This window comes from Paraglaciecola marina, from assembly GCF_004360155.1.
Taxonomy (GTDB): domain Bacteria; phylum Pseudomonadota; class Gammaproteobacteria; order Enterobacterales; family Alteromonadaceae; genus Paraglaciecola; species Paraglaciecola marina.
In genome coordinates this window covers 57,672-115,342 of record NZ_SAIS01000011.1, presented here as the reverse complement: position 1 = coordinate 115,342, position 57,671 = coordinate 57,672, and the positions used below count along the sequence as shown (strand labels likewise).

Sequence of the window (57,671 nt, the reverse complement as noted above, 5' to 3'; positions counted from 1 at the left end):
TGGTTCATTTTTGATTGATGAAGCAGGGCTTGTTCGTCATCAAGTTGTAAACGATCTTCCTTTAGGTCGTAACATTGATGAGATGTTACGCATGGTTGATGCCTTGAACTTCCACGAAGAGCACGGTGAAGTTTGTCCAGCTGGTTGGCAAGAAGGTTCAAAAGGTATGGTTGACAGCCCTGAAGGTGTTGCAAGCTACTTAGCTGAGAACGCAGATAGCTTATAATTAAGTCTTTATTTAAGAAAAAACCGCTTTAATTGTGAAGCGGTTTTTTAATTTCATTTAGTTGAACCATACATAACCTGTAGCCGCAACATTAGCTGTGAGTTACTAATCCACCTAAGCTTTGCCAACGATTTACTATATAGCAAAATAACTCCGCAGTTTTTTCAGTGTCATATAAAGCTGAATGTGCTTCATTTTGATCAAAGCTTATCCCCGCAGCCATACATGCTTTTACTAAGACTGTTTGCCCTAGAGCGAGCCCTGCTAAAGTTGTGGTATCAAAAGAAACAAAAGGATGGAAAGGGCTACGTTTTATGTTGCTCCTTGCAATTGCAGCATTAACAAAGCTTAAATCAAATGCTGCGTTGTGTGCCACCATGACAGAGCGTTGACAGTCTGAATCCTTTTGTTCTTTGCGAATTTTTTTGCATAAATCTTTAAAAGCTTCACTCTCTATTACTGCCCCTCTTAACGCACAATAAGGGTCGATACCGTTAAAATCTAACGCTGCTTTTTCTAGGTTAGCACCTTCAAAGGGCTCAATGTGATAGTGAAATGTTTTGTCAGGGTAAAAAAATCCATTTTCATCCATCCTAGTTGTCACGGCTGCAATTTCTAATAATGCGTCGGTTTGCGGATTAAAGCCCGCGGTTTCAACATCTACAACAACAGGAAAGTACCCTCTAAAACGATTCTTTAATTCAAAAATTTGTGACATGGAGACTCAGTGACGATTTATATATTGTAATTATGGCAAGGTTCTTTTTCAGTAGCTAGCCTAAATGATTGCTTAAGGGTAAGCTAATGCTAAATATATTGTGATAATTGTCGATACAACTAAACAGAAGCGAGGGTATCTTTTCATGGCTAATCAAATATTACGATCTGTTTTTTGTGTATCACTTATCTCACTATCATTGAATGGGCATAGTGCGTTGCGCCAATATGTTGCAAAAGTTGAAGATTCACAATGGCAACTTAAAGATAAAAGTCGCTTACAATGTACCTTGAGTCATAATATTCCGGGCTATGGCGAAGCAATGTTTAATAGTACCGCTTCTAAGCAGTTAAATATGGAATTTGAGCTTGATATGTTAAGGCTTCCCAAGTCTTATGGGGTGGCTGCTGTTTACTCCGTTCCACCTAAATGGATGCCTGGTCAAATTCAACGGGCAATCGCTGATATGACTATAAGAAAGCAGTACAATGGTGACTTACCAGAGCAAGCTGCATGGACCATGTTATCTGAATTAGAGAAAGGATTTTGGCCAACCATATACTATCAAGATTGGTATAATCAATACGATCGAGTAGCTGTTGGACTAAATGCAAGTAATTTTATCGGGCCCTATGAAAAATTTGCTGAGTGCGTTTCTAATTTACTCCCTTATAGTTTTCAGGATATTGCTTATACAGTCCTCACATATCAGTTTAATAATACTGAATTAACCAAGTACTCCCAAAAGCGCCTCGCTATGATAGGTGACTACTTGAAGGTAGACACAGACTTAGAGTTGGTTTTATTAGATGGTTATACCGATAGTTTTGGTGGAAGGGCTATTAATAAGAAACTATCAATTCAAAGAGCTGTTGAAATAAAAGAGTTTTTTAGCTCAATGGGAGTATCACCAGATAGAATAGATGTTACCGGCCATGGAGAGAGGCGCCATGTTTCCACAAATATTAATGAGACGAGTAGGGCTAAAAACCGCCGTGTCGTTATTAGAATGTCAAAACCTTAGGTTACTACTATAAGTAAAGACTAATATTTTGTAGTAAATATTACTTTTATGATCTTATAACTCTGCTGTTTGTTGTCAGTTAATTAATTTTGACTTTTTATTCTTTAAGTTTATTAATGAAATAAATTATTGGATGGGCTAATCAATAGGTGTGATGTATCTATTGCGCTTTGTATCTTGTTTACTTGTTACTTCAGTTAGTATCATAGCAATGGGGTGTAAGGCTTAAATGGATATTTAAGTCTTACACCCTTAACTATCAGTATTAAACTACAAATACATTTAGGTTAGTATGCAGTTCTGTAACATGTTTGGCGATAGTGGTGTTTGCATCTGAAGCAGATTGTGCACCTCTAGCTGTTACATCCGCAAGGTCGCTAATCTTAACAATATTCTTATTTACTTCTTCTGCAACGGCTGATTGTTCTTCAGCTGCTGCCGCTATTTGTAAATTTAAGTCAGATATTTGAGTAACTGAATCAGAGGCTTCTTCGAATGTTTGGCTGGTTTTTGTACTTTTCTCCAAACAAATTGCTGCGCTATCTGTTCCTTTGCTCATGCTTGTTACTGCATTATTAGCCTCAGTTTTAAGACGTAATAATAGGTCTTGGATATCCACTGTAGAGGTTTGAGTGCGTTGTGCTAACGTTCTAACTTCATCAGCAACTACCGCAAAGCCTCTGCCTGTCTCACCAGCTCTAGCGGCCTCAATCGCAGCATTTAGGGCTAATAAATTAGTTTGTGCAGCTATACCTTGAATTGATTCGAGTACATTGCCAATATTATTAGTTTCTTCAACTAGGCTTTCGATTACGCTTGATGCTTCACTTACTTCTTCTGAAAGTTGGGTGATAATATTTTGTGTTTCGATAGCGTCTTGCTTACCTTCAATAACTTTATTTTTTACAGTTTGGGTTACCTCTGCAGCATGAGTTGCACTACGAGACACTTCTTGTGATGAGCTGCTCATTTCATTAATTGCTGTTGCAACCATTGCCGTTTCGGCATGTTGTTTTTCAATACTGGCTGCTGTTTCTTCCATTACATTCAGAGCTACATTTGACGCCGTCTCTAATTCATTAGCTTGGGCATTGGTGTTTGAAATAAGCTTATTTATGACGTCAATAAAAGTATTAAACGCTCGAGCAACTTCTCCTGTTTCATCCTTAGCTTTATCATTAAGCTTTACTGTTAAGTCACCATCACCATTCGCTATTTCTTTCAATCTATCAATTAACTCATTTATTGGGTTAACGATTGAGCGACTAATAAGGACGGGGAGTATTAAACAAATTATTACAGCAATAACGAAAGTGGCGATTATCCATTTTATCCCAGCCTTTTCATCTTGTTCTGCTTTTAATGAGGCTGCCAAAGTAAATTTCTGGATGTCATCTAATAGAAGCACTAAATCATCTTTTAATATATCTTCTAAGTTTTCAAGTTGATGGGCTTTCTTGGATAAATTGACTGGTGATAAAGTGGTTGCCGTTTCCAGAATAGCTGCAACACTATCAGAAAAATCTTTATATTTAAGTTCTATATCCTTTAGTACCGTAAGTACACTGGTAAACTTCTGTCTACCTAGTTCCGAATGTACATCACCTATAGCATGTTCTGAAAAGGATTCAGCTTCTTTTATTTTACTGATTATACTGGGAGTCAGTTCAAGAAGTTCAGTTTTAACATGATTAAAGTCGCTTTCAGCATCAGGTACATCAAGTGAGGTCAATGAGGCATAAAATAGTGCGCGCTCGAACAGAATACTTTGCTCAAGTTGAAGCTCCGTTATTGTTGTCACTTTACTTGCAAGAGGAATATCTTCTTCTGCAATGTCCATCAGTTCATAACCAATTTTCGCCATTTGTATAATGGCCACACTTCCCATAATTAGCATTAAGGTTATTTGTATTACGCCTAATACGTAAATTTTTTGTTTAATATTAATGCGGGTTAACATTTCGTATTCCTCGTTAAAAGTTATCTGCCGCTACATTTAGACGCTATCTTTGAGTAGAGGTATAACTAATATCTATTTTATAAATTCAGTAAAGTTTATATTCGGCTATATTCTTTGAAACTTAACCTAATATATGTTCAATCAGTCACATGTATATTTTGCTTAAGTCATAGTAGAATCAAACTAAGGGCCTCAAATCATTTTTTATAAGTTAGTGAAACGGAATGCAACTTCAGAATTTAAATACGTATTGAAAATTGCACACCTAGTCTCAAAAAATGCGTAACAAATTAACCCTGATTCTTAAAATGGTTTTATTAATGCGACGCCAAATACATAAGCTTCTTCTCCATCAACGAAATCAACCGCAAATGTTGGGGCTACACCAAAGTCTCCCACGTGAAAGTCGTAACTTACTGATGCTCTGACGACATTTTCTTTGTGACTAGCATGATAGTGATAATGGCCATGGCCGTCATCTTCTTCAAAACTACCAACCGTTTCTTTACCAAACCCTAACCCTAATCTTAAGTCTTTCCATGGATGTAAATAAGCAGCTGCAAGCATAATATCAATACCAGCGCCATGGTGTGCGTCGTCGGTTTTTTCGTAAACTAAGCCTGCTCCCCATAGTTTTGAAAACTTATATTCATATTCAATACCATAAGAAAAGTCTGTTTCTCCATCAACATGTGTCGCTCCGATGAATACTCCTGGGAAGTGTTTTGCATCTCCTGCAGCTGAAGCATTGTTTGAAAATGTTGCAACAGATGTAGCTAATAATATAAGAGGTATAAATTTCATACGATTTCCTGTATTGGTTAATTTGTTAAGTTTGCGAACAAAAGACGTTAGACTTTGGTGTTCATGGGAAAGACAATACAATATTTTTGTTAAGAAAGTTACATAGACTAAAGTTGTAGGGTATTTTAAAGGATACGTCAATGTACTAGGATTTGTTTTTCTGTTATCGTAGTGAAAAATTTATTTTCGCTGCTCTTTGATGCAGATAGTGTTGTTTTCGAAGATTTTAATGTGGTTTTTGATGCTTAATAGTTTTTTGTTAATACGTATTTACAGAAATTAAAAAGCGTATTTGTAATTTCATAAAAGTATGTAAGACGATACCAAACTATAAGTTGGTATACCCAAATCATGAATTTATCATCAATTCTTTTGTGTCATAGACTATATATTGCTTTAGTGTGTATTTGATCTACCATCAGATTCAAAATACCGCTTGGTATTTTGAATCTATTTTTATGTAAAGTTATATAGGGTTAGGCCAAAAATTGACTTAGTCATTTATTGAGAAAGATAATCAATAGTAATATCAGTAAAGTCTGTAAATAACCCATCTATTTTGGCTTCGTTGAACAGTAAGTCCAAAGCTTCATGTGTTGACATATTAGCGGGTAACGCGTCTTTTCTGAAGGTATAGGGGTGCACAGCTAAGCCTAAACCATGAGCCATTGTGACTAGATTTGTTGGAGCTTTTTTCTCTAGATCAAGAATTTGAGGGATCCAAGGACCAATTCCTTGTGCCACCCCGGAAATATCTTTTAACCCTTCTGGTGTTTTCAAATAATCGTAGTCAGTAGTAGACTCTTGCCAGTCATTCTCAGCAATAAGTTGAATTAATTTTACCTTAGCTCCTAACTTATTCCTTAATCGTTTAGTTTCAGCAAAATCGAAGCATTGTACATAAACGGCTTTATTTGAGTCGTCTAGTTGATACTTTCTTAATAGGGATATAGTTAACTGACTAATATCAACACCTTGCTCTCGATGCCATGCAGGAGATTTAATTTCAATATAGAACCCCGTGTCTTTTCCAAATTGGCGGTTAAGTTGTTGCACTAGTTCAATGTGTTCTTCAAATGTAGCAATCTGAAAGTTAGCTTCTCCTTGATAACGGTCTTTAAAAACCTGATTACCTTTTTCATCTCGCCTTTCATGAACTAGTAGTGATTTTAATTCTGTTAGAGTGAAATCTAACGCATAAAAACGCCCGTCTTGGCGCTTACGAGTAGGAAATTTTTGTTGTACATCAGTTACGGTTTCTAAATGAATGTCATGTAGAACTATTAGTTTAGCGTCTTTGGTTACCACAAGATCTTGTTCAATATAATCGGCTCCTTGCGCATAGGCTAACGTGGCTGACTCTAATGTATGCTCTGGGAGATAACCTGATGCACCTCTATGTGCAATAACAATTGGGGAAGCTTGTAAGGCATTAATTGATACAACACTCATAATTATTCCTAGTATTACTAATTTTATAACATTCATTTATATGCTCTGAAAAGTTTAGTTGATGTCCTAAAAAATAAGGGGAGTTCACAAATGCTTAATTTAAACTAAACATAAGCGGCATATAGTTATCTTAGAGTAGATTTAGGTAGGAAATATGACAGATACTAGCTTGAATGTTAATTAATTTGATTTGGGCCTTTAATACTCATTAAAAGCCGATACTAAATCACTTATTCTTATCAACAAGATAGGTCTGTGCCAATGGAGTCTTCATTAATACCATTCCCATCGCTGTCTTTTCCCATTTTAATTCTACCTTGAAGGTTTATGGTAAGTCCGTGGGCATATACAGCATCGCCATCTTTATGGCAGATTTTGTATTCTACTATATTCGACGCTGAGCCATTTTCAGTAAATTTAATAATTTCTTTTGTTGCAGTAGCGATATTTGTTTCTGAACTTGCTTCCATACTCACTAATAAAACCTCATCGTTACCCCTAGCACTATTTCCATCTTCATCAATAAATACTATTTTCGGGTCATTCCAATCGTCACCACAGGTGGAATAGTCGTCTGAGGGACAAACCACTGTCAATGCTTGCTCATTGATTGCGGTGTGCCTAGCGTATTGAATAAGTGCGCTGGCGTCATTTATTTCAGATACAATTCTATTTTTAATAATGATACTTTGCATGCTTGGCGCCACAAACAATAAAACAATGGCGATAATAGATATCACAATCATCATTTCAATTAGCGTTACACCTTTTTGATGTTTCACGAAAGCCACTCCTATTTATGTTCATTGAACAATAAAGTAATTTTTTATTTTGTTGGGTATAAAATATTGTCTTAGGGTTAGGATTCATATACACAACTTGGTAATATGATTTATATAACTGCTGTGGTCTTGATAAAAACAAAACTAACAAGGCTTTCAGAAACACTGTTTACACTCAGCTAGCTAACGGCAATTATTGATTAATAATGAGAGGAAAAATGCAAAGTAACACTGTGATTGAAGAGATGCGGGTTCTGCCAGAAATAGACGTTGAGTTTGAAGTTAATAGGCGTGTTGAATTTATTAAATCTCAACTTCTTGCTAGCTCAATGAAAACCTTAGTTTTGGGGATCAGTGGCGGAATAGATTCATGTACTCTAGGGCGTTTAGCTCAATTAGCGGTGGATAGCTTGAACGAAACTCAACAAGCAGCCTACCAATTTATAGCAGTGCGGTTACCCTATAATGTGCAAGCTGATGAAGAAGACGCACAAGCCTCTATTGACTTTATTAAGCCAAGTCAAGCTGTGGCTGTGAATGTTCAACCAGGCGTTGATGCGATTGATACGCAAACTACTCTAGCAGTTGAAGCGGCTGGCCTATTACCTCAAAGTGAAACTAAGAAAGACTTCGTAAAAGGGAATGTTAAAGCCCGAACCCGTATGGTGATTCAATATCAGATTGCTGGCTTACTGGATGGCTTAGTTTTAGGGACGGATCACTCTGCAGAGAATATTACAGGTTTCTATACAAAATACGGCGATGGAGCATGTGATTTGGCTCCACTGTTTGGTTTGAATAAAAGACAAGTTAGACAAGTCGCTGAATATCTAGGGGCTCCTCAAAGTATAATTGGTAAAGCTCCAACCGCGGACCTAGAAACCTTGAGCCCTCAAAAAGCCGATGAACAAGCACTTGGCTTAAGTTATGAGCAGATTGATGATTTTTTAGAAGGCAAAACTGTAGATGAGTCAGTGTCTAATAAATTAGTAGATATTTTTGTAAAAACTCAACACAAACGAGTGCCAATTCCGACTATTTATGATTGAACCAAGATACACGTTTAACAGGATACAAAAATGAAAAAAATAGAAGCAATTATCAAACCTTTTAAAATGGATGATGTTCGTGAGGCTCTATCTGAAGTGGGTGTAACTGGTATGACAGTTACTGAAGTAAAAGGATTTGGACGCCAAAAAGGCCACACAGAATTATATCGTGGTGCGGAATATAACGTTGATTTTCTACCAAAAATGAAAATTGAATTAGTGGTTGCCGATGAACAGGTTGATCGTTGTATTGAAGTTATTATTGGAACCGCACAGTCAGGCAAAATCGGTGATGGCAAAGTATTTGTTTATGACGTTACAAGAGTTATACGTATTCGTACTGGAGAAGAAAACGAAGACGCTGTTTAACTATTTATGCAATGGTCTATAAGACCTAGCCCAACAGGCGATTGAAAAGTAGTCAAGTGCCAATGAACAGTGTTTTAGGACTATCAATTTATTGTCACTTGGATTAACATCAGCGCCTTTGTTTAGTTGTTTTACTTAGGCTTGTAGCCTCGAACTATGGAGTATTAAAATGCAAGAAGAGCAAAGTTCGTATGACCCATTTAATTGGGGATACTTATTCGCAGCTATCGGAATGTTAGTGGCGTTACCTTTAATGCACGCCGTGCTTGGATGGTTCGTTTTTTACCTCTAGTCAAATGACATTTCTTTTACTATTCATTTAAATTACGGGAAAATTCGTGCCCTTCGAATACATAAAATCGGTTATTAAAACCGTTCCTAATTACCCTAAACCTGGAGTCATGTTTCGAGACGTGACGTCTATTTTAGAAGACCATAAAGCTTATTCACAGTCTATTGAGTTGTTAGTCAACCATTACGCCCCTATGGGGTTTGATAAAGTTGCAGGAACAGAAGCCCGTGGCTTTTTGTTTGGTGCTCCGCTAGCGATTGAATTAGGTATAGGTTTTATTCCTGTACGTAAACCTAAAAAGCTACCAAGAGAAGTGATTAGTGAAAGCTATGAACTTGAATATGGTAGCGATAATTTAGAAATTCATAAAGACGCAGTGAAACCTGGAGAAAAGGTACTAATGCTTGACGATTTGCTCGCGACTGGCGGTACTATGATTGCAACAGCTAACCTTATTCGTCGTTTAGGCGGTGTGGTTGAGCATGCTGGTTTCGTGATTTCTTTACCCGAGTTAGGCGGAGAGCAAAAGTTGTTAGATATTGGTGTCAAAAGCTTTTCTATCTGTGAATTCGAAGGTGAGTAAACCAAGTCTATGAGTTATCAAGTTCTAGCGAGAAAATGGCGACCTAACCGTTTTGGTGAACTGGTTGGGCAAGAACATGTTGTTACTGCCATTTCTAACGCCCTTGATAATGATAGATTACACCATGCGTATTTGTTCACGGGCACCCGTGGTGTGGGTAAAACCACAATAGCTAGAATTTTTTCAAAAAGTCTTAACTGTGAGCAAGGATTAGGCTCTACACCTTGTGGGTTATGTAGTACCTGTAAAGAAATAGAGCAGGGGCATTTTATTGATTTATTAGAAATTGATGCTGCATCTCGCACTAAGGTAGAAGACACTAGAGAGTTACTAGACAACGTTCAATATAAGCCCAGTCGAGGGCGATATAAAGTCTATCTAATAGATGAAGTTCATATGTTGTCTAAACATAGTTTTAATGCTTTGTTGAAGACGCTGGAAGAGCCACCTCCACATGTAAAGTTTTTATTAGCGACAACTGATCCTCAAAAATTACCCGTCACTATTTTATCTCGATGTTTGCAATTTAATTTAAAAGCCTTATCACGAGCACAAATAAGCCAACAATTAGACTTTGTCTTGGGACAAGAACAGATTCCCTTTGAGAAAGAAGCACTAGCGCAGTTAGCAAGGGCTGCCCAAGGTAGTATGCGAGATGCGTTAAGCCTAACTGACCAAGCTATTGCCCAAGGCAATGGTCAGGTTAGTTTGCAAATAGTGACTGACATGCTTGGGTTAATGGATAAAAACCAAGTTATAAAAGTGGTTAATGCTATTGTACAAAAAGATAGTGCCTCGGTGATGCAACAAGTAGAGTTGATGGCGCAACAAGCCCCAGACTTTAGTGCGGTTTTAGCTGAAGTTATGAGTCTATTACATCAAATTGCATTGACTCAGTTTGTTCCAGAGGCCTGTAAGCTTGAAACCATTGCGGCAAGGGCTATTTATCAACTGGCTAAGTCAGCACCTGCAGAACAAATTCAGTTACTCTATCAAATAGCCTTAACGGGCAGAAAAGACTTACCTTACGCAGCAGATCCCAGAACGGGTTTTGAGATGACCTTGTTGCGAATGTTAGCTTTTTGTCCAGCTGGCATAAAACTTAATGCAGAAGATATAGCTGAACAAACTGCAGAGCAAGCTCCTGTTGATATTCCAAATGCAATTGAGTCAACCCGATCTGCAGCTATAGAGCGAGAGCTTGTTACAGCTACATCACCTCAAGAAGAGCATATTCAGCCAGCGGAAGAAGCACAGGTAGAGCTTAAAGCTGAAGCAGCTCCAATAGTTGAAGAGCCAGAGGCAATAGATTCATCTGTCTCTGTTGATATTCAAGAAGCTTCTGATAATGAAGTCGCACTCAATACACAACAGCAAGAAATTCTAAATCAAGCACAAGACTATGGTTATGAGCCCATAGATTATGACCAAATGACGCCTGTTGGCTCAGAGGAGAAAGTTGCGACTCATACCTCAGACGATGATTTTGTGCCAAGCAACGAACAAGCAAGCGTGCCTTCTCCTGCTAAAAGCACGGCTGAGCTTATTGCTCTTAGAAACCGGTTTAAAGAAAACCAAAGTCAAGGGGAGGGAAGTGCACCGCAGGTAAAAAAGTCTGATCCCGAGGATAGTCCTTTACAAAATGGATCTAACTTAGATTCTCCCGTTTCAGAACCTCTAGCTTCAAAAAAAATTACTAACCAGAGTACTGAGTTAGAAAGCACTGCTGGCCCAGAAGTTAAACCTAATCCATTTAGTGTTCGCAAAGCTCAACTACCCTCTCAACCTGCTTCTGTTGAGCCAGTTTTAGCGCCGCAATTAGATAAAACAGCCGATAATCCAGTTCAGCAAAATGAAATGCCGCCATGGCCTGTGGATGATTCTTTTCAAAGTGAAAATATTGAGAAAAGTGGTAGTGAAAGGTTTTCTGAAGAAGTTGTGCTTGAAGTTGAGTCTACTCAAGTCTTTGATCCAAATGCCCATTTAGATATTGAAAATGTAGGAGAAGTAACTGTCACTATCCCTGCGTTTTTAGAAGATAATCAAAAAGTTATTCATTCTCAGCAAGTGGACGATTGGAGTAAGTTAATTTATGAGATGCAAGTTACGGCCTTAACCAAGCAATTAGCATTACATTCGGCATTTGAACAAGAGGGCAATGTAATAAAATTAACTCTGTTGGACAGTAAAGCTCATCTAGACTCACCAAGCGCTAGACAACAACTTAGCGATGCTATTTGCGGTGCATTAAATACCTCTGTTGAACTTGAAATTCAGCTAGGTAAACCCATTAATACTCCCTATGCGTTGCAAATGGAAATCAATAAAGTAAGAAAAACTTACGCTAAAGAAGTTATTCACAACGATAACGGTATAAAGTTATTGCAAGAATTATTCAACGCAAAAGTAGACGAACAAAGTATCCTTGCTAGATAGCAGGGTGATTAAAAATTTTATCTAATTTAAAGAGAGAAAGTTATGTTTAAAGGTGGAATGGGCAACATGATGAAGCAGGCTCAGCAAATGCAAGAGCGTATGCAAAAGAGTCAAGAAGAGCTTGCCAACATAGAGATTACCGGTGAATCAGGTGCTGGGCTAGTCAAAATTACCATGACCTGTAACCATGCGGTTCGCCGAGTAGAAATCGATCCTAGTCTAATGGAAGACGATAAAGAGATGATTGAAGATCTTGTTGCTGCCGCCATTAACGATAGTAACCGTAGGATCCAAGAAACTACCAAGGAAAAAATGGCGAGTGTTACCGGTGGAATGCAAATGCCTCCTGGCATGAAGATGCCTTTCTAGCGCAAGTCTAATGCAATTTAGTCCATTAATTAAAGAGCTGATTGACGCTTTTAAGGTGTTACCTGGAGTAGGCCCTAAAAGTGCTCAGCGTATGGCTTTTCACCTTTTAGAGAGAAATCGCCAAGGTGCAATGACACTCAGTAATGTGTTGCATAATGCTATGGAACACGTCAAACATTGTGAGCAATGTCGGACATTTTGTGAAAACGCCTTGTGTGAAATCTGTGCTAATCCAAAGCGTCAAGAAAGCTTGCAGATATGTGTAGTTGAATCCCCTCAAGATGTGCTTGCAATTGAGCAGACCTTAGAGTTTAAAGGGCGTTATTTTGTACTTATGGGACGGCTCTCTCCAATAGATGGGATTGGTCCGGTGGATATCGGTTTAGAAGATTTGGCTAATATCCTCGAAAAAGAGGGAATTGAAGAAGTTATTCTGGCTACCAACCCAACAGTAGAAGGGGAGGCTACCGCACATTATATCGCTCAGATGTGCAAAACCCATGATATTAAAGCGAGTAGAATAGCTCATGGTGTCCCTGTAGGTGGTGAGTTAGAGTTTATTGACGGCAACACACTCACCCATGCTTTTAATGGTCGACGTAGTCTGCTGTAAACGAGATAAACCATCAAATATCTGCCAGCTTGTATTCACAAGCTGTTTAAAGTTTTAAATTTTTGAAAAATTAAGTCTATTTCTCCTTGAAAACAAACTAAGCGGCCTCATCTAATAACTCGTCATTTTAGCAACCACAAATTAGGAGATACTTGGTTATGGCTGAAGCAGCCCAGCAAGAAACTCATGGATTTCAAACCGAAGTAAAACAATTACTTCAATTGATGATCCATTCACTTTATTCAAATAAAGAAATATTCCTTCGTGAACTTGTATCAAATGCTGCTGATGCAGCTGATAAGTTACGCTTTAAAGCTCTATCAAATGATAGTCTATACGAAGGCGACGGTGATTTACACGTTAAGCTAAGCATTGATAAAGATGCAGGTACAATAACGATTGCCGACAATGGCATAGGTATGAATAAAGCCGATGTTATTGAACATTTAGGTACTATTGCTAAGTCAGGTACTAAAGAATTTTTTGGTAAGTTATCTGGTGATGAAGCTAAAGATTCTCAGTTAATTGGTCAATTTGGGGTAGGTTTTTATTCTGCTTTTATCGTAGCTGATAACGTAACGGTACGTACTCGTGCAGCCGGTGATGACGCCAGCAATGGTGTACAGTGGGAATCTGCAGGTGAAGGTGAATTTACTATTTCTGATATTGAAAAAGCAGATCGTGGTACAGAAATCACTTTACACCTAAAAGAAGACGAAAAAGAATTCTTAGACGATTGGAAATTACGTTCAATTGTTAGTAAATATTCTGACCACATCAGTATTCCGGTCAAAATGTTTAAAGAAGCTATCCCAGAAAGCGAAGGTCCAAAAGGTCCTGATGGCGAAGAGGGTGAAAAAATTCCAGCGGTTCCTGCATGTTGGGAAGCTGTAAATAAAGCGACCGCTTTATGGACACGTGATAAGTCAGACGTAAGTGATGAAGAGTATAAAGAATTCTACAAACATATCTCTCATGATTTTAGTGATCCATTAACTTGGTCTCATAATAAGGTTGAAGGTAAAACTGAATACACTAGTTTATTGTATATTCCATCAAAAGCGCCATTTGATATGTGGAACCGCGACCAAAAGCATGGTCTGAAGTTATATGTGCAACGTGTATTTATCATGGATGAAGCCGAGCAAATGCTACCCACTTACCTGCGCTTTGTTAAGGGCTTGCTAGATTCTAACGACTTACCATTAAACGTATCTCGAGAAATCTTACAAGACAACAAAGTAACTCAAGCAATGCGTCAAGGTTGTACTAAGCGCGTATTACAAATGCTTGAGAAAATAGCTAAGAAAGATCCAGAAAAATATCAAGAGTTTTGGGCTGAGTTTGGTAATGCTTTGAAAGAAGGGCCGGCTGAAGATCACGCAAACAAAGAAAAAATTGCTGGTTTAATGCGTTTTGCTTCAACCCACACAGACTCTGAAGCACAAACGGTTTCTCTTGCTGACTACATTAGTCGTATGCAAGAAAAACAAGAGAAAATTTACTACATCACAGCGGACAACTACCAAGCAGCTAAGTCTAGCCCACACTTAGAAATCTTCCGTAAGAAAGGCATCGAAGTGTTACTTATGGCAGATCGCGTTGATGAATGGTTAATGTCTCATTTAACTGAGTTTGATGAGAAATCATTCCAGTCTATTACTCATGGAGCATTAGACTTAGGTGACTTAGAAGATGAAGAAAGTAAAAAAGCGTTAGAAGAGGCCGAAAAAGAAGTTGAAGGGCTAGTCGATCGTGTTAAAGCGGTGTTAGGTGATAAAGTAAAAGAGGTTAAGTTTACACATCGTTTAACTAACTCCCCAGCATGTATTGTTGCTGATGAGCAAGGCATGACGACACAGATGATTAAACTGATGCAAGCTGCAGGTCAGCCTGTACCTGAAGCTCAGTATCATTTTGAGATGAACCCAGAGCATCAATTAGTTAAATTACTAGCAGACGTGCAAGATGAAGAACAGTTTTCACAATGGACAGGTGTACTTTTCGACCAAGCTGCTTTGTCTGAACAGGGGAGTTTAAAAGACCCGGCTAGCTTTGTGCAAAACTTGAACAAGCTACTAGCAAGCTTAGCTAAATAAGCCTGAAAAAGGCTAATTTAACATTGTAAAAACGAGCCTAAGGGCTCGTTTTTGTTTTAAGGGCTTAAAAGTAGAACTAATACGACCTTTGTCTTATATATAAGGTGTATTATTGTTGTAACATTAAAGTTGTATGTGTAAAGTTCCTGCTTTACTTTTTTTAAACACAAATATTATTCAGAGGACACAGCATGCGCATTATTCTTCTTGGTGCTCCTGGTGCAGGTAAGGGTACTCAAGCCCAATTTTTGATGGGCAAATTTGGCATTCCACAAATCTCCACTGGAGACATGTTAAGGGCTGCGATTAAAGCAGGTACAGAGCTTGGCTTGGCTGCAAAGAAAGTTATGGATGAAGGTAAGCTTGTTTCTGACGAACTTATTATAGGCTTGGTAAAAGAGCGTATTGCTCAAGTTGACTGTGAAAATGGATTTTTGTTAGATGGTTTTCCTCGTACTATTCCCCAAGCTGATGCCATGAAAGAAGCGGGTATCAAAGTCGATCATGTTATTGAGTTTGATGTGGATGATGAAGTTATTGTAGAGCGCATGAGTGGTCGTAGAGTTCATCCTGGTTCTGGTCGTGTATATCACCTTGTTTACAACCCTCCTAAGGTTGAAGGTAAAGATGATGAAACGGGTGAAGATTTAGCTATTCGACCAGATGATCAAGAAGAAACAGTACGTAAGCGTCTTGGTATTTATCACGAACAAACTAAGCCTCTTGTTGATTATTATACAGCTGAGGCAAGCTCAGGTAACTGTAAATACCATAAACTAGATGGTACAGCACCAGTTGAAAACGTTAGTAGTGAGCTAGCAACTTTACTAGGCTAAGCTGAAACTTCAGAATTATTATGTAATGGCCCACTGAATGTGGGCTTTTTTATTTTAGGAATTAATATGCATACACCTATTACTGCTTTTTATGCTGGCTTATTAGGCATATATCTACTCTATCTATCTGTGCTTGTAGTGAGAGGTCGTTTTAAAAAAGAAATCCCATTAGGAGATGGTGGCGACTTTCACTTTCAGCAAGTTATTCGCGCCCATGGTAACTTCACTGAATATACGCCAATAGTACTTATTTTACTTTTTGTAGCAGAAGTGAATGGAAGTAATAGCATTTTGCTACATTGCGCTGGTAGCGCACTTTTATTTGGCCGTGTCATTCACTCTTTTGGACTAAGACGCCATTCAGGACCAAGCTGGCAAAGAATAGCTGGAATGCTGATGACCTTTTTATCGTTAGTAATGTTATCTATTTTAAACATACTTATTTTATATAAGTAGGTTATTGAGTATTTCAAATTATGACATTTGAATTTGATATAGGCTTACAAGCAATAAAAAACGGCGCTCACTAGGCGCCGTTATTGTCTACACACAAAATTGGGAAGGGAGAAGCTTATTCGTTGTTTTCTATAAGTTTACTGCCAATTTCAATTTTTCGTGGCTTTTTCGCTTCTGGTACTAGTCGTTCTAAATCAACATGCAGTAAACCATGCTCTAAGTCAGCAGCAAGTACTTTAACGTGATCCCCTAGTTGGAATTTACGCTCAAAGCTTCGCTCTGATATGCCTTTGTGTAAGAACTTCCGCTCTTCTGGTTTAGTATTTTCTGAGCCTTCCTGAGGCTTTTTAGTACCAATCACTTGTAAGGTGTTTTCGAGTACTTCAATACTGACCTCATCTTTAGCAAAGCCAGCAATTGCCATAGTAATGCGATATTTATCCTCAGCTAACAGTTCAATGTTGTAGGGAGGGTAAGATGATTGTTTTTCGTTTCGTGACGCCGTGTCAATCATGGAAGCTAAATGGTCGAAACCAATGAATGAACGGTAAAGTGGAGATAGATCGATGTTACGCATAAGTATATCCTCATAAATTAAGCAATATAAAAAGTTAAGTTGCCCCGATAAATCGGCGGCGTACTGGTATAGCTTTCCTTGTCACCCTCCCACTATGGGAAGCACCTACTTAATGTTAAGTCTGGTACTCAAAAACACCTCTTGTGTTTTTGTGTCAACCCTTGCGGCGTCGACATAATAGATATGTAGATAAGCTAATTTTTTTCAATATAGAAAAAGCAAAAAAATTAAAATTATTTTTTAAGTTGTTGATAAATATAGAATAATTTTTATTAATTATTTTAAAGATTGTTTCACTGCCGCCAATGCATGAATGCTTGTAGTGTCGTAAAGTGGGGTGTTGGTATGCTGATTTTCAATGAGTAATCCAATTTCAGTACATCCTAATATCACTCCTTCGGCACCCCTTTCAACTAAGTTTTCAATGACTTTAAGGTAACGCTCGCGCGATGAACTAGACACCTTTCCTAAGCATAACTCCTGGTAGATCACTGAGTGAATTAGACTTTGTTCTTCATCAGATGGCACGATTACATCTATACCATAATTGTCGATAATACGTTGCTTGTAGAAGTCTTGCTCCATAGTGAACTTTGTCCCTAACAAACCGACAGTGGTTATTTTGTCTATTGTTAGTTTTTGAGCTGTGGCATCGGCAATATGTAGCAAGGGGATATTAACTGAGTTAGTTATATAGTCGGCAACCTTGTGCATTGTATTGGTACAAATAAGAAAAAAGTCAGCGCCTGCTGCCTCTAGTGATTGAGCTGCCCCGGCGAGTATTTCTGCCGTTTTTTGCCAATCACCACTATGTTGTAGCGCTTCAATCTCAGCAAAGTCTACACTTACCATAACTATTTTAGCCGAATGTAACCCTCCTAATTGCTGTTTTATCCCTTGATTCAGTTGTTGATAATAACTCGCTGTCGACTCCCAGCTCATACCACCAATTAATCCTATAGTTTTCAATGTGTTTCCTATGGTTTGAAGGTTTTATAAATTACGATAGCGTGATTTAAACCTAAAAAGAACTAGTAAATAACTATCTCTAACTTAAAGCAAATCGGTAAAAGGTTTATTTTGTTGTAAAATAGCCAGCCCAAAGTGTCTATGAAAACCATCTTGTTGGGTTATTTAAAAGAGGGCGTTGTACTTACCCATAAAAAAGGGCACCTAAGTGCCCGAAATACTCCCCTTAAATTTTAATATGTCTTAACTAGGAAATTCATACCCTTCTAAAGTCTTACGTAAGGATAGCTTGTTAAGTTTACCGGTTGCTGTATGGGGGAGTTCATCCATAAATACCACGTCATCGGGCATCGACCATTTATGTAACTTGTCTTTTAAAAAGTCTAGCACCTCATCTGTGGTGACTTGTTCGCCTTCTTTTTTAACCGCAATGAGTAAAGGACGCTCAGTCCATTTCGGGTGATAGCGGCCAATCGCAGCGGCTTCTGCGATGGCAGGGTGGCTGACGGCTGCGTTCTCTATTTCAATTGAGCTGACCCATTCTCCCCCTGATTTAATAACATCTTTGGTACGATCAGTGATTTGCATATAACCCTGTGGGTTAATAGTGGCAACATCCCCAGTATCAAACCAACCTTTCTCATCTACAGGACAACCTTGGCTTCCTGGTTCTTGAGACATGCCATAGTAGCCACTAGATACCCAAGGTCCTCTTACTTTAAGTGCACCAAAGGCCACACCATCCCAAGGCAGTTCGTTGTTGTTTTCGTCTACTATACGCATCTCAAGTCCAAACACGCCTCTGCCCTGCATACACTGAATGTCGATAATCTCTTCTTCTGAAAGGTTTTCCATTCCAGATTTACGACAAAATATTGAGCCAAGCGGGCTGGTTTCTGTCATTCCCCAGCCTTGAATGACTTCAACGTCGTGGGCATGTTTGAAACGCTCAATAACGGTACGAGGACAGGCTGCTCCGCCTACGCTAACACGCTTTAATGAGGGAATGCTTTTTTCTGTTTTTTGAAGATAATCAAGTAATCCTAACCAAATTGTAGGAACGCCAGAGCTAAAGGTGACCTGTTCTGATTCAATTAAATGCTGGAGTACTTCGCCATCGGCCATCTTGGGGCCAGGCATCACCATTTTTGAACCAGCCATCAGAGATGCGTAAGGTGCCCCCCAAGCATTAACATGAAACATAGGAACAATAGGAAGTGTGGTTTCTTTATAAGATGCTGCGACTACATCGGGCATGCTGCCACCCCAAGCGTGCAGCAAGGTTGAGCGGTGACTATAAACCACACCTTTGGGGTTACCTGTGGTACCTGAGGTGTAACACATGGCACTGGCTGTATTTTCATCGAACTCAGGCCATTCAAATTCAGAAGACTCTTCACTTAATAATGTTTCGTAACACATAACATTCTTCAAGGACGTATCTGGCATATGAGCTTCATCGGTTAAAATTACATATCCCTCAACCTTAGGTAAGTGAGCCTGCAATGCTTCAAGTAAAGGTACAACTAATAAATCAACAAATATGAAGCGGTCCTCAGCGTGATTGATAATATAATTAACTTGCTCAGGAAATAGCTTAGGGTTGATGGTATGGCATACCATGCCACTACCAGAGACTGCATAGTATAGCTCTAAATGACGGTAATCGTTCCATGCTAGAGTACCAATACGGTCCCCAAACTTTGCACCTAATTTGATTAATGCATTGGCCAGTTGGCGGCTACGGTTCGCAAAGTCTTTATAGGTATGTCTGTGCCTAGGGTTATCTGCGGTGACTGATACTATTTCTGTATCAGGAAAGTTTCTGTCTGCATGTCTGAGGATAGAAGAGATCATCAGCTGAGAGTTCATCATTAAGGCTTGCATAAGGGCTCCTTGTAAATAATTCGAATTTTTTGTTCTTTATATTTTGTTTAGTTTGCGTGTCTACCAAGCAGACACACCACCATCAATCGCTATGGTTTGTCCTGTCATGTAAGAGTTGCCTGGAGATAATATAAGCAACATGGCATTCACAATTTCTTGAGGGTCGGCAAGGCGCTTAATTGGTGTTCCCCGGGCGAGTTGTGCTTGGCCTTCAGCTGATGCAAACTCGCCTAGGATTGCGGTTGGACTGTAAAAAGGGCATATAGCATTACACCTAATTCCTTTTCTGGCGTACTCAACTGCTGCAGTGCGGGTCAGTCCAGCAACCGCATGTTTGGCTGCGGCGTAGGCTCCACCTTTAGGCGCTCCGCCTATTCCAGCCATCGAGCTTAAGTTTAAAATGTGGCCTTCACCTTGGGGGAGCATGGCAGCAATTTGGTATTTCATGCCGTAAAGAACGCCTTTCACATTGACGTTAAATTGGCTATCCATAGTATCTTCTGACAACAAATGTAAAGGTGTCATTGCGTGTGCAATACCGGCGTTATTCACACCAATGTCCAGTCGACCAAATTTGTCAATTGCAGTATCGGCCATAGCTTTACATTCTTGTTCTTTAGCGACATCGCAAAGCATGGTGACTACATTGTCTTTGTTCTCTACCAAAGCGAGTGTTTCATTTAGCCTTTGTTGGTTAATATCGCTTACTACCAACTTACAACCTCTACTTGCTAAGCCTTGTGTTAACAAGCGCCCAAAGCCACTTCCGGCTCCGGTAATTGTGGCTACTTTACCGCTGAAATCTAATAATGCATCCATTTTTATGGTCCTATTATTTCTGAGTTATTGGGTTAGAAGACATGAATTCTAAAAGTACTTTTGCGAGTGTTTCTCCTTGGTCTTCTTGTAAAAAATGACCACCGTTTTTAATAGTGGTGTGGTTTTGTCCGGCACAACCTGGAATGAGTTTCTGAATGATTTTGTCTCCACCTGCCGTGACTGGATCAGTGTCGCTAAAGGCGGTTAAAAAAGGGTTGTTGAATGCTTGTAAACTTTGCCATGCTAAGCGGTTATTGGCACTTTCAGGATCATTGGGACTCATCGGTACTAATAATGGAAACTGTCTAACGCCTGCTTTATATGATTCGTCAGGAAAAGGAGCGTCATATGCTGCTAGCACATCTTTGCTTAACTCACTGACTGTGGCCCCTTTAATGATCCCCGATACTGGAAACATATCTACTTCTTGTGAAAATTTTTGCCAGCTTAAAAACGCTTCACTGGGCGGGTGGTCGCCTGTTGGTAGCATCGTATTTGCAGCTAAGACTCTAGCGAATAATTTGGGGTGTTCAGCCACTAAACGTAAACCCAATAATCCTCCCCAATCTTGGCAGACTAAGGTGATGTTATTAAGTTCTAGCTGCACCAATACTTGACGAGTCCAGTCAAGGTGACGTTGATAGGTGTAGTCTTTTCTTTGAGTGGGTTTATCTGATTTTCCGAATCCAATCAAATCTGGCGCAATCACTCTGTAACCTTTAGAAACTAGAGGTCCTATCATTTTTCGATATAAATAACCCCAGCTAGGCTCCCCATGTAACATTAAGACTAGCTCACCATTTTTTGGGCCTTCGTCAACATAGTGAAGGTTTAAGAAACCGCTCTCAGTATCCTCGACACTCAAATAGTTAGCTTGATATTGATAATCACTTATGTTCTTAAAACTTTTTTCTGGCGTGGTTTTAAATTGCACGTTCAATCTCGCAATGTGAATTAGTTGTAAAAATATTGTTGCGATAGAAAATCAAATGCAAGCTTTAAAGTCAACTAGTGCAAAGTGATGAAATGCTATTGATTCAGTGAATGTATGGCGTTTTCGAGAAGATAATTGTAAATATAGTGTAATAACTTCAGGTTATTCTATTGTATAAAATCAATAAATTAGAATGATTGATTTAGGTGGCCTAGTATTCTGCCATCACTCTATATCGGTAAAGAACTTTTATGAATCAAAATGACTTACAAGCTGTAGCCTATGAAGTAATTGATACACCTGCTTCAAAAAAAGTGGCCACTTTATGGATGCAAAATCCTCCTGTTAATGCTTTATCAAAATCTGTCAGAGTAGGTTTACTTGAAAACCTAAATAAGGCGATGGCAGATGAATCGGTTGATATTATTGTTATTTCATCAAAGCAGAATTTGTTTTCTGGAGGGGCAGATATTAGTGAATTTTCTGGTGGTGATTTAGAACCTAATTTACCAGTTGTATTAGATGCTATCGAACACTCGTCTAAACCTGTGGTAGCTGTTTTAAATGGCCCCGCTTTTGGTGGTGGACTTGAAGTTGCACTGGCGTGCCATTATCGAGTTACTTTCGCGAGTAACAAAGTCGGGTTGCCTGAGGTCAACTTAGGTATTTTACCTGGCGCAGGGGGTACACAACGTCTTCCTAGGTTAGCGGGTGTTCAGCAAGCACTAGATATGATTGTTTCGGGTCGCCCTGTGGCGGCTAAAAAGTTAACTGGTGTATTTGATCTTGTGGTTGATGCTCCAGAAACTTTATTAACTCGCGCTATAGGTTTTTGTGAAGAGGTTGTCGCTAAAGGCAGTCAAGTTCGCAAAACCTGTGATGTGCAAGTTGACGCAAGCTCCGCCCCGAAAGAGCTTTTTGAGCAATACCGTAAAGGTTTAGCCGTTAAAGCCCGCGGTTTCTTTGCTCCAGAGCGTTGTATTCAAGCCGTTGAGGCGTCAGTAGCTTTACCGTTTGATGAGGGCTTAAAACGCGAAGGCGAGTTATTTATGGAGTGTATGGGCTCTAAAGAAGCTAGAGCTCAGCAACATTTCTTTTTTGCAGAGCGCTCTGCGTCCCATGTAAAGGACTTTGATAAAAGCACCCCTGTCAGAGATATTCATAAAGTCGGCATTATTGGTGCGGGTACCATGGGTGGCGGCATAGCGATGAATTTTGCTAATGCTGGCATTCCGGTCATTATGCTTGAACTTCAGCAAGAGGCTTTAAATAAAGGCCTGGCGCTTATCCGTAAAAATTACGAGAGCTCAGCTAAAAAAGGCAAGTTAACCCAAGAGCAAGTAGAGCAAAGAATGGCTTTATTGAGTGGGTCGACGACTTATGCTGATTTGGGAGACGTTGATTTAGTCATAGAAGCTGTGTTTGAAAAAATGTCTGTGAAACAAGAAGTGTTTAAATCTTTAGATGCAGTATGCAAGCCTGGGGCAATTTTAGCCTCTAATACTTCTACTTTAGATATTGATGAAATAGCAAAGGCAACTAAACGCCCAGAAGATGTAATTGGTTTACATTTCTTCAGCCCAGCCAATGTAATGAAACTTTTAGAAGTGGTTAAAACCAGCAAAACTTCACCAGAAGTGATTAAAACTTCAATGAAAATGGCCAAGAAAATTAACAAGGTTGCTGTGTTAGTAGGCGTTTGTTTCGGATTTGTGGGTAACAGAATGATTGAAACCTACGGTCGTGAAGCTAATCGTATGATGCTAGAAGGAGCCACTCCAGAAAACGTCGATAAAGTTATCTACGACTTTGGTTTACCTATGGGACCTTTCACCATGGGAGATATGGCAGGACAAGATATCGGTGCTTTTGTGCGTGAGTCTCGTCGTGAGTTTATCAAGCACGATCCAACCTATTGTATTTTAGCTGACAAGTTAGTTGAGCAAGGTAGAGTCGGTTTAAAAGCAGGAAAAGGGGTGTATTTATACGAAGCAGGCAATCGCAAACCTATTCCTGATCCCAGTGTAATGGACTTAGCTAAGCAAACTGCTGCTGATTTAGGCGTTGTGCAACGTGATATCTCTGACCAAGAGATTATCGAACGCATTATTTTCCCAATGATCAACGAAGGAGCCTTGATTTTAGAAGAGGGCATTGCCGCTAAGTCAAGTGATATCGATGTGATTTATGTATATGGCTATGGCTTCCCAGTATATCGAGGTGGCCCCATGCAGTATGCCGATGAAATTGGTTTGAAAACCGTCTACAGCGCTATGTGTAAATATCGAGATGAACTAGGTGAGCATGGAAAAAATTGGTTTGAGCCAGCACCATTACTGAAAAAATTAGCTGAACAGGGTAAGCGATTTTCTGACCTATAACGGCTCAGTTTCACTATCAATTGAACGAATTATGTTACTTATTTAAGAGAAGATTATGAAAGAAGCAGTCATTGTATCAACAGCAAGAACCCCTATTGGCCGTGCCTATAAGGGGGCATTTAATAACTTAGAAGCACCAAGTTTAGGTGGTCATGCAATTCGAGAAGCCGTTAAAAAGTCGGGAATTGATCCAGCAAGTGTTGACGACGTCATCATGGGGAGTGCGCTCACCCAAGGTAGTGGTGGCATGAACATAGGCCGTTTGGCTGGCTTAGCTGGTGGCTTACCTACATCGGTTTCCGGTATGACGCTAGACCGTCAATGTAGCTCAGGAATGTACGCTATAGCGACTGCTGCTAAACATGTAATAACTGACAATGTACCCGTAATGGTAGCTGGTGGGCTTGATTCAATCAGCTTAGTACAAAACAAATCAATGAACACCCATCGTATGGTTGATCCAGCTCTAGCTAAAATGCATAAAAATATTTATATGCCTATGCTACAAACCGCTGAAGTTGTGGCTGCCCGTTACGGTATTAATCGTGATGTGCAAGACGAATATGCTTATCGGAGCCAAATGCGTACCGCTGCTGCACAGGCTGCAGGCAAGTTTGATGATGAAATCGTGCCAGTTACGGCAACTAAAGTGCTTGTTGATCGTGAAACCAAAGAAGAGAGCTTTAAAGAAGTCACCCTAACCAAAGATGAAGGGAACCGCGCGGAAACAACCTTAGAAGGCTTACAAAATTTAAAACCAGTTATTGAAGGAGGGGTTATTACCGCTGGTAATGCCAGTCAGTTATCTGATGGTGCATCAGCCAGTGTCATCATGAGCAGCAAATTAGCAGAGCAACAAAACCTTAATCCTCTTGGTGCTTATCGCGGTATTGCAGTCGCGGGTTGCGAACCAGACGAAATGGGTATTGGCCCTGTCTTCGCTATTCCAAAATTACTTAAGCAACACGGCCTTACCATGAACGATATAGGTTTATGGGAATTAAACGAAGCCTTTGCTGTGCAGGTACTTTATTGCCGCGACAAGCTAGGTATTAATGACGATATTTTAAATGTTAATGGCGGCGCAATTTCTGTTGGTCACCCTTATGGTATGAGTGGCGCCCGCATGGTAGGTCACGCCTTAATCGAAGGTAAACGCCGAGGAGCAAAATATGTTGTTTGCACTATGTGTATTGGTGGCGGTATGGGTGCTGCTGGTTTATTTGAAGTTTATTAAATCTAGTTGAATGCCACGAATTTGAGTCTCAAGCAAAAAAATAAAATATTAAGAATTTAGAGGTAAGTTATGCAAGATTATAAAGCCCCACAAAAAGAAGCCTTGTTCGTAATGAACGAATTACTGGGTTATGAAAATCACTACGCTGACCTAGGGTTTGAAGATGCGTCTCCCGATATGGTTGAAGCTATTTTTTCTGAAGCAGCCAAATTTGCAGAAAACGAATTGGCACCAATCAACGCCATTGGTGATCAAGAAGGCTGTAAATGGGAGGATGGTGTTGTCACCACGCCAACAGGTTTTAAAGAAGCCTATCAAAAATATGTTGAAGGTGGATGGACAGGTATGACCCATCCAGAAGAATTTGGTGGTCAAAACCTTCCATACTCTTTAGGTAGTATAATTGCAGAGTGGTTTTCTGCGGCTAATCACTCTTGGGCTATGTACCCAGGATTGAGTCAAGGTTGTATGGAAACCCTCAAAGAATGGGGCACCCCTGAACAACAAAAAATGTTCTTGAACAACTTAGTAGCGGGTACATGGACCGGTACTATGTGCTTAACCGAACCACACTGTGGTTCTGATTTGGGAATGCTTAAATGTAAAGCTGTGCCCAACGATGATGGCAGTTACAGCTTGACGGGGACTAAGATCTTTATTTCTGCTGGTGAGCACGATATGTCTGAGAATATTGTACATATTGTTATAGCACGTTTACCAGATGCACCAAGTGGCACTAAAGGCATTTCTCTGTTTGTTGTGCCTAAGTTTCATGCTGGTCCAGATGGTGAAAAACTAGAGCGTAATCAAGTGTCATGTGGTTCTATCGAACACAAAATGGGTATCAAAGCTTCTGCAAGTTGTGTCATTAACTTTGATGGTGCAAAAGGCTATCTGGTTGGAACTGAAAACCGTGGTTTAAATTGTATGTTTACTTTTATGAATAGTGCTCGAATTGGCACTGGCCTTGAAGGTTTGGCTGCCTCTGATGCAGCTTTCCAAGGTGCTTTGGCCTACGCAAAGGATCGTCTACAGTTTAGGTCAATGAGCGGCGTTAAAAACCCAAGTGGTCCTGCTGATCCTATTATTAATCATCCTGATGTACGACGTATGTTACTGACACAAAAAGCCTTTGCTGAAGGCAATCGAGCCTTGGCTGTATACGCCATGCAACTAGTTGATGTCACCCACGCCAGTCAAAATGAAGAAGCCAAGGAGCTTGCTGAAGCCAAGTTGGCATTTTTGACCCCTATTGTGAAAGCATTTTTAACTGAAACTGCTCAAGAAGTCACAAGTTATGGTATGCAGGTTTTTGGTGGTCACGGCTTTATAGCTGAGTGGGGGATGGAGCAATTAGTACGTGATACCCGTATTTGTACTATGTACGAAGGCACTACAGGTATTCAAGCGCTAGATTTATTAGCCCGTAAAGTAGCTGGCTCTAAGGGTAAGTTATTAAGTGTCTTTACTGACGAAGTGAAAGAATACTGCTTAAGTATCCGCGGCAAAAGCCAGTTTAATGAATGGTCAAACAGCTTAGATAAACATGTGCACGAATGGCATCAAAAGACTGAAGAAATTATGCAGCGTGCAGCTACTAATCCTGAAGAACTAGGCGCTGCGTCAGTAGATTATCTAATGTACTCTGGTTATGTAGTAGTGGGGTATTTCTGGTTGAAAATGGCAGTAGTTGCTCAGCAAAAAATTGATGACGGTACTGATGATGTGGAATTCTATAAAGCTAAGCTTCACACCGCTAAGTTTTATTTTGACCGCTTGTTGGTTCGGACTCGTTCACTGTCTTTGTCTATGGACTCTGGCGCAAGTAACTTAATGAGTATGGAAGAAGAGCAATTTAATATTGCTTAAGCAGATTGCTTAGAGCAATTAGCTAGGCTGATAAACAAAAAGCGGACTTCGGTTCGCTTTTTTATTGTGCAAGGGGTAGCGTAATGAAACATCAATATATAAAAGTACAAGACATTAATATTCACTATGTTGAGAGCTGTCCAGCTTTGCCTGTGGTTAATACTGACGTAACAACCATAGTGTTTTTGCATGGCTTCCCTGAATACTGGGAAACATGGCATGCTCAGATCGATTATTTTAGTCAAAACTATCGAGTCATAGCCGCTGACTTACCTGGGTATAACTTAAGTGACAAACCACAAAGTCGGTCTTTTTATGAAGTCCCTAACCTTATCCAATTTTTAGCTAAATTTATTCAGCGAATTTCTAAAAATAAAAAGGTAGTTTTGGTCGCCCATGATTGGGGCGGGGCACTTGCGTGGCCATTAACTGCGTTTTTTTCTGATCTTATTGAGCGCTTAGTTATTTTAAATGCTGCACACCCAAGTGTCTTTACTCGAGAAATGATCAATAACCCAAAGCAAAGACAAAAAAGTGAATATATTCATGAATTAATTGCAGCCAATGCTGTTGAAAAGCTTTCAGAAAGACACTTTGAATATCTCAAAAGTGAGATTTTCACAGGAATGAAACAGGGGAGCTTAACGGACGTACAACGCCTCAAGTATCATACTGCATGGGCTCAAGAGGGGGCGGTAGAGGGCATGTTGCAATATTATCGTGCCATGCCACAACTCGCTCCATCAGAGAGTGCTAAGCAGGCAAGTGATGGCCCAGTAGTGGCGCCTACTAATATGAAAATCCCTAATATCCGTATAACTTGCCCAACCTTAATTTTGTGGGGCGAACAAGATCAAGCATTTGTTCAGCAAAACCTTAATGGGATCGAAGAGTATGTACCCGATGTAAAAGTTGTGCGTTTTCCCGAGGCTAGTCATTGGCTACAACATGAGTTACCTAATGAGGTAAATCAGGAAATTGCTGCTTTTATAAAGTAGTTTAAATGCATATTTGTTTGATTTTTACCAAAGAAAAGCGAGAGGTTGTTATTTAACTGGTCATTGCCTTATTAACTTTATTATTAAAAATATGTCATTCTATTTAATTGTTTTCAGTGGATAATAGCTTAAGGAATAGAGATAAATGGAATGTAAGTCATGTTTACCCGCAGTAAGTTAATCGTATTTTTAATCATAGTTGGTGTCGCAATTGGGTGTGTACTTAGATTTGCAATAATAAATGAAGATGAAAATCAAATAGAAGATGCCATATCTGAGTTAGTTGCTCCAAACGAAGCTGGTAATACTCAAGTGTTGGTATACCCAAATGTTACTAAAGCTGACAATCCATATTCTACTAACTTAAGTGATTGCAACCGCTTTACTAAACGTAAACGTCAATATGATTATAGTTGGGCAAGGAGTGAACACGAAACTTGGGGCAACTATTTATCGCGGGGGTATTCACTAGATGAGATTACCTTAGCAGTAGAGTATTTTTTGAACTCCAATTTTGCTGCAAGCTTTAGAGTCAAACAATTACGCACTAATTCAGAATTAGTTACTAAAAATAAAGTTCTTAATGAGGAGTTAAAAAACTACTTTCCTGAAGTTGTTGAAAGTAAAGTCTTTCAGATATCAAGAAAAATACCGGCCTCAAATTTTAAGAATTACGGATCATTATCTCGCCAAGAAAAGCAAGCCGTCTTAGCTAACTCGCCTCCCAGTATTGATGATCTTGCTTATTTTATTAACCAAAAAAATATTGAAGACCAAGATATATTGGCTTTGATCGACGCAGTTAATAACCCCAATGTCATCGTTGGTTACGACAAACTAGAAGCAATCTCGATATTAGACTATGCAATTGACGCCAATCGCTTATTGGTGGTTGACCATCTACTAAATATTGGGCTAATGCCTACATCAGATAAATATTTAGGTTCATCGATGGAATGGGCTCTGGCTCAGCTATGGGGGAGAGCTACACCTGAAGAGATAGCTGACTCGGTGAAAATTATCAAATTATTGAAAAATAAAGGCGCTAAAGCTAGGTTTAAGACAAAAACTTATCTCAAAGTAGAAGGGGATTTTCCTCGTCGTTATTATGAGTTTGATAAAGCGAAAATAGAACATATTATGAATGAATATGGCCTCGATTTAACAAGTATTGAAACAGAATCCCCACTATATTTAAATGAAGATAATGAATTACTAATTGCTCTTAAAGATGAACGCCAGACCTATATTCTTGAACAGTTTGAGTTGAAAGATATCAATCCTCATTTAGCTGCATGTGCTCTTATTAAAAAGACGATTGCAGAAAAATGGCAGCCTAAACAGTCTCAAGAAATCATAGATGAGCTGACCGAAAACAATGAGTATAGCCCAACAGAAATAGAAACTCTGTTGTCAGATATAGACCCGTACTTGGTTGATTTTTATAGAGTAAAAAATGATAGGTATGTGCACATGCAAATGTATGTAGATGTGCCTTATAATGTTTTTCGGCCACTAAATGCTGGAAAGCTCACCCAAGTTATTGATTACTTTTTAAGTTTAGACTTAACAGACGCTAATAAAAATTGGGTGTTTATTCAAATTCTCCTCTATAACATTAGTTTCTATGATGAATTGGTTGCGAGTGATTTGATGGTAGATAAAATTGAATATCTAAACCTGAAAAATTACCGCCTTTTAAATCTTCAGAAAATCCAGCAATTAAACGATACTAGCTATGATTTATTAGGACAGGACGTAAGAAATAAAACGCTATTATATTACGCTGTTCGCAGTGGTGATCTTCAATTAGTGATGTATTTGCAACAAGAAAATGCGCCCTTTGTGATAACTTCGTTTGGTGAAGATCCACTACATGCCGCATTAAATGAAAGTCGATATCGTGAAAATTTTAATACAAATATTATTCCCATAGTTGATGTTTTAATGAGGTACTCCCCTGAAATAGATGAGTTTCATCTTCAGAGAATGGCCGTTTTAGCACTAACTTCACCACAGGTATACCAAGAGTTAGTTACAAGACACCCTCAATTGGCAGCTAAGACTGACACATCTCTTCCAAAAGTTAGGTGATATTGAAGCTTCAGATAGGGAAGTTAGTTTGGGCTGGTGAATTTAGCGCGAGTAGATTAGGTGTGTTAGCGTGCTAATACTTTGCGTGATGTAAAGGTAAGTCAATTAGCACCAGCACTGCAGCTTGGCCGCCCCATACTTTTGGGGCTTGATGAAAGCCCATCACGGCAGGGTGCTGTATCAACCAATTAGGTATGGCTTTTTTGAGGGTATAAGTACCTTTGCCATGCATGATACTCACGCAATATACATGTTGCTTTTGCGCCGCATGAATTAGCGCTGCCACTTCGTGTTTGGCTTCTTCCTTTTTTAAACCGTGCAAATCTAAAATTAGGTCTGGTGGGTAGTCGCCACGGCGTAAGCGTTTTACTTCGTGGCTATCGGTTTCTGGCTTAATGTATTTAAGAGGCTGGTCAACTTCAAAATGGCCTTCAAACCCGTCTGAAAATTCAAAAGCAGCAGCGGCTTGACGCATTTCAGCCTGCGAGGCTTGATTTTTTTGCTTTGTATTCCAATTCTGCTTGCTGGAAAAGCGTTGAGGCGGTATTTTGTCCTGCTTTATCGGCGCGATGTCTTTAAACTCTTTTTTAAAAAGATTTTCTTCTTCTAAATCAGTTTGAGTTTGGTTACGAGATGGCGTGTTTTTCATTCATTACAAAATAAGTATCAATTTCCATGTAGCATAACAAACATTGCTATATGAGAATATCGATAGAAACAGATTTAATAAGCGAGCTTATGACCCAAAATACCTTCTCAGAGCAAAGTATTGAACAATCCGTACAAGATTTACACACTATGTTAGACATGGTGCGCTGGTCTGTCAGTTGTTTTAATCAGGCTGGATTATTTTATGGGCATGGTACCGACAACCCTTGGGACGAAGCGGTAAGTTTAGTATTGCAGCTGTTACATTTACCCCAAGAGTTGCCATTACAAACCGGTGATCAATTATTCCATAGCCGTTTAACACAGCTAGAAAAACTCAAAATTATTGAAGTGGTAAAACGTCGCGTTGAAGAGCGCATCCCGGTGCCTTATTTAACTAATCAAGCTTGGTTCTGTAACTTACCTTTTTATGTAGATGAGAGGGTGCTGATACCACGCTCACCCTTTGCAGAGCTGATTCAAAATCAGTTTGAAGATTGGCTGACAGACGAAGAGCCTCAACATGTTTTAGATTTATGTACTGGCGGTGGCTGTATTGCTATCGCACTTGCATATGCCTTTGAAGAAGCCCAAGTAGACGCTGTTGATATTAGCCCTGAGGCCCTTGAAGTTGCAGAGCTGAATATAAATGAGCATGAATTAAGCCATAGGGTGTTTCCAATATACTCGGATTTAATGGGGGCTTTACAAGGGCAAAAGTATGACTTGATTGTAAGTAACCCGCCTTATGTTGATGCTGAAGACATGGGAGACTTACCCGAAGAGTTTCATCATGAACCTGAGTTAGCTCTGGCTGCAGGCAACGATGGTTTGGACTTAGTGGACAATATTTTACGTCAGGCACCGAGTCATCTAAAAGATAATGGTTGGTTGTTCGTTGAAGTAGGCAATAGTGAGGTGCATATGTATTCCCGCTATCCAGAGCTGCCGATCCATTGGGTTCAGTTTGAGAATGGCGGCCATGGCGTTTTTGCTATAAGCAAGAATGAATTAGTTGAATACTGGCGTTCGGTAGACCATTAAAATAGACTTATAACAACACCCCTAGAAAATCAGTCATTTTTAGGTAATTGGGGTATATTGAAAATAAAATATTTAAGAATAGGAGTCAGACATTATGGCAGGTAACACCTTCGGTAAATTATTTACAGTGACCACCTTTGGCGAAAGCCATGGTATTGCGATAGGTGGCATTATCGATGGTTGCCCTCCAGGATTAGACATTTCTGAAGAGGATTTGCAGGTTGATTTAGATCGCAGAAAACCTGGAACCTCTCGTTACACCACTGCAAGACGTGAAGAAGACGAAGTGAAAATTTTGTCTGGTGTGTTTGAAGGAAAAACTACAGGTACCAGTATAGGGTTGTTAATCAACAATACTGATCAGCGTAGTAATGATTACTCTAAGATTAAAGATACCTTCAGACCTGGCCATGCAGATTACACCTATCAGCAAAAGTATGGACTAAGAGATTACCGAGGTGGTGGGCGTTCTTCTGCTCGCGAAACAGCAATACGCGTGGCCGCTGGTGGAGTAGCGAAAAAATACCTAAAAGAGCATCACGGTATTGAAATTCATGGTTATTTGTCGCAACTAGGGCCAATTAAAGTAGAAACTGTTGACCATACTATTACTAATACTAATGCCTTCTTTTGTCCAGATGAGAGCAAGTTAGCAGCACTTGATGCCTACATGCGCGATTTGAAAAAAGAAGGAGACTCAGTTGGTGCCAAAGTTTCAGTTGTCGCTACCAATATGCCAGTAGGATTAGGCGAGCCAATATTTGATCGTTTAGACGCTGATTTAGCCCATGCCATGATGGGGATCAATGCAGTTAAAGGAGTAGAAGTTGGCGATGGCTTTGCTACTGTAGAGCAAAAGGGCAGTGAGCACAGAGATACACTAAGCCCAGATGGGTTTAAATCTAATCGCTCTGGTGGCGTGTTAGGTGGAATATCCACTGGTCAAGATTTACTGGTAAACATGGCCTTAAAACCTACTTCTAGTATTTCTGTTCCCGGTGAAACCATAGACATAAACGGGCAAACCGCTGAAGTGATCACTAAAGGCAGACACGACCCCTGTGTAGGAATTAGAGCTGTACCTATCGCCGAAGCTATGATGGCTTTAGTTTTGATGGACCACTTATTACGTCACAGAGGCCAAAATGCTGATGTACAAAGCCAAACACCTATCATACCCGGACAGGCTGACTAGCCTGTCTTTTTAACCTTTTCTAATTCGAGTAAGCATTAATGCGCTCAGCCTATTCCTCTGGCAATTTAATTTTACTCGCTTTTACCTACCTATTTTATTTTGGTCAATTTGGGGTGTTCATCCCTTACTTAGGGGTGTTTTTAGATGGCCGCGGTTTTTCATCTAAAGAAATTGGTGAACTCTTTGCTCTCATAACCTTTGCAAGAATAGCTGGGCCAAATCTATGGGCGGCCATAGCTGATAGTACAGGCAAGTCCTTGCGGTTATTACAATTAGGGGCGCTATTAACGCTGAGTATGTTTACATTAGCGTTTTGGGTGGATGGCTTTTGGTACCTGACTATTAGCTTTTCTTTAATGATGATGTTCTGGACGGCGATTTTACCTCAAGTAGAAGTACTTACCCTTAATTGTGTCAGAGCGAACCCCGTTCGGTATGGATACATTAGGCTGTGGGGCAGTATTGGCTACATATTGCTGACAATATTCACTGGTAAGATGATAGATATATTTTCATCTGAAGCGCCGCTAGTTGTTGGAGTGGTAGTTTTGTCATCACTATTTATGGTGACACTGTTTTTGATAGAGCCGAAGCGTGACGTCAATACAGCAAAAGATGAAGTATCCATCTGGCGTAAAGTTAGGCAGCCGGTGTTTCATGGCTTTATTGCCTCTGCCATTTTGTTGCAGCTAAGTTTTGGACCTTATTATGGATTTTTCGCATTATATATGCGTGATCTTGGTTATAGCGGGCAGGCGACGGGCTGGTTAGTTGGTTTAGGTGTGGCTGCTGAAGTGCTCATTTTTTTAAAGGCTGGCAAGTTAATTAATCGATTTGGGGTTAAATGGGTGCTCTTGACGAGCATTCTTTTTACTTCTTTACGTTGGTACCTATTAGCCACGGTTGCAGCTAGCCCCATCTTTTTAGTTGCAGCTCAATGCTTACATGCCTTCAGTTTTGGCTTGGCTCACGCCGCTTCAATGCACTTTATTCACCATTATTTTGGCCTTAAAGACCAAAGTCAAGGGCAGGCTATTTACATTAGTTTCGCATTTGGAATTGGCGGTGCAGCTGGAGGGTATTTTTCTGGAAGCCTTTGGAATCAAGGTGCAGGAGCAGAACTCTCATTTACCTTAGCTGCAATATCTGCATTGGTGGCTGCCTGTTGCTTACTTCCAATCTGCTCTAAACGTATGTAAACATTGGGTTATTCTTAATGCGGATAAAAAAGCTGACCATTTAGTCAGCGCTTGATTGAAAAACAGGGATAGTAGCAATGTTGCATTTTTGTGACTAACTTATTGAAATAAAAGCCTTGTTAGACCAGTTTCATTGACGATAGTTGTTGACCTGCGGAACCTGACAGATATACTAACCATGCTTGAAAGTAAGTTTAATATTTATGTACATGGTTTCGATGTTCCATTGTAGTACCTCGTCTTGTAGCTCATAAGTAATTGCAACAAGCTTCAGCAAAAACAACGTCTCTTCGGAGACAAAATTACTCTTGAAAAATATAGGAAAGACTATGTCTACAACTACTGGTACAGTAAAATGGTTTAACGAATCTAAAGGTTTCGGTTTCATTCAACAAGAAAATGGACCTGACGTTTTCGCTCACTTCCGTGCTATCAACGGTACTGGCTTTAAAACTTTGGCTGAAGGCCAAAAAGTTGAGTTCACTGTAACTCAAGGCCAAAAAGGTCCTCAAGCTGAGAACATTACTGTACTTTAATTATTAAATAATTAAATTCCAGAAAAAAGCAAACCTAAGGGTTTGCTTTTTTTATGCCTGAAATTTGATGAGGAGCACAGCACAGCTAATGTCACTCCGGTGAGACGACTTGAACTATCACTAAATTCCGTTTTTACTTTATAGCAAAGTTCAATTTGAAATAATATCTTCTACTAATCTAAATCCCTCTCCTAAACTACTCGGGTTAGTTTTACCTGCATGTGCTCTATTACTTGTTCTAACTGCTTTTGCATTCGCTCCATAAGCACCACCACGACGAATTATCATAGGGATAGGAGCTCCTTTATTACAATCGTCAATCCAAGCACTTCCATCTGTCGGAGCGCCGTTGTAATTAGGATGTTCGCAATCTAATGTATATTCCCCAACGTTGCCAATCATGTCATAAATACCGTAGGCGTTAGGCTTGTATCTTCCCACGGCATTTGTGTATTCAGCTCCGTCATCGCAGGCAACTCCGTCTTTAATTACCTTATAGTCACGCTTTATAGCTTTAGATCCGCTAAGGTCTAATATGTTACCGTACTCACATAGTTTGCTTGAGTCATTGCCAAAGTAGTAATCCGTATTTGAACCAGCTCTTGCTGCATACTCCCATTCAGCTTCGGAAGGTAGTCGGTGGGCTTTATTCGTTTTTTTACTTAGCCACTTTGCATAGGCTTTTGCATCTTCCCAAGTTACGCACATCACTGGATGGTTATCTGATGGGGCGTATTTATGTGTTTTCCAGTTACCCTCATGCATATTGATCCCCCAGTTATGATCGTTGGTAACTTCTTGCCATATCCAGCACTTATTTGAGGTTTTATAATCCGTTGCTTCCACAAACTGCCGAAACTCTTTTACAGTTGTTTCGTATTTCGACAATTTGAAGGAACGCAATGATACCTTGTGTTTTGGTTGTTCAGTTCCATTTACTCCTCCCATTTTAAAAGCACCGGCAGGTATAACTACCATATCTGGCTCGATTACACTTTGTGCTCCGTTAGAAGTGAAAGAAAACCAAAATCCCATCAAACATAATATTATTTTCATTGTTATCCCTACTTTGTGCTTTTTGTAAAATTATTATTCAAGTGGAGCTCTTGAATAAGGTTAGAATTATTCGTCGCTCCTCTCATGTATATAAACTTTATAGGCTTTCAATAAATGACCTGCGTAATCCCCACCCCAGCCGTATCCGCTGCGGCGTTCCGATTCAACTTCCGATAAATTGTATTTTTTAACGCCGTCGCGCCCAAAGAAAATTGGGACGTCTTGTTCTATTTCATAATAACGATACCAAAGCCTTTTTCCTTGCCTTACTTCAATTAAGCCCGTTTGTTTTTTGTTGTGCCACATGTCCGATACTTTAGTCTGTTGATACCAGTCAGTGCTTGCGTTAATAGCCAACCTTACTGCGGGGGTTTGCCACGGCCAATTGATTAAAAAAGTAATGACCCCCACAGATTCATAGCCTGTTCTGGCAATTGGCTCATACGCCCGACCGGCTTCAGGTTGATAGGTAGTGGCGTTATGCTGACTCGCCCAAATAGTTAATTTTCCCTGACTTTTAATTTGCGCTTTTAGCAAATAGTCGACGGCGGAGGCTAGTTTGGGATAAATAACAGCTTTGAGCTTTGGGGCAATAATATTGCTGTCAAAAGGTGCAATTGCAGCAGAGATATCTGTTAATAACACCATTACACGGACCATTGCATCATCGTTTAAAGTAATGTGATTAGAGTATTGTCCCTTTTTATTCGTGCGTTTCGGATATACCTGAGGCCATCCTCCAGACGGGTGTTGGGCTTTATAAATAAATGTAATTGCTTTGCTAACCGATGCTTCAATCGCTTGTCGCAGTGCCGAGTTCTTGGTTTGTTTGTAAATTTGGGCTAAGTACCGAATTTCAGCTACCGTGGCATGGTCGTCAAAGTTACCATGCTCAACTCCTTCGCTTACCCATTGCGAGCGTTTTTGTTGACCATCCCATGGTTTCAAATAAGCTTGGTGGTTTTGTATACCAAACCCACCTGTTGGTAATTGCCATGTGAGCATATTCTGTGCATAACTATCTTGTGTATTGCCGTGCAGGTGTTCTTCAAGTTTTCCCAATGTTCGATAATGCTGCAACAAACTAGCAATTTCAGCATTGTGGTGGGGATAATTTTTTTTAAGGGTAACTATTCTTTTCTGTTCAGCAGGCTCTAACCTTGAAGGTTGGGCTTGAATATTAAAGCCGAGTAAGGAAATGAGAAAAACTAAACTTACGATGAATTTTTGCAAACTTTAGTTCCTGTTATGAGGGGAGTTAAACGCTAAAACACATGCTTCATTGCAGCCAAAGATATCAAAAATGTATGCTTCACGCTTCTTTGATTCAGGCTAGTTCTCCAAGTAATCTTACTATTTATCAAACAAGCCGTTTTAACTGTTCTATTAATTGAAATGTGTGAGCATGTTATGTATTAAAAAGTGATGAATAATGGAATGAACATTCATCACTTTTTAGGTTCTTTATTGAGCTTAGTTTATTTTTAAACTTAGCTCATGGGCATATGCAAGTGCATCTAAACTGGGTACTTGCAAATTAGGTGTTATGCCTGTTTTTTCCCAGTTTTGTTGATTTGCCGTGATAACTGGTTTTGACAAAGAAATGCGGAATATCAACTCATCTGTAATCGGCCTAACGCCTACGTAGAAACCGGCTCCTGAGGTTACATCGCCCACAACAACTGCCTTGGCATTTGCTTGCATGACACCAGTAAACAGCTCGGTTGCGCTAGCTGAATTGCGACTTGTTAATATCCACACAGGAAACTCATTTAGAAAGGCCCTATGTCGAACTTCGTCAGTAACGGTAATCGCGTCTATAATTTCCCCATCTACATCAAGTACATGCCATAAAGGAGTGTCTTTCTCGAGGAAATAGCTAAGTATATATTGGGCTAACCAAGGTGAGCCGCCAATAGTATCCCTCAAGTCTATAATGATACCGTCACTTTGCTTGAGAAAGCCGAAAGCAGCATCAACTGTATCCCGTGCTCGTGGATCGGGGTGAAATTTATTGAATTTTAGATATCCAATCTTGCCATGTAGGTATTTAACCTCTTCGAAGGCAAAGTTATAGGTTAGTTTACCGTTTTGGTGGGGCAATATATGTGTAATGTCCTCATCAGGTTTGACAGTGAATAAACTCAAGTGTTTGTCTTGGGTTACTGCGCGTAGATCGCGACCGACCACATCCGCAAATTCGTCAATAGAGTCTAAATGACTATATTGCCCAAGTATTAGTCTACTTGTAAATAGCTCTACTAGTTCAGGTACAATGTCAGGCTGAATATAGTGTTCTTGCATAACACTCAAAGTCTGTTCCATTAGAGACTTGATTTGCTCGGATGTCAGAGACTTCTGGTTTGCTTGAACTGATACTGACATTAAAGTAAAAAAAATGAATAACAATTTAGTTATCTTAAATATATTAATAATTGTTGTTTTTTTCATGGGGAAACCTCGCTTAAATTAAATATAGATCCAGCTTTTTACGACCGAATATTATGATTTCTAATATAACTTTGAGGTTTTAGATGAAGGTGTTTTTTATCTTGTATTGCAGGCTAGCATCTTTCCAACCCGACAAACGAAAACGTGAAATGGAAGGAAATAGAAACCAAGGCTCAGTGATTGGCTCAGTCATCAAGTAAGCATCAGAACTAAGATCTGGTAGCTGTTCTTGATATATTTTAACAAACAGCCATTTAGCTAATTGTTTTGGGTGTTCAAACTTGATTGCGGTTGATATAGAAATTACAACGGAAAAGGGCTCACTAGAATCTAGTGAAACTGTATAGGAATCTGAATGAGCAGGGTTGTCAGTTTGATGGGACGAAAATGATTCAGCAGACAAGATGATGAATGAACACAACACTACTGTTGTGATAAACAAACATGCTTGTTTGACTAAATTTTCCCCCATTAAATTATCACTCTATTAGGTTTTTGTTGGGTACTTCTTTGTTAGCATATCACTAAAACCTATATCACAGGATATTTTAACTAAGTGAGTTCACTTTGGGATCAAGCCCTAGGCGCACATACAAATGTCTGTAACTCACTTGATTAATGAGTCAATTTACCCAAACGAACTTGATATTATAAAATCCAAAACTCAACAATTAAGTTGAGTTTGGAAATTGCTGGTTCGCTGCTTCTGAATAGACAGCTTTTGTTTGTCCAGTTAAAGGTTTAATCTTTGGCTAGGATAAAACTACTAACCACATTTATATGTAAATGTATGAGTATCACCACCTGTACTTGATGATACCAATGTACAAGATATTGTGCTAGTTGAGGGTAGTCCAAAATAGAATCCTAAAAATGCATCTCTGGTTTCTGGCGATTTGAAAATAAATTGTTCTTCCGTTAGATCAGCTTTTTTAGGAGGTAACGTATTTCCGTCTTTATCTTCGGTTTTTAACACATCAAAGGTTTCTAAGGTAAAATCAGGCTCAATAATAGCCATTCCATTTTTTTTCGCTACCCCATCTACAACCTTAACAAAGTTAAGTTTTATGCTAATGTCCATGTCACTTACAAAAGGTACTTCTAGTTTTTTTAAAACAGATGAAATCAAACCATCAATGGTTCCTTTGCTACCATTCTCATAATAATCGAACATAGAATTTCTAATCTGACTTGTGCTCATAAATTTATACGGGTCACCTCGAACAATTAATTCACCCGTCGATAAGTGAGCACCATTATCCGTTGTTTTCTGATAAGTAGATGGTTTGAACTTTCCTAAAGTCCCATTTACTGAGTTTTCTATTGGGTCTCCATCAAAATTAAACACGGGTAATTCTTGTGCATTACTTATCATATTCATAATTTCACTACGGACTTCAAAAATAACGCTAGCGTCGTGCATTTCATCATTTGTTTGACCAGTCTCATATATATTGGTCAAAGGCTCGCCTTGCCTATCCATTGTTATCTCTACGCTATATTTTGTCGCGAGGTTATTGTCATAATCCATTATTACTACATGCTTAATCGTACCGAATCGACCTACAGTTTCAGCTACTCTTTCTTTTTGAATACTAGAGCAACCACTACATGGTAGTGTTGGCACCGCTCCAATTGCTTTGCTTGAAAGTAAACATATGGCACTAAAAACTATTGTTCTAAATATCATTTAATTTCCCTAATTTAATTATTGCTAACGTCATCAGTGAGTTAGGCTGGGGTATATTATCTACCTTTTTTGGGGCGCAATAGTTATTTTTCGCTAAGACTGAATACTAAACTGCGTTATTAATAATTGGCTAATCTATTTTTAATTTACCTATTGAGTCGTCCCTGCATGCTATCTTTATTGGCCAAACGGTATAGTTAGATACATGTATTTCTGAGCCTTTGTTTATTAAAGGCTCAACTCTCCCCGCAAATTTGTTACTAATAAACGTTTTACTTCTGCTATTGGAATATCTTTACTGAGTAAATAATGTAGTTTGGCTAATGCTGCCTCAGGGGTCATGTCTGTGCCCGATACTACTCCTACTTGTTTTAGAATATTGCCGTTGGCATACCCAGACATATTCACCTTACCTTTTACACATTGAGTGCAGTTTAGAACTATTATTTCTTGGTCGTTGGCCCACTTTAGCTGTTTCAATAGCGCAGAGTTCTGTGGAGCATTACCTACGCCAAAACTCAATAAAATTAATGCTTTTACGGGTTGTTGTAGTGTGTTCTTTAAAACGTCTGCACTGATACCCGGATAAAGAGTCACTATGCCGATTGGTTGGGATTTGATGTTACTGACTTTCAGGTGTTTATTACTGTCTATGCCCAATTGTTTCTTATCTATCTTGACTTCTATATCTATGCCAGCTTCTAACAAAGGTGGTAAGTTCGGCGAGTCAAATGCGTTAAAACCGTCAGAGTCTACTTTACGGCTGCGGTTACCTCTAAATAATTGATTATTGAAGAATAAGGTGACTTCTGAAATCGGATAGTTAGCTGCTATGTAAAGGGCGTTTAACAGATTGACTTGGCCGTCTGAACGTAATTGAGCCAGTGGAATTTGTGAGCCTGTTACTATGACTGGCTTACCTAGGTTTTCTAACATAAATGATAGGGCGGAAGACGTATAAGCCATGGTGTCGGTGCCATGGAGTATGATGAATCCATCGTATTTATCATAGTTTTGCAGAATGTCGTCTGCAATTTGCTGCCAATCATTGGGGCTCATATCAGATGAATCGATGAGCGGTGCGTACTCGTGGATAGTAAAGCTTGGCATTTCACTACGGTGGAACTCTGGCATATTGTTTATGGTTTCAGATAAAAAGCCAGCTGCAGGAACATAACCTTGGGGTGATGGTCGCATACCAATAGTTCCGCCTGTATAGGCAACGTAAATATGTTTTTTCATGTTAGCTCTGATGAATGTTTAGTAGGGGCATTTGCCTTATTGTTAAAACTATAACAATTCCATTAAGCTAGTCATACCAACAAATAGGTGAACAGAATAAAAATGAAAAGTCGTTTAATAGGGATGGGGTTATTACTTTTATGGAGTCTGCCAAGTTTTGGCGACAACTCCATATTGGCGATGCGAGAGCGCGCGGTAAAGATAAATCAGATTTTGGATGACCGCTTACAAAACTTGTTACCCCAATTGATGCGCAGAGAAGGCATTGATATGTGGGTATTGGTATCAAGAGAGTACAACGAAGATCCTGTTTTGAAAACTATGCTTCCAGCTAATTGGCTCTCTGCTCGCAGACGCACTATTTTAGTGTTGTTTGACCCCGGTGAAGGTAAGCCCATTGAACGATTAGCCGTGGCCCGGTATGCAGTAGACACCTTATTTAAAAAATCATGGGATAAAGAACAACAGCCTAATCAATGGGATAGCTTAGTTAATCTAATTAATAAAAAGCAGCCTAAAAAAGTGGCGGTAAATAAGTCGACTCACTTTGCATTGGCAGACGGTATTACTGCAACTGAATATGAAGAGTTTAAACAGGCGTTAAGTAAGCAAAACTTCACGGAATTAGTGTCTTCTGAAAAATTAGCCATTGCTTGGTTAGAAACCCGTAGCAAAATGGAAATGCAGGTTTACCCTGAATTAATCCAGCTGGGACACCGAGTGATTGCTGAGGCTTTTTCTAATAAGGTTATAAAACCCGGCGTGACTACCACAGATGATGTGGTGTGGTGGCTACGTGAAAAAGTAAAAGGTCTAAGGTTACAAGCTTGGTTTCACCCAAGTGTGTCGTTACAAAGGTCTAGCCTTGAAAAATTTGATCATTTAAAAGCTTTCAATGAGGGCACCAAGGCACAGGTTATAATGCCCGGAGATTTATTGCATACAGATTTTGGTATGACTTACTTACGTTTAAACTCAGACCAACAGCAACATGCTTATGTGCTAAAAGAGGGGGAAACAGACGCCCCTGAATTTTTGAAAAAAGCCTTAAAAAACGCTAATCGTCTGCAAGATATTTTCACCGCTAATTTTAAAGAAGGCCGCACCGGTAATGAAGTACTGAAAATGTCACGGCAACAAGCTATCGAACAAGGTATTAAACCTTCAATTTACACTCACCCAATTGGCTATCATGGCCACGCTGCAGGTACCACTTTAGGTATGTGGGATTCTCAGGGGGGAGTACCTGTACAAGGAGATTACCCTTTGCATTATAATACGGCTTATTCAATAGAGTTAAATGCAGCCACCTTTATACCTGAGTGGAATAAAGAAATCCGCATAATGTTAGAAGAAGAAGCTTTTTTTGATAAGTCTGGGGTCAACTATTTAGATGGCCGTCAAACCGAATTTCATCTCATAAAATCACAATAAAGAGACCAATTTATGAATAAACAACCAATTGCCTTAGCCGTTTTGATATCACTAGGGTTATTAGGGTGTGGCCCAAATAAGACTACAAAAACTGAAGATGTAGTAGCTACAGTAGATGTTGTTAAATCAGAGTCGCAACAGCTGAATGAGTTGGTGCAAAGCTACTTTGATGAAAGTATGCAGATGAATCCAATTTGGGCAACCTTTGTGGGGATCAATGATTACGATGATAAGTTTAGTCCACCAATTAATGAAGCTAATATCGCTAAGGTATTGGCGTTTCAAGAGTTGTATTTAGCTAAAATAAAAGAAATAGACCCTTCATCGCTCACTGGGCAAGACTTGCTCACTTACGAGATATTTTTACGGGACAGGGAGCTCGCTATAAAAGGTGCTGATTTTCCAAGTGAGTTAATTCCTCTACACCAAATGGGTGGGGCTCATTCTTATTTTGCATCTTTGGGCTCGGGGCAAAGTGCACAACCATTTAATACCTTGCAAGATTTTCACAACTTTATAGAAAGAGCCAAAGGGTTTGCTGTCTACATGGATAGCGCTATTGTTGCCATGCAAAAGGGCATTGAAAAGTCTGTGGTTTTACCTAAAGCGATTATTGAAAAAGTATTGCCCCAGTTAAAAGCTCATGTATTAGATGATGTGACCCAAAGTGTTTTTTATGGCCCTGTGGCAAAAATTCAAAGCATTGAAGGTGCCACAGATGTAGAAATAGCAGAGCTTGAGCAAGCTTATTTAGCGGCAATTCAAAATGTTATTATTCCTGCCTATAGCCGAGTCCATGACTTTATGTCTACCTCCTACCTAGAAGCTGGACGTGATACCTTTGGGATGTCTGAATTACCTGATGGTAAAACATGGTACGAGTACCGGATAGAAACTAATACCACTTTGCCATTAACCGCAGCAGATATTCATGAATTTGGACAGCAAGAAGTAGCGCGTATTTTAGCTGAGATGAGAAAAGTCAAAAGCACAGTAGACTTCGATGGTGACTTACCCGCATTTTTTGAGTTTTTACGAACCGATGACCAATTCTTTTTTGAATCAGAACAAGCGTTGATCGACGGTTACACTAAAATTAAAGAAAAAATAGATAGCAAAGTACCTTTGTTGTTTGAAGTGTTTCCAAAGGCCGATTATGAGGTGAGAGCAGTAGAGCCATTTAGAGCGGCATCATCAGCGGGAGCCAGTTACCAAAGCCCAGCTCCAGATGGTTCACGCCCTGGTATTTTTTATATCAATGCCTACAACCTTCGGGCACAACCTAAATACCTAATGGAAACTTTAAGTGTGCATGAAGCGGCTCCCGGGCATCATTTTCAGATTGCCATCCAACAAGAAGTAGAAAGTCTGCCTGATTTTAGGAAGTTTGGAGGATACACAGTCTTTGCTGAAGGTTGGGCCTTGTATGCAGAAAGCTTAGGTAAGGAAATGGGGTTATTTACCGACCCTTACATGTGGTACGGCCGCTTATCAGACGAACAATTACGTGCTATGCGTTTAGTGGTTGACACTGGATTACATGCCTTTGGCTGGACTCGTCAGCAAGCTATTGACTTTATGGTAGATAATTCATCACTAGCCTTAACTGATATCGAAGCTGAAGTAGAAAGATACATTGTAATGGCCGGTCAAGCTTTAAGTTATAAAGTAGGGCAGCGACATATTCGTATGCTCAGAAATAAAGCGCAGCAGGCTCTAGGTGAACAATTTGATGTGAAAAAATTTCATACTCAAATCCTAATTGATGGTGCACTGCCTATGCCAATTTTGGAAGCAAAAATTGATAGGTGGATTGCACAGCAAAAAGCTTAATTTATATGAGGTTTTAATCGAACTTTGCTGGGTATAAGGTTTTAGCGGGTAGGGTTTCAAACTGCATCAACAAGGTTGAAAATAGCGTGTCGTCTAACATTTTATCTAAGGTAGATATCAGTGTAGGTAGGCTATTTTCATTTGTTCTACAACAGCTTTGATAGTGACGAATTAAGTCTGTTAAATGAATTTTGTGCTTATTTTGAAGTTGTTTATCTGCAAGCACAAAAAAATATGCACTGCCCCAATAGGCAGCTGCATATTGTTCGTTTTTCATTAGTCGTCTAGCTATTGAAGCTGGGGTTAATTTACTATTATTAAACCAACGTAACTGCGGTGCTATTTTCCCCTCATAATTATCATGTAGTGAGCCTTTTAATACGCCAGCTTGCAGCATAATTTGATATTGCATAAAGCTGGCAAAACCCTCTGAAAGCCAATTGTATTTCACGCCCAAATAGGGCAGTGCCATATGGGCTAACTCATGATAAACCGTCCAGTCATCTGTAAATTTTTGTAGCGAAAAGCGAGCATCAACATAAAACCGTACACTACCAATTTCATCTCTTTGGGCATAAGCCCAAGGCACTGGTTGGTTAGACTGTTTAGCAAATACATAAAGTTCTAATGGGGCAGGGTAGATACCTAAGGTTTTTCGGGTGGCATTGACGCCTGTGGTTAACCAAGCTTCTAACTTTGCCGCTTGTTCTTCATTAAAGGTGGATAAGCCATGAACGCGAAATTGGTTTGTCGTAACACCATGGCTGTTAAATGCGATAAAAAGCGCCGTTACAAAAGTGATGACACATATGTACCTCAATCTAAAACGGCTCATTAAAAGCTTAAGGGCGTAAATTTTCGTGGAAGAAATCTATCGCCATTTTATACATTTGTAAGGCTAGTGCTGCATCGTATCTGTCACCTTCATCACGCATAAAAGCATGTTGGGCGTTGACTTCATGCCAGCTAAAATTTGATTCTTGTTTACTTAGGGTTTGATGAATTAACACTCGACCTTCTGCTGAAACATGGGGGTCTTGTTTACCAAAGACTAAGACCATTGGGCATGTGATATCAGCGCTTCTTGTTAACGAATCATTGCCCTGTGCACAAGGCAAAGTGTTAGAGTGAATGTCTGTGGGGTATAAACAGAATGCTGCGTCAATCGCACTATTTAATGCTGCTCTAAAGGCTAAATGGCCACCTATACATACGCCCATTACGCCTATTTTATTGCTGCAGTAAGCTTGTTGTTGTGCAAAGTCCACCATAGCTTGAGTATCTGAGTCGTGATCTTCTAGGGGTTTGGTAAATTTATCTGCATTACCTTTATCTTTGCCTGCATCATCGTAGGCTAATACAGTTCCGATTGGATTGAGTTCGTGGAATATTTCTGGCACTAGCACTACAAAACCATGGCTTGCTAAAATTTGCGCGCTACGGGTGATGGGGCTGGTTTCTTGAAATATCTCTGAGTAAAAAATAATAGCAGGAAATTGCCCTTCGGCAGCAGGCCTAAAAACCGAGGTGCGCATAACACCCGTTGCAGTGTTGATATCTTGGGTATGTCGTTGAATTATCATAAATCTTTACTTTGTTTCAATCTTAGAGACTTTAATCTTATCTGTTCATTACAAAAAAGGCACCCTTGAAAACCCCATGTTTAGCATTATCTTAAGCATATGAATTGTTTTGAAGTGATTAATCCGTGAGACTTTCGGCAGCTCGTATATTGTCGATACTTTTTGTTGCCTGCTTTTTAGGGGGGCAGCTTGCTTATGCCAAGGATATAAACCCTGAATCACAACAGCCTCTTAGTTATTTTATCCTTGAACACAAGCCATTAACTATATCTGAATATAGTGTAGTGCCACTTTTAAAGCTTAATTCGAATATAAGTGCAACACCTACATTTGCGTTATTTAAAACCCCATGGTCGCAACAACTCAGGGCCTTATGCCAGCATCAAACAGACCTAAAACCGTTTGATTATCCAATTCAAAATACACCTCAAGATTATAGCCAATTGACCGCACTGCAAAACGTAAGCTTTTTTGTTCAAGAGGCTATACAGTCATTGGTTAGTCTAGATTTTATCAACCGCTATGTTATTTTTAAGCCTCTTACCGACGAACCTCCAGCCTCTTTTTCTTACGTTATTTAATCCATCCATCAAGACTCTTGGAGTCTTCAAGTATTAATAAGCTAGGTTTTTACAGTTTTGCGGAAATTTAGTGACTTGTTGTAGAGAAAACAATGACTTATTTACATACATTACCTTTTGAGGCATTGCCTTGGTTATATTTTATTGGGTTTATATTGTTTGGCTTAAAAATGATTTCGTTGGCCAGAAACAGAAAGGCAGCCGCGATTGCTTTTGGATTATTTTTGCAAATTTATTTACCTGATCCTAGGGCACAAATAACCATAGAAGCCGTGGTTGAGCGCAAACAAGAAGTAAAAAAAGCACAAGCAGGTAACAAAACACCTAAAAACGGAGAGGGTAGCCACAAAGATGATTAGTTTTGAAGTTAATCAAGATAAGTTAGACCATATTAGCGGTTTTTTTAGTGATTCTCATTTGCTAAATTAGCCGCTGAATTTGATTTTATTTAAGGGTAGTTATGTTTGATGTTAACGAATATTTTGATGGCAAAGTAAAGTCTATCGGATTTCAAGCAGAGTCTTTACCAGCAACGGTTGGAGTTATGGCCGCTGGAGAGTATGAATTTGGCACAAGCCAGTTTGAAACTATGAATGTGGTAAGTGGTGCTTTAACTGTACTTTTGCCTGATGCAACAGAGTGGCAAACATTCACGGCAAGTGAACAGTTTACCGTTGAAGCCAATCAAAAGTTTAAAGTACAAGTTAAAAGCGACACAGTGTATTTGTGTACCTATGGCTAAGCTAAGCAAAACCACTAAAAAGTTAGATAACAATGTAATAAAGGCTTTAACCATAGTTTGCGAAGGGGTAAAGCCTGAACTTGTTGGGTTTGAATGGCTTACACATTCTGCTAATTACGCTAACTTTCCTGCAAGTTTATTGGTTACCTGCGTATTTGATAATCAGGCCTCGCTAACCGCGATGCTTGATAGTCAGCAAGATATTGAGCTCAAAAAGCAAATTCAACAACAGCTTATGAAGGTGGGGGTTTTGCTGAAAGATGTCAGGCGTCACGTGTGTTTTGATACCGATGAAGCCTGCTTATTGGAGCATGGTGGTGATTGGAACCAAAGGCTAAGTCTTTTATAACTAAGCTTAATTACTCTTAGCTCGTATCTTAGGCTTGTAATAACACACATCTAAATTGCCATTACCTTTGTAATGAAAGAATTCGTTTTCTAAGGTTTTGGCTTCTTTTAGGCGCTTTTTAAATTCAGCAGAGTCTTGTCGTTGAATTTCTATTGCAATTCTATCTTGTTTTGCAACCTGAGTAGCTAGTTTTGCCCAGATGATTTTACTGCGATCTTCTGGCTGTTCTATTACGCCACTGGCATTATTAAGGTGTGCTCGTTTTAATGATTGTATTGCTGGCATGCCGTATATTACGCGGCCTATAGAGCTCATGTTTTTATCTAAATGGCGTGTGGCTTGACCAATTACAATATAAAACTCTGTAGTGGCGGAGTTAATGTCTGTATCTCTGGCAAAGGCTAGGGTGCCCATACAGTGGACTAACCATTCTTGATTGGTTTGTGGATCCCGAGCCGCGGGAAACTCATTAATAAACCCTGTTTGTGGAGCTATAAAGTCTGGCGATTGAATTAACATAAAGTCGGAGTTTTTAGGCGCTGTGCGTTGCAATTCTGCCTGTAATTTAGATTTGTTATTGCTTGGCTTTTGTTCTGTTAGGTCTCCGCCTTGGGCTACAAATCCATCGATGACACGATAAAAATCGAGACCATCATAAAATCCCTCATTTACTAAATTTTTAAACTGTGTAACGTGGTTAGGGGCTATAAAAGGGGCGAGTTCGACTATGACTGTTCCAGTCTCTAGTTTTAAATACACTAGGTTTTCTGCATTTGGGGTTCGCCATTGGTCGGCTGCAAAAACATTAAAACTTAATATCCAACAGCATAAAAAAGCGTAGTTAATTTTCATAGTGTTGCCCTTCCATTTTTAATTCAAAATAGCAGTTGTTCTAACACTGCTTGCCTTTCTTGTTCAGTCAATACACCAACAAACGGTGTTTGTCTGCGGTATTTTCTAGTCTGCGGTGATTCAGCTAATAGCTGAGAGAGAAACAGCTCAGGTTCATCTATAAACTCAAGTAAGCTAGACCAGAATAAATAAGCTCCATGGCGCATTTTTCCTGACTCATACCTGGCTTCTATGGTTTGTTGAATTTGCGGAATAAAGTCGTGATTGGCAATGATTTTTTCTGCCATGGCTTTATGTAAACACAAAATTTGTTTGTCTAAATTTTGCTGCTGAGCAGATTGGGGGCGTTCTCTACTCCGGCTTTTCCTATTATGAAAATTCACAATTAACCTTTTAGAAGTGGCTCTAGCATTTGTTCTAGGCCATTTACTTTTACTTCATGGATTAAAGCAAGTTGTTGGCCTAACTTACCATTAGGAAAACCTTTATTGTTAAACCACACTAAATAAGGCTCGGGTAAATGCAGAAGTTTTCTACCTGCATATTTTCCAAAAGGCATGGTTTGGTTTATTGCTTCGAGTAGTGCTTGATTATCCAATGTTGCTTTCTGCTTTTTTTGTATGTTCTTGTGTTTGTTGGCTTAACCATAGCTGTTTATAGGCGCCGCTAGCGGCTAATAACTCACTGTGACTGCCTTGCTCAATTATTTTGCCTTCACCTAATACCACTATTTTATCAGCATCGATTATTGTCGATAAACGGTGAGCTATCACTAAACTGGTATGGCCTTGGGATATCTCTTGTAAGGCTTTCAGTATCGCTTGTTCAGATTGGCTGTCTAATGATGAGGTGGCTTCATCAAATACCAAAATAGGTGGTCTTTTTAATATGGTTCTAGCTATGGCTACTCGTTGTTTTTCTCCGCCTGACAGCTTGAGGCCGCGCTCACCCACTGTCGTTGAGTGCCCATCTGGTAAAGATAATATAAAGCTTCTTAAATGGGCTAAGTCTATCGCTTGCTGGACTTCTTCGTCTGAGGCCTCTGGACGTCCGTAACGAATGTTTTCTAGAATGGTATCATTAAATAGAACGGTATCTTGGGGAACGATACCTATGGCTTGTCGAAGAGATGCCTGGTTAACTTGGCTAATGTCTTGGCCATCAATTGATATACTGCCTCTGTTAGGATCGTAAAACCTGAATAGTAGTTTTACCAGTGTAGACTTACCTGAACCACTTTCGCCCACCACCGCAACTTTTTGCCCAGGTTCAATATCAAAACTAATGTTTTGGATAATTTTACGGTCTGCTAAATAGCTAAACTCAAGGTTTGTGAAGCTTATTTTACCTCGACTTATCTGTAATTTATCAGCACTTTCGTTAATGTAAACCGTTGGTTTTTTATCTAATAAGTTAAATAGATTTTCAATATTGGCCAAGGAACCACGTATTTCACGATACACAAATCCTAAAAAGTTAAGTGGCAGAAATATTTGCATGGTAAAGGCGTTGATCAAAACGAAATCACCTATGGTCATTACGCCTTTGGCTACATGATAGGCGGCTAATGCCATCATGCTGGTCATGGCTATAGCAATAATAGAGGCTTGCCCACCGTTTAAAGCGAATAAAGATAAACGGTTTTTGCGCCTAGCGGCTTCCCATTTTTGTAAGTCTGTATCGTAGCGGTTGGCCTCATAATCTTCATTATTAAAGTATTTTACCGTTTCGTAATTTAATAGGCTATCGATTGCCCTAGAGCTACTGCTTGAATCAGCTTGGTTAACCTCTCTGACGTATTTTGTACGCCAGTCTGTGGCTTTGACAGAAAAATAAACATATCCCACAACAGAGCATAAAATAATCAGAGCAAAACTAACCCCGTAGTTATAAAAGAGAACGCCTACAACGGCGACTATTTCAAACAGGGTCGGGCCAATGTTAAAAACTAAGAAACGCATCAAAAAACTGATGCCGCTAGTGCCACGTTCTATGTCTCGTGACAGTCCACCCGTTTGACGATTGAGATGAAAGTCTAAGTCTAGATTGTGTAAATGTTTGAAAACTTTTAAACCCAAACGACGCATGGCCCGCTCAGTTACGCGACCAAAAAGCGTGTCTCTTATTTCTCCGAATAACACATTAGCCAGTCTTAACACACCATAGGCTGCAATTAAGCCAAAGGGTACTAATATAAAAGTCGAATCTGGTGATTTTGAGTTTAGTGTGTCCACTGTACTTTTAAGTACGAAGGGTAAATAAATACTTGCCACTTTAGCAGCTATTAAAAATAGCATGGCAAGGAACACTCTCGTTTTAAATTCCTTTAAATACGGCCATAACTGCTTAAAAATACGCCAGTTTATGGGGGTGTCAGAGTTAATGGGCAAGCGGTTAGAGCGCATTGTTAAAAGAAACCTTGGTGAAGTGTGAGAAATTTGAAATCTTAAAAGAAAATATTACGCCAGAATGCAGCGGTTTCTTCCTGCTACTTTTGCTTCATATAAACATTTATCTGCTTTACTTATGGCCTGATTTATTGAGTCTTTCTCAGTTACTTGATGAACCCCTATACTAACTGTGGCAACGAAGTCTTTATTTTCGTGGGTGAACTTCATACCTTCTATTCTTTTACGTAGTTTTTCAGCAAGTAAAAGTGCGTCTTTTCCTTTGGTGTCGGGCAATAAAAACAAATACTCTTCGCCACCCCATCTAGCAACCACATCCTGTTGTCTAAGGGCCGAAACAAAATCAGCTGCAAAAGATTGTATGATTTCATCGCCAGTGTTGTGGCCAAATTGATCGTTAATTGACTTAAAGTGGTCGATATCACACATCATTACTGTGACTACACTTTTTGCACGTTTACTGCGACTAAATTCCTGCTTTAACTTTTCGTACATACCACGGCGATTTAAAATACCTGTTAAGGGATCTTGCATGGCTTGTTTTTCAAAGGTATCGCTCATTTCCTTAAAGCGACGAAAAGAATATTGACGGGTGTATTCATAGAATGCAAATAGGCCTGATACAGTTATAAATGAATAGATCAATCGAGATTTAAACTCGTAACTATAGGCTGCAATTAGTAATTCACCCTGATTATAAAATAATAAAAAGCTAGTAATCAGGATAAATATCGCGAGCTGAATACTACCTTTTATGAGACCTCCAAAAAATAATGCTACCGGCGGTACTAGGTAAATCCACAGTGGGCCCGTGTTATTATTGCCACCCGAATAGACTAAATACACCATCAGTATCATAAGTGAAGACGTGAGAAGGATAGCAGAATATTTATAAGGATTAGCTAAGCTCTTGACGTGTAGAATTAAGTGAGAAGTGAAAAACAATACAGACGCAATTAAGAGAACAGTGGCTAAAACTGTTTCAGCTCTGGCATAAGCACTTATTCCTAACAATAAGGTAAGCGAGTAACCAATAAAACCGAATAGGTTGGCTACTAGTACTTGTTGTTTGGCTTCAAGGCTATGATGCTTTCTTATGCCCGTACTTAAATATCTTAAAATTATCCGATTAACATTCATGCTAGTTGTGACTGCTTTCCATATCCTGAATATCTTGGTTAATTTGTAATGCCAATGTTGCAATTGTTTTACGTAATTGCGTTACAGCATGGGGATAACCATCTTTTTCTAAGGGTATTGTAAAGTAAAAAGCTTTTTGTAACCAATTTGAGCTAGGTAATTTAATGCTGTAGGTTCCAGAACTGATGACACTAGCCTCGTTTGTAATAATAAAATGTTGCAAATTCACTTTAAGATTAAGGGCATTTTCAGCAAGATCTGGTTCAATGATATATCGATTTTGAGTTGAGTTATTAAGATCTTGATGCAGGGCTTTGTAAAACGAAGCCTCTAGTTTTTCAGCCCAAAGATCTTGCCTAGAGTAATGTAGCTCATGTTTGTTTAGCTGAATAATTAAGCTTGCTTGCCTTAAATAATCTGCAAGGGTTACAGAAGAAAAGTATATGGGCGTTTTTTGTTTGTTATGTGCTTCTGTCACTACTGGCGTTGGCGTATGTAATAGGTAGTGGTTAACAGACAAAGGTGCTGAGGTACAGCTAACTAAAAAAAAGCTAAGGAATACAATATATTTCATTTAGTTACTTTCTCCATTGGCTGTTTTTCCTTTTGGTGTGATTCTATGAGTACTTCCATCTGTAAATATGAAGCTATTAGGTGTGCTATTAAGTTGCTGTAATAAAGGTTGTAAATCTTTCAATGTTTGCTGTAACACACTCATAGTATGGTTTAGTTCTTGGTAGGTTTGTGATTCTTCAGAAAAACCTTCAGCAAAGCTGGAAACATCTTGCAGAGTAGTGGCAAGAGTGTGGCTTATTTTATCTTCTTGAACACTATCTAAAATCAAATCCACTTTGCTTGCCGTTGTTTCTAATGCTTTAGCCGCTTCACTTATTTGGGTCAACATAAGGTTGGCATTAGCAGATAAGTTTTGCATTTTTATTTGGTTTATATTGTCGAGTATCGCGGTGACTTTTTCAGTAATTTGTGAAAACTCTCCGGTTACAGTTGGTATAACGTTAAGGCCAACATGAGATGCTTGCTCGATATACTTTTCTTCAGGATAATGTTGTAAATCTACAAATAATGCGCCAGTTAGCAAGTTGCCGGTTTTCAGGGTTGCTCTTAGGCCTTTTTCAACCCATAACTGAATTTGCTTCTGAATAAATTGCACACTTTCAGTGGTGTCGGGTTGTTGTATTCTTCCTGGCTGTATTCCAATGGTAACAGGGATGTCATAACCTTGTTCAAGTAGCTGAACCTTTTGGTTTTCTGTTTCGTTTATAGATAAGACCTTACCAACCACTAAGCCTCTGTATTCAACAGGTGCTCCAACTTGTAAGCCTCTGACAGTATCTTTAACATAGATAACAAAGTTGGCACTGAATTTATAGCGCTCTTCTGACGCAGCGTAATAGGAAGGGTGTATATCAAAAAAATCCCGATCGGTGACTCTTTCACCCATATTCATACCTTCAGGGATACCAAAAGTAACCCCATTAGTGAGAATCGATTCAATGCTACCAGTACTAACATTAACGCCACTGGCACCTAGCTCAACTTGAGCCCCACTTATGTCCCAAAATTTGGTGTTGGTGGTGATAAGTTCATGATAAGGCGCTTGAATAAAAGTATTGTAATAAACAACTCGCTCTTCGAAATTGAAGTTAATATCTTCAAACTCTCCAACTTTAATTCCTTTGTAGATGACAGGGTCGCCTTTTTTATAAGCAAACTCAGTTTCACTATTTAGCGTGACGTGTAACCCAGGTGTGCCTGCAGGGGTTACTGGAGGAGCATTAAGGGCAATAAAGTGTTCTGATAAATTAGGTTCTATGCCAGGTGCCATATTTATGTAAGGCCCTGATAAAATGGTTCCGAGGCCAGATACTCCACTGAGTGAAACCCTAGGTGAGACAATCCAAAACTGATTATCTTGGTGTAATATTGCATCTACATCTTTATCCATTCGTACTGTGACTAACACACTACTAAGATCATCTGATAACACGATTTTATTGACCACACCAATATCTACATCACGAGTTTTAATTTTTGTTTTTCCGGCTTCTAAACCTGTGGCTGTATCAAACTCTATGGTAATTAGTGGGCCTTGGTTAGCCCAATGGTAGTAAGTCATCCACAATGCGATTAGCAGTGTAATAAGGGGAATAAGCCATATTTTAGAGACGCTGCGTTTTTCAGTAACAATTGCATCTTCAACTTGTTTATTTTGATGACTATCAGTCATTGTTTATACGACCTTCTGTTGTATTTGATGTTAGCCATATGAGTCTTGAGTCAAATGTTATGGCTGCTAACATTGTACAAATTACTACACCACAAAAAGCAAGTGCTGCGTAGCCTGGTACAATACTCATTAAATTATCTAGTTGAATTAAGCTTACCAATATTGCGACTACAAACACATCAACCATAGACCAACGGCCTACAAATTCAGTGACCCTATACCAATAGATGCGCTCGGTTTTCTTCTGGTCACTTTCAACCTGAACCGAATAATTTAACCAACATAAAATGAACAATTTAGCTAGGGGAACAAAAACACTGGCTATAAAAATAATAATCGCAATAGGGTAAGATCCCATTTTCCATAATAAAATGACCCCCCCTAAAATAGTACTAGGCTCGTCATTTCCTAGGGTATTGGTATGCATAATTGGCAGTACATTAGCCGGTATATAGAGCAATACTGAAGTTACAAGCAATGCCCAAGTCTTTTGAACACTTAGTGATTTGTTTATCTGTGAATGTATTTCTACGTGGTTAGTATTGAGGGATTTTTTTAATTGATGTTTATCTACATAATATAGGGTAATCGTCATGAATATAGTAAAAAACACATAGGCATAAAATGATAGTCCTATGGCAATATCGGCTAAAGACATTATTTTGGTTAAACTAACCAAGACTCCTATTAAAAAAATCTCTGCCATGGCCCAAGGTATCAATAAAAAAATAACATCAATGGCCGCGTCTGTTTTGGGAAGGCGGAACCCTAATTCTAATGGGACCAATACGTATAACAAAGTGAGTAATATTGAGGAGGGCAGAATCAACATAAATATAGCCTCTAGCAAAGCTAAAATTTCATAATTATTTTCAATTAAAACGTCAAAACTATTGAGTAAATTAATTGATTGAGACTGGCCACTTGCACTAAATGATAAAAACTCAAAAGGTAATGATGCCACCAAAAAAACTAACGCAGTGAGTGCCAATGCGATAATGTTTTGTGAGCCATTTTGATGATAGGCGGTTAATTGTAATTTGCACCTTGGGCATAAAGCTGCTTGTTTGTTTGCTAACTTTGGAACATTAACTTGAAAATGACATTCGTGACAGCGAATAACTTGATTACTTGAAGGTTCAATTTGCGTATCGGGTACTGTGCTGATTGTCACCTATACTTTTCCTAAAATCACTGGCCAATAGTGTTTATTAAACCTCAAATCTAGACGATAAACAGTAATTTTTTACATTGAGTTTTTAGCTGTCTCTATTTAGGTTTACAGGTGCCTGTTATTTAGTTAATAAACATGGCAGCGTGGCGCACTCATTTCTATTATTAACCCATTAGGTTATCTAAAATAAAAGGCCATCAGCTGCCATAGATTATGGTTGCAAAACAATATTTAGTTCTTTGACGGGTTTATCAGATATTTTTCGCCTGTTCTTTTTGCATTGTATTTTATTATAGTTTCTGGGGTTAGCGCGTCTTTTAAGCTCAACTCCTTTGTAAAGTTTGACGCAAAGGTTGTCGTAATTTCATTTGCCACTTTTTTGTATAGTTTTGCTACTTTCTCTGGGGCTAGTTTCCCCAAGCTGCGCATTAATAGCCAACCACCAATACTCCAAGTCATTCCATAGGCACGATTGAGTACAGTTGGTGAGAAGTCTAAGCCACCATATATGTAAACTTGTTTATTGGTTTCTGAGCCATAAGTATTGAAACCTAAGGTATCTTCGCTTCCAACTCTTTCCATTGTACTTAGAATGTCACTTACCAAGTTACCACCACCAATAGCGTCAAAAGCCAATGTAGCGCCCGTTTCTTTAATTGCTTGATATAAATCAGCTTTAAAGCTCTCTTTGGATGAATCACAAATATAGCTGGCACCTAGTTTTGATAAAATATTTGCCTGCTCTTGATTACGTACAATATTAATTATCGCTATGTTTTCTTGTATACATACTTTGTTTAACATTTGCCCAAGTGCCGATGCAGCCGCTGTATGCACTAAAGCTCTGTGGCCTTCTGCTCTCATGGTTTCAATCATAGCTAAGGCGGTTAGTGGATTAACAAATGACGAGGCAGCTTCTCTTGGTGTAGTGGAATCTTTGTGGACCATGCAAGTTTGTATGGGGACACAGCAGTACTCACTGTACATGGACCCTGTTAATACCCCCACTGTTTTACCTAATAGTGCCTGTGCTTCTGGACTATCACCTGCAGCAATGACTTTACCTGCGCCTTCATTTCCTATAGGTAATACTTGGTCTAGACGAGATTTTATTCTTGGTAGCATATTTCTATGTACTGGTGCTGTCATTCGTGTTTTTTCAGGATTGACATTTGCTTCTTCTAAATTAGCAGGTCCAAACATTGGCCACATATCAGAAGGGTTAATAGGTGCAGCCTCAATTTTGACAATCACCTCATGGGCTTTGGGCTCTGGGATCTTCACTTCTCGAATCGATACCTCTAAGGTTCCTGATGAGGTGATTTCTGTGAAAAGTTGTTGTGATATTTTCATGGCTATCTCGATGTAAGTTAGAGGGCTAAGGCATGGTATATAAATTAGCGTATCTTCAACTGCTCGACCATTTTTATGGTGAACAGTTATTTATCATTAATGTACATTGAAAGCGTTGGTAGTCGAAGATATAGAGTTTTCTTTGAGCCATTAAAAAAGCCACCCGAAGGTGGCTTAAAATATATCTACAGAACAATTTTAGTAATTTGCATTACCAGGTGTTCTTGGGAAAGCAATAACATCCCTTACGTTTTGCATGCCAGTTACATAAGCTACTAAACGTTCGAAACCTAACCCAAAGCCAGAATGGGGAACTGTGCCGTATCTGCGTAAGTCACGATACCAGCTATAATCTTCTTGGCTTAGGTTCATCTCAGCTAAGCGTTTATCAAACACATCTAAGCGCTCTTCACGCTGTGAGCCACCTATTATTTCACCTATGCCCGGTGCTAAAACGTCCATAGCGGCTACTGTTTTGCCATCGTCATTAATGCGCATATAGAAAGCTTTAATATCTTTTGGATAGTTTTGCATGATGATAGGTGCGCCAACATGTTCTTCAGCCAAATAGCGTTCATGTTCAGACGACAAGTCAACTCCCCAACTAACTGGGAACTCAAACTTCTTGCCACAGTTTTGCAAAATTTCGATAGCGTCTGTGTAATCCATACGCACAAAATCTTGCGCGATGACTTGTTCTAAGCGGCTAATGGCGTCTTTGTTGATGCGCTGCGCAAAAAATGCCATATCATCTGCCCGTTCGGTTAGTACCGCTTTGAATACATATTTAAGTAAGTCTTCAGAGAGTTGGGCTATGTCTGCTAAATCAGCAAACGCCACTTCGGGTTCTATCATCCAAAACTCAGCTAAATGGCGGCTAGTATTGGAATTTTCTGCTCTGAAGGTTGGACCAAAGGTATAAATTTTTGACATGGCAGTGGCGTATGTTTCGCCATTTAATTGCCCAGACACTGTTAAAAATGTTTCTTTTCCGAAGAAATCTTGGCTGTAGTCTACTTCGCCTTTATCGGTGGTCGGGATGTTTAGCATATCCAGTGTTGATACTCTGAACATTTCGCC

Annotated in this window: 55 protein-coding genes (2 of these 55 cut by a window edge); 26 read left to right on the top strand and 29 right to left on the bottom strand. The window is 39.3% G+C overall.

From position 1 onward, the window contains the following. Positions 1-226, top strand: partial view of a peroxiredoxin C gene (locus EOK74_RS15610; RefSeq protein ID WP_133470965.1) — the final stretch only. The gene continues 380 nt to the left of window position 1, outside the view; 226 of the gene's 606 nt are visible here — the last part of the coding sequence; the start codon falls outside the window, past its left edge; its stop codon occupies positions 224-226. 91 nt (positions 227-317) lie between these two features. Here EOK74_RS15610 and rnt read toward each other — a convergent pair whose 3' ends face one another. Then, complete coding sequence (gene rnt / locus EOK74_RS15605) at positions 318-944, bottom strand: ribonuclease T (protein WP_133470964.1); 627 nt, start codon at positions 942-944, stop codon at positions 318-320. A 145-nt stretch (positions 945-1,089) separates the two neighbouring features. Between rnt and EOK74_RS15600 the strand changes: the two genes are divergently transcribed. Next, entirely contained in the window at positions 1,090-1,968 is an 879-nt protein-coding gene (locus EOK74_RS15600; protein ID WP_133470963.1) for a flagellar protein MotY, read from the top strand. 265 nt (positions 1,969-2,233) lie between these two features. On the opposite strand, the gene EOK74_RS15595 is transcribed toward EOK74_RS15600, so the two are convergent. The 4 genes from EOK74_RS15595 to EOK74_RS15580 all read right to left on the bottom strand — a co-directional run bounded on the left by EOK74_RS15595 (position 2,234) and on the right by EOK74_RS15580 (position 6,966). Further along, entirely contained in the window at positions 2,234-3,928 is a 1,695-nt protein-coding gene (locus EOK74_RS15595; RefSeq protein ID WP_133470962.1) for a methyl-accepting chemotaxis protein, read from the bottom strand. Between the two features lie 303 nt (positions 3,929-4,231). Beyond that, the gene (locus tag EOK74_RS15590) at positions 4,232-4,732 is read right to left on the bottom strand and encodes a hypothetical protein (RefSeq protein WP_133470961.1); all 501 of its coding nucleotides are present in this window, start codon (positions 4,730-4,732) and stop codon (positions 4,232-4,234) included. A gap of 501 nt (positions 4,733-5,233) precedes the next feature. Then, complete coding sequence (gene glpQ / locus EOK74_RS15585) at positions 5,234-6,211, bottom strand: glycerophosphodiester phosphodiesterase (protein WP_420818933.1); 978 nt, start codon at positions 6,209-6,211, stop codon at positions 5,234-5,236. 212 nt (positions 6,212-6,423) lie between these two features. Continuing rightward, entirely contained in the window at positions 6,424-6,966 is a 543-nt protein-coding gene (locus tag EOK74_RS15580) for a GspH/FimT family pseudopilin (protein WP_133470959.1), read from the bottom strand. A 218-nt stretch (positions 6,967-7,184) separates the two neighbouring features. Here EOK74_RS15580 and nadE point away from each other — a divergent pair, with 218 nt between their 5' ends. The 9 genes from nadE to EOK74_RS15535 all read left to right on the top strand — a co-directional run bounded on the left by nadE (position 7,185) and on the right by EOK74_RS15535 (position 16,068). Continuing rightward, a complete protein-coding gene (gene nadE, locus EOK74_RS15575; RefSeq protein ID WP_133470958.1) occupies positions 7,185-8,015 on the top strand; it encodes an ammonia-dependent NAD(+) synthetase in 831 nt (276 codons plus the stop codon). A 30-nt stretch (positions 8,016-8,045) separates the two neighbouring features. Beyond that, the gene (glnB, locus tag EOK74_RS15570) at positions 8,046-8,384 is read left to right on the top strand and encodes a nitrogen regulatory protein P-II (RefSeq protein ID WP_133470957.1); all 339 of its coding nucleotides are present in this window, start codon (positions 8,046-8,048) and stop codon (positions 8,382-8,384) included. Between the two features lie 338 nt (positions 8,385-8,722). After that, positions 8,723-9,259: an adenine phosphoribosyltransferase gene (apt, locus tag EOK74_RS15565; RefSeq protein WP_133470956.1), complete on the top strand. Its 537-nt coding sequence runs from the start codon at positions 8,723-8,725 to the stop codon at positions 9,257-9,259. A gap of 9 nt (positions 9,260-9,268) precedes the next feature. Further along, positions 9,269-11,695 carry a DNA polymerase III subunit gamma/tau gene (gene dnaX, locus EOK74_RS15560; RefSeq protein WP_133470955.1) on the top strand — a complete coding sequence of 809 codons (2,427 nt, stop codon included), beginning with the start codon at positions 9,269-9,271 and terminating at the stop codon, positions 11,693-11,695. 42 nt (positions 11,696-11,737) lie between these two features. Further along, on the top strand, positions 11,738-12,064 hold the full coding sequence (locus EOK74_RS15555) for a YbaB/EbfC family nucleoid-associated protein (RefSeq protein ID WP_133470954.1): 327 nt from the start codon (positions 11,738-11,740) through the stop codon (positions 12,062-12,064). Positions 12,065-12,074: 10 nt separating this feature from the next. Continuing rightward, complete coding sequence (gene recR, locus EOK74_RS15550; protein ID WP_133470953.1) at positions 12,075-12,677, top strand: recombination mediator RecR; 603 nt, start codon at positions 12,075-12,077, stop codon at positions 12,675-12,677. 158 nt (positions 12,678-12,835) lie between these two features. Further along, positions 12,836-14,776 (top strand): molecular chaperone HtpG, encoded by a 1,941-nt coding sequence (gene htpG, locus EOK74_RS15545; protein ID WP_133470952.1) that lies wholly within the window; start codon positions 12,836-12,838, stop codon positions 14,774-14,776. Between the two features lie 191 nt (positions 14,777-14,967). Next, positions 14,968-15,612: an adenylate kinase gene (gene adk / locus EOK74_RS15540; RefSeq protein WP_133470951.1), complete on the top strand. Its 645-nt coding sequence runs from the start codon at positions 14,968-14,970 to the stop codon at positions 15,610-15,612. A gap of 66 nt (positions 15,613-15,678) precedes the next feature. Further along, on the top strand, positions 15,679-16,068 hold the full coding sequence (locus tag EOK74_RS15535) for an MAPEG family protein (RefSeq protein WP_133470950.1): 390 nt from the start codon (positions 15,679-15,681) through the stop codon (positions 16,066-16,068). 115 nt (positions 16,069-16,183) lie between these two features. Here EOK74_RS15535 and EOK74_RS15530 read toward each other — a convergent pair whose 3' ends face one another. The 5 genes from EOK74_RS15530 to EOK74_RS15510 all read right to left on the bottom strand — a co-directional run bounded on the left by EOK74_RS15530 (position 16,184) and on the right by EOK74_RS15510 (position 21,254). Then, entirely contained in the window at positions 16,184-16,645 is a 462-nt protein-coding gene (locus EOK74_RS15530) for an Hsp20 family protein (RefSeq protein ID WP_133470949.1), read from the bottom strand. A 276-nt stretch (positions 16,646-16,921) separates the two neighbouring features. Beyond that, positions 16,922-17,614 carry an aspartate/glutamate racemase family protein gene (locus tag EOK74_RS15525; protein ID WP_133470948.1) on the bottom strand — a complete coding sequence of 231 codons (693 nt, stop codon included), beginning with the start codon at positions 17,612-17,614 and terminating at the stop codon, positions 16,922-16,924. 243 nt (positions 17,615-17,857) lie between these two features. Further along, positions 17,858-19,501: a long-chain-fatty-acid--CoA ligase gene (locus EOK74_RS15520; protein ID WP_133470947.1), complete on the bottom strand. Its 1,644-nt coding sequence runs from the start codon at positions 19,499-19,501 to the stop codon at positions 17,858-17,860. A gap of 60 nt (positions 19,502-19,561) precedes the next feature. Then, positions 19,562-20,320 (bottom strand): SDR family NAD(P)-dependent oxidoreductase, encoded by a 759-nt coding sequence (locus EOK74_RS15515; RefSeq protein WP_133470946.1) that lies wholly within the window; start codon positions 20,318-20,320, stop codon positions 19,562-19,564. Between the two features lie 13 nt (positions 20,321-20,333). After that, positions 20,334-21,254: a haloalkane dehalogenase gene (locus EOK74_RS15510; protein WP_133470945.1), complete on the bottom strand. Its 921-nt coding sequence runs from the start codon at positions 21,252-21,254 to the stop codon at positions 20,334-20,336. Positions 21,255-21,583: 329 nt separating this feature from the next. On the opposite strand from EOK74_RS15510, the gene EOK74_RS15505 reads away from it, so the two are divergent. The 5 genes from EOK74_RS15505 (at position 21,584) to EOK74_RS15485 (ending at position 29,833) form a co-directional block, all read left to right on the top strand. Further along, the gene (locus tag EOK74_RS15505; protein WP_420818932.1) at positions 21,584-23,635 is read left to right on the top strand and encodes a 3-hydroxyacyl-CoA dehydrogenase NAD-binding domain-containing protein; all 2,052 of its coding nucleotides are present in this window, start codon (positions 21,584-21,586) and stop codon (positions 23,633-23,635) included. A gap of 55 nt (positions 23,636-23,690) precedes the next feature. Then, on the top strand, positions 23,691-24,872 hold the full coding sequence (locus tag EOK74_RS15500) for an acetyl-CoA C-acyltransferase (protein ID WP_133470943.1): 1,182 nt from the start codon (positions 23,691-23,693) through the stop codon (positions 24,870-24,872). 69 nt (positions 24,873-24,941) lie between these two features. Next, on the top strand, positions 24,942-26,741 hold the full coding sequence (locus EOK74_RS15495; protein WP_133470942.1) for an acyl-CoA dehydrogenase C-terminal domain-containing protein: 1,800 nt from the start codon (positions 24,942-24,944) through the stop codon (positions 26,739-26,741). Between the two features lie 83 nt (positions 26,742-26,824). Further along, positions 26,825-27,739, top strand: a complete 915-nt coding sequence (locus tag EOK74_RS15490; RefSeq protein WP_133470941.1) for an alpha/beta fold hydrolase — start codon at positions 26,825-26,827, stop codon at positions 27,737-27,739. A gap of 159 nt (positions 27,740-27,898) precedes the next feature. Next, positions 27,899-29,833 (top strand): ankyrin repeat domain-containing protein, encoded by a 1,935-nt coding sequence (locus tag EOK74_RS15485; RefSeq protein ID WP_133470940.1) that lies wholly within the window; start codon positions 27,899-27,901, stop codon positions 29,831-29,833. A 73-nt stretch (positions 29,834-29,906) separates the two neighbouring features. Here EOK74_RS15485 and smrB read toward each other — a convergent pair whose 3' ends face one another. Next, the gene (gene smrB / locus EOK74_RS15480) at positions 29,907-30,482 is read right to left on the bottom strand and encodes an endonuclease SmrB (RefSeq protein WP_133470939.1); all 576 of its coding nucleotides are present in this window, start codon (positions 30,480-30,482) and stop codon (positions 29,907-29,909) included. An 89-nt stretch (positions 30,483-30,571) separates the two neighbouring features. On the opposite strand from smrB, the gene prmB reads away from it, so the two are divergent. From prmB to EOK74_RS15460, 4 genes are all read left to right on the top strand, one after another. After that, on the top strand, positions 30,572-31,525 hold the full coding sequence (gene prmB, locus EOK74_RS15475) for a 50S ribosomal protein L3 N(5)-glutamine methyltransferase (RefSeq protein WP_133470938.1): 954 nt from the start codon (positions 30,572-30,574) through the stop codon (positions 31,523-31,525). A 94-nt stretch (positions 31,526-31,619) separates the two neighbouring features. Beyond that, the gene (gene aroC / locus EOK74_RS15470) at positions 31,620-32,720 is read left to right on the top strand and encodes a chorismate synthase (protein WP_133470937.1); all 1,101 of its coding nucleotides are present in this window, start codon (positions 31,620-31,622) and stop codon (positions 32,718-32,720) included. A gap of 38 nt (positions 32,721-32,758) precedes the next feature. Further along, positions 32,759-33,919 carry an MFS transporter gene (locus tag EOK74_RS15465; protein ID WP_133470936.1) on the top strand — a complete coding sequence of 387 codons (1,161 nt, stop codon included), beginning with the start codon at positions 32,759-32,761 and terminating at the stop codon, positions 33,917-33,919. Between the two features lie 329 nt (positions 33,920-34,248). After that, a complete protein-coding gene (locus EOK74_RS15460) occupies positions 34,249-34,455 on the top strand; it encodes a cold-shock protein (RefSeq protein WP_133470935.1) in 207 nt (68 codons plus the stop codon). Between the two features lie 150 nt (positions 34,456-34,605). Here the strand turns inward: EOK74_RS15460 and EOK74_RS15455 are convergent, their stop codons facing one another. The 6 genes from EOK74_RS15455 to ansA form a co-directional block, all read right to left on the bottom strand. Next, positions 34,606-35,511: a formylglycine-generating enzyme family protein gene (locus tag EOK74_RS15455; RefSeq protein WP_133470934.1), complete on the bottom strand. Its 906-nt coding sequence runs from the start codon at positions 35,509-35,511 to the stop codon at positions 34,606-34,608. Between the two features lie 66 nt (positions 35,512-35,577). Then, complete coding sequence (gene pelA / locus EOK74_RS15450) at positions 35,578-36,744, bottom strand: pectate lyase (protein ID WP_133470933.1); 1,167 nt, start codon at positions 36,742-36,744, stop codon at positions 35,578-35,580. A gap of 240 nt (positions 36,745-36,984) precedes the next feature. Beyond that, positions 36,985-37,962 carry a S41 family peptidase gene (locus EOK74_RS15445; protein WP_133470932.1) on the bottom strand — a complete coding sequence of 326 codons (978 nt, stop codon included), beginning with the start codon at positions 37,960-37,962 and terminating at the stop codon, positions 36,985-36,987. 79 nt (positions 37,963-38,041) lie between these two features. After that, positions 38,042-38,434 (bottom strand): hypothetical protein, encoded by a 393-nt coding sequence (locus tag EOK74_RS15440; protein ID WP_133470931.1) that lies wholly within the window; start codon positions 38,432-38,434, stop codon positions 38,042-38,044. Between the two features lie 294 nt (positions 38,435-38,728). Further along, a complete protein-coding gene (locus EOK74_RS15435) occupies positions 38,729-39,652 on the bottom strand; it encodes a hypothetical protein (RefSeq protein WP_133470930.1) in 924 nt (307 codons plus the stop codon). 228 nt (positions 39,653-39,880) lie between these two features. Beyond that, positions 39,881-40,894, bottom strand: a complete 1,014-nt coding sequence (gene ansA, locus EOK74_RS15430; RefSeq protein WP_133470929.1) for an asparaginase — start codon at positions 40,892-40,894, stop codon at positions 39,881-39,883. Positions 40,895-40,996: 102 nt separating this feature from the next. On the opposite strand from ansA, the gene EOK74_RS15425 reads away from it, so the two are divergent. Both EOK74_RS15425 and EOK74_RS15420 read left to right on the top strand, forming a co-directional pair. Further along, positions 40,997-42,328, top strand: a complete 1,332-nt coding sequence (locus EOK74_RS15425; protein ID WP_133470928.1) for a M24 family metallopeptidase — start codon at positions 40,997-40,999, stop codon at positions 42,326-42,328. Between the two features lie 12 nt (positions 42,329-42,340). Continuing rightward, positions 42,341-44,161 (top strand): DUF885 domain-containing protein, encoded by a 1,821-nt coding sequence (locus tag EOK74_RS15420; protein ID WP_133470927.1) that lies wholly within the window; start codon positions 42,341-42,343, stop codon positions 44,159-44,161. A 13-nt stretch (positions 44,162-44,174) separates the two neighbouring features. Here the strand turns inward: EOK74_RS15420 and EOK74_RS21090 are convergent, their stop codons facing one another. Both EOK74_RS21090 and EOK74_RS15410 read right to left on the bottom strand, forming a co-directional pair. Then, positions 44,175-44,996, bottom strand: a complete 822-nt coding sequence (locus EOK74_RS21090) for a hypothetical protein (protein ID WP_239024134.1) — start codon at positions 44,994-44,996, stop codon at positions 44,175-44,177. A 7-nt stretch (positions 44,997-45,003) separates the two neighbouring features. Then, the gene (locus EOK74_RS15410; protein WP_133470926.1) at positions 45,004-45,744 is read right to left on the bottom strand and encodes a dienelactone hydrolase family protein; all 741 of its coding nucleotides are present in this window, start codon (positions 45,742-45,744) and stop codon (positions 45,004-45,006) included. Between the two features lie 125 nt (positions 45,745-45,869). Here EOK74_RS15410 and EOK74_RS15405 point away from each other — a divergent pair, with 125 nt between their 5' ends. From EOK74_RS15405 to EOK74_RS15390, 4 genes are all read left to right on the top strand, one after another. After that, positions 45,870-46,325 (top strand): hypothetical protein, encoded by a 456-nt coding sequence (locus EOK74_RS15405; protein ID WP_133470925.1) that lies wholly within the window; start codon positions 45,870-45,872, stop codon positions 46,323-46,325. Positions 46,326-46,417: 92 nt separating this feature from the next. Beyond that, positions 46,418-46,684, top strand: a complete 267-nt coding sequence (locus EOK74_RS15400) for a hypothetical protein (RefSeq protein ID WP_133470924.1) — start codon at positions 46,418-46,420, stop codon at positions 46,682-46,684. A 101-nt stretch (positions 46,685-46,785) separates the two neighbouring features. After that, complete coding sequence (gene ppnP, locus EOK74_RS15395) at positions 46,786-47,067, top strand: pyrimidine/purine nucleoside phosphorylase (RefSeq protein WP_133470923.1); 282 nt, start codon at positions 46,786-46,788, stop codon at positions 47,065-47,067. After that, complete coding sequence (locus EOK74_RS15390) at positions 47,060-47,416, top strand: Fis family transcriptional regulator (RefSeq protein WP_133470922.1); 357 nt, start codon at positions 47,060-47,062, stop codon at positions 47,414-47,416. The genes ppnP and EOK74_RS15390 overlap by 8 nt, the downstream gene beginning before the upstream one ends. A gap of 6 nt (positions 47,417-47,422) precedes the next feature. Here the strand turns inward: EOK74_RS15390 and EOK74_RS15385 are convergent, their stop codons facing one another. The 10 genes from EOK74_RS15385 to asnS form a co-directional block, all read right to left on the bottom strand. Further along, positions 47,423-48,268, bottom strand: a complete 846-nt coding sequence (locus tag EOK74_RS15385; RefSeq protein WP_133470921.1) for a peptidylprolyl isomerase — start codon at positions 48,266-48,268, stop codon at positions 47,423-47,425. Between the two features lie 23 nt (positions 48,269-48,291). Then, positions 48,292-48,651: a hypothetical protein gene (locus EOK74_RS15380; protein ID WP_133470920.1), complete on the bottom strand. Its 360-nt coding sequence runs from the start codon at positions 48,649-48,651 to the stop codon at positions 48,292-48,294. Positions 48,652-48,653: 2 nt separating this feature from the next. Further along, positions 48,654-48,866, bottom strand: coding sequence for a DUF3820 family protein (locus EOK74_RS15375; protein WP_133470919.1), 213 nt, complete (start codon positions 48,864-48,866; stop codon positions 48,654-48,656). Further along, complete coding sequence (locus EOK74_RS15370; RefSeq protein WP_133470918.1) at positions 48,859-50,673, bottom strand: ABCB family ABC transporter ATP-binding protein/permease; 1,815 nt, start codon at positions 50,671-50,673, stop codon at positions 48,859-48,861. The genes EOK74_RS15375 and EOK74_RS15370 overlap by 8 nt, the downstream gene beginning before the upstream one ends. 54 nt (positions 50,674-50,727) lie before the next feature. Beyond that, positions 50,728-51,816 (bottom strand): GGDEF domain-containing protein, encoded by a 1,089-nt coding sequence (locus EOK74_RS15365; RefSeq protein ID WP_133470917.1) that lies wholly within the window; start codon positions 51,814-51,816, stop codon positions 50,728-50,730. A 1-nt stretch (position 51,817) separates the two neighbouring features. After that, positions 51,818-52,390, bottom strand: a complete 573-nt coding sequence (locus EOK74_RS15360; protein WP_133470916.1) for a PqiC family protein — start codon at positions 52,388-52,390, stop codon at positions 51,818-51,820. Beyond that, on the bottom strand, positions 52,391-54,064 hold the full coding sequence (gene pqiB, locus EOK74_RS15355) for an intermembrane transport protein PqiB (RefSeq protein ID WP_133470915.1): 1,674 nt from the start codon (positions 54,062-54,064) through the stop codon (positions 52,391-52,393). Further along, entirely contained in the window at positions 54,057-55,238 is a 1,182-nt protein-coding gene (locus EOK74_RS15350) for a paraquat-inducible protein A (protein ID WP_239024133.1), read from the bottom strand. The genes pqiB and EOK74_RS15350 overlap by 8 nt, the downstream gene beginning before the upstream one ends. 231 nt (positions 55,239-55,469) lie before the next feature. Next, positions 55,470-56,591: a zinc-binding dehydrogenase gene (locus tag EOK74_RS15345; protein ID WP_133470914.1), complete on the bottom strand. Its 1,122-nt coding sequence runs from the start codon at positions 56,589-56,591 to the stop codon at positions 55,470-55,472. Positions 56,592-56,789: 198 nt separating this feature from the next. Next, a protein-coding gene (gene asnS / locus EOK74_RS15340) for an asparagine--tRNA ligase (RefSeq protein WP_133470913.1) crosses the window boundary here: on the bottom strand, positions 56,790-57,671 show its 3' portion. The gene runs 516 nt beyond the window's last position; 882 of the gene's 1,398 nt are visible here — the last part of the coding sequence; its start codon lies off the right edge, out of view — the gene reads right to left on this strand; its stop codon occupies positions 56,790-56,792.

What these genes read in the sequence shown, in the direction of transcription:
- EOK74_RS15410 (WP_133470926.1), bottom strand. Translation starts at nt 45,744, where the DNA reads ATGATAATTCAACGACATACCCAAGATATCAACACTGCAACGGGTGTT.
- EOK74_RS15345 (WP_133470914.1), bottom strand. Translation starts at nt 56,591, where the DNA reads ATGAAAATATCACAACAACTTTTCACAGAAATCACCTCATCAGGAACC.
- EOK74_RS15595 (WP_133470962.1), bottom strand. Translation starts at nt 3,928, where the DNA reads ATGTTAACCCGCATTAATATTAAACAAAAAATTTACGTATTAGGCGTA.
- dnaX (WP_133470955.1), top strand. Translation starts at nt 9,269, where the DNA reads ATGAGTTATCAAGTTCTAGCGAGAAAATGGCGACCTAACCGTTTTGGT.
- EOK74_RS15535 (WP_133470950.1), top strand. Translation starts at nt 15,679, where the DNA reads ATGCATACACCTATTACTGCTTTTTATGCTGGCTTATTAGGCATATAT.
- EOK74_RS15425 (WP_133470928.1), top strand. Translation starts at nt 40,997, where the DNA reads ATGAAAAGTCGTTTAATAGGGATGGGGTTATTACTTTTATGGAGTCTG.
- EOK74_RS15440 (WP_133470931.1), bottom strand. Translation starts at nt 38,434, where the DNA reads ATGGGGGAAAATTTAGTCAAACAAGCATGTTTGTTTATCACAACAGTA.
- EOK74_RS15385 (WP_133470921.1), bottom strand. Translation starts at nt 48,268, where the DNA reads ATGAAAATTAACTACGCTTTTTTATGCTGTTGGATATTAAGTTTTAAT.
- EOK74_RS15465 (WP_133470936.1), top strand. Translation starts at nt 32,759, where the DNA reads ATGCGCTCAGCCTATTCCTCTGGCAATTTAATTTTACTCGCTTTTACC.
- EOK74_RS15515 (WP_133470946.1), bottom strand. Translation starts at nt 20,320, where the DNA reads ATGGATGCATTATTAGATTTCAGCGGTAAAGTAGCCACAATTACCGGA.
- adk (WP_133470951.1), top strand. Translation starts at nt 14,968, where the DNA reads ATGCGCATTATTCTTCTTGGTGCTCCTGGTGCAGGTAAGGGTACTCAA.
- rnt (WP_133470964.1), bottom strand. Translation starts at nt 944, where the DNA reads ATGTCACAAATTTTTGAATTAAAGAATCGTTTTAGAGGGTACTTTCCT.
- EOK74_RS15490 (WP_133470941.1), top strand. Translation starts at nt 26,825, where the DNA reads ATGAAACATCAATATATAAAAGTACAAGACATTAATATTCACTATGTT.
- EOK74_RS15445 (WP_133470932.1), bottom strand. Translation starts at nt 37,962, where the DNA reads ATGAAAAAAACAACAATTATTAATATATTTAAGATAACTAAATTGTTA.
- EOK74_RS15360 (WP_133470916.1), bottom strand. Translation starts at nt 52,390, where the DNA reads ATGAAATATATTGTATTCCTTAGCTTTTTTTTAGTTAGCTGTACCTCA.
- EOK74_RS15420 (WP_133470927.1), top strand. Translation starts at nt 42,341, where the DNA reads ATGAATAAACAACCAATTGCCTTAGCCGTTTTGATATCACTAGGGTTA.
- ansA (WP_133470929.1), bottom strand. Translation starts at nt 40,894, where the DNA reads ATGAAAAAACATATTTACGTTGCCTATACAGGCGGAACTATTGGTATG.
- EOK74_RS15455 (WP_133470934.1), bottom strand. Translation starts at nt 35,511, where the DNA reads ATGAAAATAATATTATGTTTGATGGGATTTTGGTTTTCTTTCACTTCT.
- smrB (WP_133470939.1), bottom strand. Translation starts at nt 30,482, where the DNA reads ATGAAAAACACGCCATCTCGTAACCAAACTCAAACTGATTTAGAAGAA.
- EOK74_RS15435 (WP_133470930.1), bottom strand. Translation starts at nt 39,652, where the DNA reads ATGATATTTAGAACAATAGTTTTTAGTGCCATATGTTTACTTTCAAGC.
- EOK74_RS15590 (WP_133470961.1), bottom strand. Translation starts at nt 4,732, where the DNA reads ATGAAATTTATACCTCTTATATTATTAGCTACATCTGTTGCAACATTT.
- EOK74_RS15495 (WP_133470942.1), top strand. Translation starts at nt 24,942, where the DNA reads ATGCAAGATTATAAAGCCCCACAAAAAGAAGCCTTGTTCGTAATGAAC.
- EOK74_RS15370 (WP_133470918.1), bottom strand. Translation starts at nt 50,673, where the DNA reads ATGCGCTCTAACCGCTTGCCCATTAACTCTGACACCCCCATAAACTGG.
- htpG (WP_133470952.1), top strand. Translation starts at nt 12,836, where the DNA reads ATGGCTGAAGCAGCCCAGCAAGAAACTCATGGATTTCAAACCGAAGTA.
- EOK74_RS15390 (WP_133470922.1), top strand. Translation starts at nt 47,060, where the DNA reads ATGGCTAAGCTAAGCAAAACCACTAAAAAGTTAGATAACAATGTAATA.
- EOK74_RS15555 (WP_133470954.1), top strand. Translation starts at nt 11,738, where the DNA reads ATGTTTAAAGGTGGAATGGGCAACATGATGAAGCAGGCTCAGCAAATG.
- recR (WP_133470953.1), top strand. Translation starts at nt 12,075, where the DNA reads ATGCAATTTAGTCCATTAATTAAAGAGCTGATTGACGCTTTTAAGGTG.
- EOK74_RS15460 (WP_133470935.1), top strand. Translation starts at nt 34,249, where the DNA reads ATGTCTACAACTACTGGTACAGTAAAATGGTTTAACGAATCTAAAGGT.
- EOK74_RS15505 (WP_420818932.1), top strand. Translation starts at nt 21,584, where the DNA reads ATGCAAAATCCTCCTGTTAATGCTTTATCAAAATCTGTCAGAGTAGGT.
- EOK74_RS15485 (WP_133470940.1), top strand. Translation starts at nt 27,899, where the DNA reads ATGTTTACCCGCAGTAAGTTAATCGTATTTTTAATCATAGTTGGTGTC.
- pqiB (WP_133470915.1), bottom strand. Translation starts at nt 54,064, where the DNA reads ATGACTGATAGTCATCAAAATAAACAAGTTGAAGATGCAATTGTTACT.
- EOK74_RS15400 (WP_133470924.1), top strand. Translation starts at nt 46,418, where the DNA reads ATGACTTATTTACATACATTACCTTTTGAGGCATTGCCTTGGTTATAT.
- EOK74_RS15530 (WP_133470949.1), bottom strand. Translation starts at nt 16,645, where the DNA reads ATGCGTAACATCGATCTATCTCCACTTTACCGTTCATTCATTGGTTTC.
- EOK74_RS15500 (WP_133470943.1), top strand. Translation starts at nt 23,691, where the DNA reads ATGAAAGAAGCAGTCATTGTATCAACAGCAAGAACCCCTATTGGCCGT.
- glnB (WP_133470957.1), top strand. Translation starts at nt 8,046, where the DNA reads ATGAAAAAAATAGAAGCAATTATCAAACCTTTTAAAATGGATGATGTT.
- aroC (WP_133470937.1), top strand. Translation starts at nt 31,620, where the DNA reads ATGGCAGGTAACACCTTCGGTAAATTATTTACAGTGACCACCTTTGGC.
- EOK74_RS15600 (WP_133470963.1), top strand. Translation starts at nt 1,090, where the DNA reads ATGGCTAATCAAATATTACGATCTGTTTTTTGTGTATCACTTATCTCA.
- EOK74_RS15365 (WP_133470917.1), bottom strand. Translation starts at nt 51,816, where the DNA reads ATGAATGTTAATCGGATAATTTTAAGATATTTAAGTACGGGCATAAGA.
- prmB (WP_133470938.1), top strand. Translation starts at nt 30,572, where the DNA reads ATGACCCAAAATACCTTCTCAGAGCAAAGTATTGAACAATCCGTACAA.
- ppnP (WP_133470923.1), top strand. Translation starts at nt 46,786, where the DNA reads ATGTTTGATGTTAACGAATATTTTGATGGCAAAGTAAAGTCTATCGGA.
- EOK74_RS21090 (WP_239024134.1), bottom strand. Translation starts at nt 44,996, where the DNA reads ATGAGCCGTTTTAGATTGAGGTACATATGTGTCATCACTTTTGTAACG.
- EOK74_RS15520 (WP_133470947.1), bottom strand. Translation starts at nt 19,501, where the DNA reads ATGCAAGCCTTAATGATGAACTCTCAGCTGATGATCTCTTCTATCCTC.
- nadE (WP_133470958.1), top strand. Translation starts at nt 7,185, where the DNA reads ATGCAAAGTAACACTGTGATTGAAGAGATGCGGGTTCTGCCAGAAATA.